This is a genomic window from Tumidithrix helvetica PCC 7403 (assembly GCF_965232925.1).
Lineage (GTDB): Bacteria > Cyanobacteriota > Cyanobacteriia > Pseudanabaenales > Pseudanabaenaceae > Tumidithrix > Tumidithrix helvetica.
In genome coordinates this window covers 115344-164200 of record NZ_CBDDRA010000011.1, presented here as the reverse complement: position 1 = coordinate 164200, position 48857 = coordinate 115344, and the positions used below count along the sequence as shown (strand labels likewise).

The 48857-nt window shown below is 46.7% G+C and carries 39 protein-coding genes, 1 tRNA gene and 2 pseudogenes (1 of these 42 only partly in view); 13 read left to right on the top strand and 29 right to left on the bottom strand.

Translation table 11 applies throughout. From position 1 onward, the window contains the following. Positions 1-475: 475 nt before the first annotated feature. From ACP2WE_RS12355 to ACP2WE_RS12310, 10 genes and pseudogenes are all read right to left on the bottom strand, one after another. Positions 476-1348: a hypothetical protein gene (locus ACP2WE_RS12355; RefSeq protein ID WP_425215851.1), complete on the bottom strand. Its 873-nt coding sequence runs from the start codon at positions 1346-1348 to the stop codon at positions 476-478. A 274-nt stretch (positions 1349-1622) separates the two neighbouring features. Further along, positions 1623-3005: a HEAT repeat domain-containing protein gene (locus ACP2WE_RS12350; RefSeq protein WP_425215850.1), complete on the bottom strand. Its 1383-nt coding sequence runs from the start codon at positions 3003-3005 to the stop codon at positions 1623-1625. 164 nt (positions 3006-3169) lie between these two features. Next, complete coding sequence (locus tag ACP2WE_RS12345) at positions 3170-4039, bottom strand: metallophosphoesterase (RefSeq protein ID WP_425215849.1); 870 nt, start codon at positions 4037-4039, stop codon at positions 3170-3172. A gap of 168 nt (positions 4040-4207) precedes the next feature. Beyond that, positions 4208-4437, bottom strand: a pseudogene (locus ACP2WE_RS12340) (hypothetical protein). Between the two features lie 46 nt (positions 4438-4483). Next, positions 4484-4993, bottom strand: coding sequence for a hypothetical protein (locus ACP2WE_RS12335; RefSeq protein WP_425215848.1), 510 nt, complete (start codon positions 4991-4993; stop codon positions 4484-4486). Positions 4994-5081: 88 nt separating this feature from the next. Then, a complete protein-coding gene (locus ACP2WE_RS12330; RefSeq protein WP_425215847.1) occupies positions 5082-5843 on the bottom strand; it encodes a BtpA/SgcQ family protein in 762 nt (253 codons plus the stop codon). Between the two features lie 70 nt (positions 5844-5913). Beyond that, complete coding sequence (locus ACP2WE_RS12325) at positions 5914-6105, bottom strand: hypothetical protein (protein WP_425215846.1); 192 nt, start codon at positions 6103-6105, stop codon at positions 5914-5916. A 33-nt stretch (positions 6106-6138) separates the two neighbouring features. Then, a pseudogene (locus ACP2WE_RS12320) lies at positions 6139-6378 on the bottom strand (PIN domain-containing protein); the annotation flags it as partial. A gap of 68 nt (positions 6379-6446) precedes the next feature. Next, positions 6447-6860, bottom strand: a complete 414-nt coding sequence (locus tag ACP2WE_RS12315; RefSeq protein WP_425215845.1) for a hypothetical protein — start codon at positions 6858-6860, stop codon at positions 6447-6449. 107 nt (positions 6861-6967) lie between these two features. Next, entirely contained in the window at positions 6968-7192 is a 225-nt protein-coding gene (locus tag ACP2WE_RS12310; protein WP_425215844.1) for a hypothetical protein, read from the bottom strand. 119 nt (positions 7193-7311) lie between these two features. On the opposite strand from ACP2WE_RS12310, the gene ACP2WE_RS12305 reads away from it, so the two are divergent. After that, complete coding sequence (locus ACP2WE_RS12305; protein ID WP_425215843.1) at positions 7312-8553, top strand: DNA cytosine methyltransferase; 1242 nt, start codon at positions 7312-7314, stop codon at positions 8551-8553. A 3-nt stretch (positions 8554-8556) separates the two neighbouring features. On the opposite strand, the gene ACP2WE_RS12300 is transcribed toward ACP2WE_RS12305, so the two are convergent. Together ACP2WE_RS12300 and ACP2WE_RS12295 are read right to left on the bottom strand one after the other, a co-directional pair. Further along, the gene (locus ACP2WE_RS12300) at positions 8557-10101 is read right to left on the bottom strand and encodes a hypothetical protein (protein ID WP_425215842.1); all 1545 of its coding nucleotides are present in this window, start codon (positions 10099-10101) and stop codon (positions 8557-8559) included. A 200-nt stretch (positions 10102-10301) separates the two neighbouring features. Further along, positions 10302-11345 (bottom strand): tRNA dihydrouridine synthase, encoded by a 1044-nt coding sequence (locus ACP2WE_RS12295; RefSeq protein WP_425215841.1) that lies wholly within the window; start codon positions 11343-11345, stop codon positions 10302-10304. 97 nt (positions 11346-11442) lie between these two features. On the opposite strand from ACP2WE_RS12295, the gene ACP2WE_RS12290 reads away from it, so the two are divergent. Next, positions 11443-12585: an AAA family ATPase gene (locus tag ACP2WE_RS12290; protein WP_425215840.1), complete on the top strand. Its 1143-nt coding sequence runs from the start codon at positions 11443-11445 to the stop codon at positions 12583-12585. Next, on the top strand, positions 12582-13340 hold the full coding sequence (locus ACP2WE_RS12285; protein ID WP_425215839.1) for a hypothetical protein: 759 nt from the start codon (positions 12582-12584) through the stop codon (positions 13338-13340). The genes ACP2WE_RS12290 and ACP2WE_RS12285 overlap by 4 nt, the downstream gene beginning before the upstream one ends. Positions 13341-13355: 15 nt before the next feature. Here the strand turns inward: ACP2WE_RS12285 and ACP2WE_RS12280 are convergent, their stop codons facing one another. Beyond that, positions 13356-15602, bottom strand: a complete 2247-nt coding sequence (locus ACP2WE_RS12280) for a RelA/SpoT family protein (RefSeq protein WP_425215838.1) — start codon at positions 15600-15602, stop codon at positions 13356-13358. Between the two features lie 161 nt (positions 15603-15763). Next, the gene (locus tag ACP2WE_RS12275) at positions 15764-16207 is read right to left on the bottom strand and encodes an ATP-binding protein (RefSeq protein ID WP_425215837.1); all 444 of its coding nucleotides are present in this window, start codon (positions 16205-16207) and stop codon (positions 15764-15766) included. A 129-nt stretch (positions 16208-16336) separates the two neighbouring features. Between ACP2WE_RS12275 and ACP2WE_RS12270 the strand changes: the two genes are divergently transcribed. Further along, a tRNA-Ala gene (locus ACP2WE_RS12270) sits at positions 16337-16409 on the top strand. A gap of 12 nt (positions 16410-16421) precedes the next feature. Here the strand turns inward: ACP2WE_RS12270 and ACP2WE_RS12265 are convergent. Together ACP2WE_RS12265 and ACP2WE_RS12260 are read right to left on the bottom strand one after the other, a co-directional pair. Continuing rightward, positions 16422-16733 (bottom strand): DUF2288 domain-containing protein, encoded by a 312-nt coding sequence (locus ACP2WE_RS12265; protein ID WP_425215836.1) that lies wholly within the window; start codon positions 16731-16733, stop codon positions 16422-16424. Then, positions 16733-17473 carry a uracil-DNA glycosylase gene (locus ACP2WE_RS12260; protein WP_425215835.1) on the bottom strand — a complete coding sequence of 247 codons (741 nt, stop codon included), beginning with the start codon at positions 17471-17473 and terminating at the stop codon, positions 16733-16735. The genes ACP2WE_RS12265 and ACP2WE_RS12260 overlap by 1 nt, the downstream gene beginning before the upstream one ends. A gap of 278 nt (positions 17474-17751) precedes the next feature. Between ACP2WE_RS12260 and ACP2WE_RS12255 the strand changes: the two genes are divergently transcribed. Beyond that, positions 17752-18705, top strand: a complete 954-nt coding sequence (locus ACP2WE_RS12255) for a hypothetical protein (RefSeq protein WP_425215834.1) — start codon at positions 17752-17754, stop codon at positions 18703-18705. Positions 18706-18782: 77 nt separating this feature from the next. Here the strand turns inward: ACP2WE_RS12255 and htpG are convergent, their stop codons facing one another. After that, entirely contained in the window at positions 18783-20681 is a 1899-nt protein-coding gene (gene htpG / locus ACP2WE_RS12250) for a molecular chaperone HtpG (RefSeq protein WP_425215833.1), read from the bottom strand. Between the two features lie 307 nt (positions 20682-20988). Between htpG and ACP2WE_RS12245 the strand changes: the two genes are divergently transcribed. The 4 genes from ACP2WE_RS12245 to ACP2WE_RS12230 all read left to right on the top strand — a co-directional run bounded on the left by ACP2WE_RS12245 (position 20989) and on the right by ACP2WE_RS12230 (position 24625). Beyond that, entirely contained in the window at positions 20989-21174 is a 186-nt protein-coding gene (locus ACP2WE_RS12245; RefSeq protein ID WP_425215832.1) for a hypothetical protein, read from the top strand. 35 nt (positions 21175-21209) lie between these two features. Continuing rightward, complete coding sequence (locus ACP2WE_RS12240; protein ID WP_425215831.1) at positions 21210-22037, top strand: cell division protein FtsQ/DivIB; 828 nt, start codon at positions 21210-21212, stop codon at positions 22035-22037. A 183-nt stretch (positions 22038-22220) separates the two neighbouring features. Next, positions 22221-23507 (top strand): cell division protein FtsZ, encoded by a 1287-nt coding sequence (ftsZ, locus tag ACP2WE_RS12235; protein WP_425215830.1) that lies wholly within the window; start codon positions 22221-22223, stop codon positions 23505-23507. Positions 23508-23629: 122 nt separating this feature from the next. Further along, positions 23630-24625: a ribose-phosphate pyrophosphokinase gene (locus ACP2WE_RS12230; protein WP_425215829.1), complete on the top strand. Its 996-nt coding sequence runs from the start codon at positions 23630-23632 to the stop codon at positions 24623-24625. Positions 24626-24830: 205 nt separating this feature from the next. On the opposite strand, the gene ACP2WE_RS12225 is transcribed toward ACP2WE_RS12230, so the two are convergent. Both ACP2WE_RS12225 and ACP2WE_RS12220 read right to left on the bottom strand, forming a co-directional pair. Further along, positions 24831-25838, bottom strand: a complete 1008-nt coding sequence (locus ACP2WE_RS12225; protein ID WP_425215828.1) for a tocopherol cyclase family protein — start codon at positions 25836-25838, stop codon at positions 24831-24833. Positions 25839-25840: 2 nt separating this feature from the next. After that, complete coding sequence (locus ACP2WE_RS12220; protein WP_425215827.1) at positions 25841-26401, bottom strand: Uma2 family endonuclease; 561 nt, start codon at positions 26399-26401, stop codon at positions 25841-25843. A gap of 339 nt (positions 26402-26740) precedes the next feature. Here ACP2WE_RS12220 and ACP2WE_RS12215 point away from each other — a divergent pair, with 339 nt between their 5' ends. Together ACP2WE_RS12215 and ACP2WE_RS12210 are read left to right on the top strand one after the other, a co-directional pair. Further along, positions 26741-27049, top strand: a complete 309-nt coding sequence (locus ACP2WE_RS12215; RefSeq protein ID WP_425215858.1) for a hypothetical protein — start codon at positions 26741-26743, stop codon at positions 27047-27049. A 78-nt stretch (positions 27050-27127) separates the two neighbouring features. Then, on the top strand, positions 27128-27874 hold the full coding sequence (locus ACP2WE_RS12210) for a transposase (RefSeq protein WP_425215826.1): 747 nt from the start codon (positions 27128-27130) through the stop codon (positions 27872-27874). A 117-nt stretch (positions 27875-27991) separates the two neighbouring features. Here the strand turns inward: ACP2WE_RS12210 and ACP2WE_RS12205 are convergent, their stop codons facing one another. The 7 genes from ACP2WE_RS12205 to ACP2WE_RS12175 form a co-directional block, all read right to left on the bottom strand. Further along, entirely contained in the window at positions 27992-30838 is a 2847-nt protein-coding gene (locus tag ACP2WE_RS12205; RefSeq protein WP_425215825.1) for a GUN4 domain-containing protein, read from the bottom strand. Between the two features lie 142 nt (positions 30839-30980). Beyond that, positions 30981-32063, bottom strand: a complete 1083-nt coding sequence (gene psbA / locus ACP2WE_RS12200; RefSeq protein ID WP_425215824.1) for a photosystem II q(b) protein — start codon at positions 32061-32063, stop codon at positions 30981-30983. A 177-nt stretch (positions 32064-32240) separates the two neighbouring features. Beyond that, the gene (gene murB / locus ACP2WE_RS12195; protein WP_425215823.1) at positions 32241-33164 is read right to left on the bottom strand and encodes a UDP-N-acetylmuramate dehydrogenase; all 924 of its coding nucleotides are present in this window, start codon (positions 33162-33164) and stop codon (positions 32241-32243) included. A 42-nt stretch (positions 33165-33206) separates the two neighbouring features. Beyond that, the gene (gene murC, locus ACP2WE_RS12190; RefSeq protein WP_425215822.1) at positions 33207-34589 is read right to left on the bottom strand and encodes a UDP-N-acetylmuramate--L-alanine ligase; all 1383 of its coding nucleotides are present in this window, start codon (positions 34587-34589) and stop codon (positions 33207-33209) included. A gap of 212 nt (positions 34590-34801) precedes the next feature. Then, positions 34802-35497 carry a Crp/Fnr family transcriptional regulator gene (locus tag ACP2WE_RS12185; protein WP_425215821.1) on the bottom strand — a complete coding sequence of 232 codons (696 nt, stop codon included), beginning with the start codon at positions 35495-35497 and terminating at the stop codon, positions 34802-34804. Position 35498: 1 nt separating this feature from the next. Then, positions 35499-35984 carry a tellurite resistance TerB family protein gene (locus ACP2WE_RS12180; RefSeq protein ID WP_425215820.1) on the bottom strand — a complete coding sequence of 162 codons (486 nt, stop codon included), beginning with the start codon at positions 35982-35984 and terminating at the stop codon, positions 35499-35501. A 228-nt stretch (positions 35985-36212) separates the two neighbouring features. Then, positions 36213-36740: a hypothetical protein gene (locus ACP2WE_RS12175; RefSeq protein WP_425215819.1), complete on the bottom strand. Its 528-nt coding sequence runs from the start codon at positions 36738-36740 to the stop codon at positions 36213-36215. Between the two features lie 95 nt (positions 36741-36835). Here ACP2WE_RS12175 and tatA point away from each other — a divergent pair, with 95 nt between their 5' ends. After that, positions 36836-37060 carry a twin-arginine translocase TatA/TatE family subunit gene (gene tatA, locus ACP2WE_RS12170; RefSeq protein ID WP_425215818.1) on the top strand — a complete coding sequence of 75 codons (225 nt, stop codon included), beginning with the start codon at positions 36836-36838 and terminating at the stop codon, positions 37058-37060. On the opposite strand, the gene tsaE is transcribed toward tatA, so the two are convergent. Beyond that, complete coding sequence (tsaE, locus tag ACP2WE_RS12165) at positions 37026-37661, bottom strand: tRNA (adenosine(37)-N6)-threonylcarbamoyltransferase complex ATPase subunit type 1 TsaE (RefSeq protein ID WP_425215817.1); 636 nt, start codon at positions 37659-37661, stop codon at positions 37026-37028. The two genes, tatA and tsaE, sit on opposite strands and share 35 nt — an antisense overlap. A gap of 147 nt (positions 37662-37808) precedes the next feature. On the opposite strand from tsaE, the gene moaC reads away from it, so the two are divergent. Beyond that, complete coding sequence (gene moaC, locus ACP2WE_RS12160) at positions 37809-38294, top strand: cyclic pyranopterin monophosphate synthase MoaC (RefSeq protein ID WP_425215816.1); 486 nt, start codon at positions 37809-37811, stop codon at positions 38292-38294. Positions 38295-38350: 56 nt separating this feature from the next. On the opposite strand, the gene ACP2WE_RS12155 is transcribed toward moaC, so the two are convergent. Together ACP2WE_RS12155 and ACP2WE_RS12150 are read right to left on the bottom strand one after the other, a co-directional pair. Next, positions 38351-39082, bottom strand: a complete 732-nt coding sequence (locus tag ACP2WE_RS12155; protein ID WP_425215815.1) for a peptidylprolyl isomerase — start codon at positions 39080-39082, stop codon at positions 38351-38353. Positions 39083-39299: 217 nt separating this feature from the next. Then, positions 39300-48857 carry the 3' portion of an esterase-like activity of phytase family protein gene (locus ACP2WE_RS12150; protein WP_425215814.1) on the bottom strand. Its footprint extends 366 nt past the window's final position, so the window shows 9558 of its 9924 coding nt (coding positions 367-9924); its start codon lies off the right edge, out of view; its stop codon occupies positions 39300-39302.

Here is a 48857-nt window from a genome sequence, read left to right as displayed (position 1 = left end):
ATGCGAATGCATGGTTTTGATGCTTTGACGGAGGCAATTAGCCATTTAAGCCATAATATCAAGCAAATACTCTCATTTTGCCTTTAGGTTTACTTCTTTTCTCCTATTTACTCAAGAATGAAACAGCCCTGCCATCGCAAGGGGGGAGAACTCACTTGTCCCCCTTTTGTAAGGGGGATGCCCGATATGGCAGGGGGATCAAGCCCCTCGGTTCCAGTAAGTCGGCTTGCTTTGTTCCGAAATCCTTAACCCGAATTCACGTCGTTTTAGGTAATTTATGCGGACAAATGTTGAGCAAGTAGACCGATCGCTCGCTTCCAAAAACAATTCCTCATGGAACCAAACAAGCTAACTCTTCTTTCCTGTCTGCGAATTCCAGAGACCTGCATAGATACCTTACTGTGCAAATAGTTATTCGGGTTTTGCTCCACTAGATAACTGCGTTCCCTTATATAAATGCGATCGGCATTGCGAATTATTTCTCGGCATTATTTTCTTTGAGATAGCCTCCTGCATGGAGAAAGTCAAGAATTTGCTTTACACAGAGTTCATACTCGCTTTTGCGGCTAAAAAACAAAGATGGAAGGCGCAAAATTAGCACTGAACCTACGATACCTTGAAAGAAAAGCGAAAAGAGTATCTGCTGCACATTTGGCTGTTTCGACACTGTGTCTGCTTTCAGCACAATCATCGTAATGTGATATTCATTCCAGCGAATTTTACTGCTGGTCGCGATAACCTGGTCAATTTGATTCAGGTCACACTCAAAGATGTGCGTTCCTAACCCACCTTGTTTTTTTAGTGTCAATTTCTTGGTTATCTTATTAAGACTAAGCGTTGAAATTCCACCGAATAAGATGTTTATTCCTACAGCGATTGTCACCATTACCATGCCCATAAAATAATAGGAGAATCGATCGTCCTCCTGCAATGTTAGTTGCGGTTGTAGGGCGTTTTTCAGAAAAGTTTGAATTTGTACAACCTGAGACTGCAATTGGCTTTCATTCGCTGAGCTAATAGAAGAGGGTACCTGTTCCTGTGCTGTAGTTAGATAAATCTCATAGATTTTACGACCCTTACTACTACCTACAGGAAAGAAACTTGCCCCTGTAATCTGTTGAAGTTGCCAACTGCGTTGGCTTTGAACTTGCCCCAACCAATTAGATTTGGTTAACGTACATTGTCCTTGAGTGGGTTGTTGCAAGTCACGAGTGCAGGATATCGTTATCAGTTCTGCCTTCGTTAGCAGGATAATCCCCAAGCAGACAATTAAGCCACCAAACAGCCACGCTCCCCAAGGAAGATGCCGCATGGTCAAAATGTTTGCTGTTCGTTTAATTAATTTCATTAGCAGGGGTTGCAAGAATTGTTATTCTACCTTCTACAATAAAGCGCGATCGCAAGAATGACAGTTTATAATTTTGGAGCGATCGTAACTTCCCAACTTTAGTTTTCAGTGGAGTGTTTAATCTAGAGCCAAGTTTCATAACTCTACTTTGCTGTTCGACATTGTCCACCACCCACCTAGGTAACTGTGAGAAACCCGCCGCCCACTGCGGCTAGTGTGGATACCGATCCGATCGCAACTCCAACAGTCAGTAGTTCGCGAAATGTAATTGACTTCAAGCTAGGTTTCGGTTTCCATTCGCCAAGCCGCGATGCTCCATCTCCATCTGGACTAGATGCTTCACTGGGCGGTAGTCCAGCCACTCCTCGACCTCATTCCAAGCGAGGTAGCCCCCGTCAGTATCGGGCACCTCGATTGTAGCGATGCCGTCATCCCCCAGACTCGCCACTCGGCGCAGATCGTCGCTTGAGACGGTGCCTGCTGTCCGTTTTAGTACGGCATGCAACGCCGAAAGTGCCTCTCGAGCCACGTTTCGTTGCCAAAGCGCGCTGTAGAGCGGCGCAACAGCCCGCGCATCTCCTATCTTCGCGAGTGCGAAGGCTACATGGCGTTGAACGTACACCTCGCTCTCTTGGAACGCGCGAAGGAGGGGCATCACAGCGCGCGGATCGTCAATCCTGCCCAATGCTTCTGCCGCGAATCTGCGGGTGTAACCACTCGAATCTTGGAGAGCTTGGCAGAGGGGCTCGAAGGCGGCACCGCCCAGTGCGACCAACCTAGCGACCGCTTCCTGGCGGGATGGGAATTGACCGTGGTTAGGACGATCCCTGCTGCCATCCCTGAGCATATCCATCGCCGTTTCACAAATTTCGCGAATTCTTTGTAGATTGGTATTAGCCTTAATCTGCACATCCTCTATAGGCTCACCGTTCCATCCATATGTTATCAATTCCTCTAAGATTGAAATGGGTGTGCTTGGATTGCTTGCTACAGACTGGGGGATAGCGAAGTCTTCGTCAGCAGGGTCGCGATCGCCTGCTAGCTTTGCCAAAACTAAGGCAGGAGTATTTGGATTCCTTGCAATTGCTGTACGAACGTGAAAATCTTTGTCTAGGGCGAGCTGTTCGAGGATGGCGACAGGTGTTTTAAGGCTTTCGGCAATGGTGATGCGAATTGCTCGGAAAGAGCTTTGGGAAAGCGTAAGTATTTCTTTAATGTCAAGATTATCTCGATTTGCAGACTTAATTGCTGCCTCTATTTCTCTAGCTATACTTGGATTGAGTGTTACTTCATCAGCATACTCATCGGCTAGCAATTCTAGGATTCGTCTTGGGGTCGTTGGGTTCAATGCAAGACTTAAACGAACTGACCAGTCTTTATATTCCAATAGGTTTTCTAGAATAACAGATGGAGCATTCTCATTGGCTGCAACAACTGCGGCTAATGCCCTCCATGAATAATCATAGATAACGCTTTCAAGCGCTCTAAAAGGAGCGTTGGCATGTCGAGCAATTAATTGGTAAAACTCCCACTTTAAAGGATCTTCTGTAGAATCCTTTTCCAATGCGTAGAACATATTTTCAAGCATTTCGGTCGAAGTTTGCTCATTGTGGAGCATCTTTGACCATTGAGAAGCTGTTTCGGTGTCTAATTTCATACAGAAGCTCCTAATTCTCTTTTGCACGAACTAATCAAGCCAGCTAATCGTTTCTCGTCAGTGGAGATCTATGAACTGAACCAAAATTATTAGAATCTATTTGTTTTGTCCCCTGCACGGCACTTGTTGGGCTGTTGACGCCTAGTCAATGCCGACGGCTAGGACTAGGAACCTACCCTGATGTCGATTACCCAAGGGCGAAAACCTTCTTTCATGACATAATCGCCTCCCTGTTTAATGATACCCCGATCGCCATTTACAGCTGCTGCGTTGACAAAGAGAATCCCCAGTTCCTCATCCCAAAAGACCCCGCCAGAGTCATGCTCGTGACCGAAAACATGTAGTCGGGGGCGCTCAGACGGTGGTATCCCTCGCAGACGAGCCCGCAGAGCCACGCTGCCAATTGCAATCGGCTTTTCTCGCAGGACTCCACCATATTGCACGCTGGAGTCGAGAATTCCCAGAGGTGGGCTATGCGTGATCAGCACATCCAGTCCAGGGGGGATATCTGCGTATAGTTCCATCAAACGCTGAGGGTCGCGGGCAAAACCCTCGTAGCGCAGAGGGTTGTCTTGTGTCATCGCCTGTCGGCGAGGTGTCAGACCTATGTATGGCGAACCAAAGAACTTCAACCCTGCGATCGCTTCAGCCGAATGCTGGAGCAAGCGCATGGGTGCATAGCGATCGTCAATGCCGTTGTCTTTGAATAAGTCCCTTGCAGTGGTCATCAATTCATTGCTCCATAGTTCTCCCGGTTGCGAAAGGGTGGCGGTTTGGAGCCATGTCTCTACGTCCAGTGGCTTGTCATGATTTCCAGCGATCGCCACGACACCGTAGGTGAACCGATCCGCCAGCGATCGCAGCCATACTGCTGCATCAGTAAGCTCAGAAAACAGTCCATTCTTTGTGTGATCTCCCGCGTGGATCAACAAATCACCCTCAGGAAAAAGAGAGATAGGCATATCAACATTGTGTGTGTCCGAAACGATAACTAACCGCAACCATCCTGGAGTACGGGGTGTATCAACAGACATTATCGCTATATCTCTCATTTCCATCATGCCTCGTTCTTGAGCGAGTATCCTAAGCTATTTTGGGTGAACCGATACGACCCACTGCAACTTTGATGATTGCTTCACAATTATGATTGACCACATCGAATATCATACCCCGAGACTGCGTCTGCCAAAATGGAAAATAGCTCAATGTCCAATCCAAATCAACGAAGGTTGAGCATCGAGTTTTCGTGCATAAAATCGATTGACTGCTACCATAGGCATATCAGCCACTTCAAAAGCACCTGTTTCAATATCGATGCCACAATCTTGCCATAATTTCTTTCTTCGACTTGCTGGCGCACTTGAGATTCATAAATTTTATCGCCACGTTGGGCAAACTCTTCTTTGCTATAACGGGGTTGTCGAACTGCCATGGGCTTGACCTCGTTTTAACCTTGCTTTTCCTATATTCTATCCACTTCAATCGCTACCCAAAAACTCTGCGATCGGCTCGCTTTCGCCTTTCAGCCACGGCACGATTTCTTTTGCGATTAATCGCATTACTTCTGCTGCTCCAACTTCGTATGCTATCTGGTCAAGCGTTCCTGCACCGCTCGTACATCCGCTTCCTGGTTCGCATCCTGCATAACCAAGTTCCTTGACTGCATAGCAGCCTTCGCCTGTGCCGAATGGATAGGAATTTGTTGCTGCGCGGAAATAGCGATCGAATGTTGCCTCCGTTGGTGCTAAGCAGTATGCCTCCGCTGCTTGCAGCGTCTTCGCGACTGGATGATTGCTCGGATATGCTCGCTTCTTTATCAATTCCTTTCCTGCTGCAATTACCCCTCGCGTTAGGATTTGCCTCGGCAACAAATCAAGTGGCTCCTCGCTGCACGCCAGATCGAGCCAGTGGATGAATTCATGGAGTGCCGCTTGTGATGGCACAAGTGAGAGCTTTTCTAGTGCAATCTGCTTGATATCATTTTCCACGTCTTGGCTCTCCTACATTTTGTCGTGGAATCTACTAAACATTGATAGCATTTTGTCAGCGATCTAACGCCGCAGGTCAGGCGCGCTGCTAAGCGTCGCCTGCACCTGCTGGTTCGGCTCCGCTCTGGTTCCAGTTATGGATTCTCTCGGCTAGCAGCTTCGTCCGCTCCGACACCAGGATGCCTGAATACTTCGCTGTCTCGATTTCAGATGCAACCAAATAGGCATCCACATACGGCAGAAAACCGTCTACGTTCTCTGGACTCACGCCGCTGGCAAGAGCCACCGGATGTGTCCCGGCCCCAGATCGCAAGGCCCTTGCCTTCTCGACTGTCGCGGCGTATCCGGTCCCTGGGCCGCTCGATGTTATCACGTCCATCCACGGACTTGCTTTTCTGGCTGCATCAGGCAGCAGGGAAGCAGGTACTTCTCGTTGGTACTTGAACGCGACACCACCGAAGTAGAGTCCTTCCCATCCAGTTTTGTGGCGTGCTTGCCGAAACCGCTCTCCGGCGGGCTGCGTGTCCGACTGCTCGTCAATCTCGGCATTGTCCGACCAGATGCCGCCGACTGGGAGTCTGGCGATAAGACCGATGACTTCTTCAGGATCCGATCCAAGGAGGTTCACCCCGATCCATAGGTCATCGTATCGCCGACGCACTTCCGGGATGAAGTCGAGCACTTGTGATGAGGACATCCCCTGATTGATGAGGAACACTCCATCGGCACCGGCACGAACCGCCGTGTCGATGCTCTGTATCGCCGTGTCTCTCGCGATCGGGTGAATGACGGGCAGAAATACGCGTGACCGCCTGAAGACCCGATGCAAGGCATTCTCATTCTCTCTCATGCCATGTCCTCTGCTTGCCGAACGGTGTAGGTTAGCAGCAAAAGATCGCTGCTAACCCAACTCCAAAATATCACAATTTTGTCCGCTCCAACGATGTTATGGGAAGACGGCGAGGCTTGAGTGGTGCTGAAATAATTTGTCTGCTGCTAGTGGATTGTTTTTTACGAAGATCGTTACAAATTGCTTGCAAATCATAGTTAAAGGACTTCGCGTGTTCTTCACGGATTCTATAAATCTCTTCTAAAACTTCATCTTTCCACATAATCAATCTCCCATTAACTCATTAGGTGTACAAATCGTTGACTTCCAGTAATGGAAAATCACGCAGGATATCAAGTCTCTTATCTGCCATCTCTGCATCTCCTCTTGCTACCTCGTCTAAAACTACTTGGGAGATATAGAGGGCAAATTGCTCTCGGCGTGTGTCCCACCATTCTTGTGTAATCCCCAAGTTTGCCATGAGGATCAAGTTATTGCTGGGTCTGGCTGTTAAGTAACCAACCACGCTAGTTTCGATGTAGACAGTTTCGCTCATTTGAAATGCGTTAGTGGTATCTGTATTTTATCCCAAACTGCTCAAAACCGTAGGTTATCCACATCAGACTACTGTGGCTCAATTGTTAGGGCGACACCAATGCCGCTCGTACATCCGCTGCCTGGTTCGCATCCTGCATAACCAAGTTCCTTGACCGCATAGCAGCCTTCGCCTGTGCCGAATGGATAGGAATTTGTTGCTGCGCGGAAATAGCGATCGAATGTTGCCTTCGTTGGTGCTAAGCAGTATGCCTCCGCTGCTTGCAGCGTCTTCGTGACTGGATGATTGCTCGGATATGCTCGCTTCTCGATCAATTCCTTTCCTGCTGCAATTACTCCCCGCGTTAGGATTTGCCTCGGCAACGAATCAAGTGGCTCCTCGCTACAAGCCAGATCGAGCCAACGGATGAATTCATGGAGTGCCTCTTGTGATGGCGCAAGTGAGAGCTTTTCTAGTGCAATCTGCTTGATATCGTTTTCCACGTCTTAGCTCTCCTACATTTTGTCGTGGAATCTACTAAACATTGACAGCGCTTTTGTCAGAGGTCTAACGGTGAAGTTATGCTGCATCACTTACAGAAGATTAGTAGCTAATCACGTTGTCCCATCCTTGAACGGGCTTTTTCTCGTGACTCAAGTAAAGCTTTCAAGATTTTTTGACGCTCTACTGTTTTCCAACTCTCTATAAACCTTGTTATGGCCACATTAACCATATCTTGTAAGGCAGGAGCTTCAGAACCAAGTTCGAGGAGAAGCTCCGCTCTAATCATTTGTAACTGTTGATGTAGGTCGTCAGGAATTCGAGTACCAGCCATAAGGAATCAACGCTTTTAGTTGTAGATTTTACTTGACTAGAGCCTGTAAACATGGTTACATGTATATTGGCACGCGGGCGAAAAATATGTATAGTACAGACTATTATGGAGCAAAATACATGAGTAATATTTCTGCCAAATACTTGATAAACGGCAAACTGCCTGTCATTTCTGTGTTTTCAGGAGCGGGTGGGCTGGATTTAGGCTTAGAAGCAACTGGTATTTTTGAAACACGTTGCTGTCTTGAGGTAGATAGCCACTCTTGCATTACCCTTCGCCATAATAGGCGAGAGGGACGAAGAAGCGGAACCCATGATTTTTTAAGCAACGCAGTTGTGTTGCAAAGGGATGCTTGGCAAGTTGAGGGAGATGCTTTGCTAAGGGCGGCTAGACTGCGTAAAGGGCAGGTCGCTTTATTAGCAGGAGGTCCACCGTGTCAATCATTCTCAGTATTTGGTCGTCGTCGAGGGATGGACGATCCGCGTGGGAATCTGATGTGGCGATTTGTCAGCTATGTAAAGGCTCTTGAGCCTGAATGTTTTTGGCTGGAGAACGTCCCTGGTTTATTAACGGTGAATGGTGGCGAGACGTTTAAACAAGTCTTGCAAGCTTTAGAAGCAATTCAGCCTTATAAGGTTAAGTTCTATGTTGTGGAAGCTGCTGATTACGGTGTTCCTCAATATAGGAAAAGGGTTTTCATTATAGGGTCACGTTCTGAAATCGAACTTCCTAGCAATCTGCCAGAATTACTAGCAACGCATGGTGGAACAGAACAACTCAAAAGAGATGATATCCAAATGGAAATTGATCGTCTACCGAGAGTTTGTGTTAAACATGCATTGACTGGTTTACCTGAAGAACTTAGAACTATTCATAATCATATTGGTAGAAAGCACAGTGATGAGATTAAGAACAGGTACAGAAATTTGAGGTTTGGAGAGAGAGATTCTGCCACTAGAATCAATAAATTACATCCAGATAGACCAAGCTATACGATAATTGTTGGTTCAGATAAAGGAGGTGGTAAAGGGCATGTTCATCCCTTTCAACCGCGTGAAGTCACTCCGCGTGAATCAGCAAGGATGCAAACTTTTCCAGATTTCTGGTGTTTCTCTGGAACTAGCAGACATCCTATCCGTCAGGTTGGCAATGCAGTTCCTCCTGTATTAGCAGCTGTTTGGGCTAAGTACATAGCTCTCAACTTATTTGGCATTCCTTTAGGCTCTGTACGAACAACTGATGAAATGCTTATTTCTTTGGGACAAACTCACTTGTTACCAATGTTTCAACAAACAACCGTAGATGCTGAAAAAAAAGCTGGACTAGAAGCATTACTTACTCCCGATCTTATACCTGTCTGATTGCTACTCAACTCTGTCAACAAGCTGTCGAATTAATTCATCACAATCAGAAGCGCAAGCAAGATTAACATCGCCCTCTAACCAAATGACATTTATACCGCGATCATTAGTAAGGTAGTTGAGCCACCAGTCATCAGGTCGCTCTTGGGCAACAATACACAATAGCGTAGATTCTTGTGGAAACTCATGAGCGTACCGATACCTGTATTCGTATACTTGACTGACAGCTTTCCGAATTTGAGATACTACGTTGTTAGAATTGCAGCTTTTCATCTCAAAAAGAATCTTTATGCCATTAAGTTCACCAGTCAGGTCAATATAGATGTTGTCTTTAGGTTCTTTACATCCTCTGGCTCGAAGCTGTTCTTCTACTTTCTTAACTAGAAATCTATGATAAGCGTTACTTTTTTGGCGTTTTAATTGAGTTAATTCAGGGTCAGCAGTTGATTCATTTGAGTTATATGTTCTTGAAGGACGAAACGCTTGTCTAGGAGTTAGAGGGGGGAAACTCACTGTTGGTGAAATAGTGAATGACTCGTCAGCTTCTTCACGATCACCTTGAGTTGATAAAGTTTGATTACTTGGCAAGCTTCCTGTTAAACAAGAATAGACATCTTGGGGTAATTTGCTTCCATCATAGTATTGCGACCAAACAGCATCATAAGCCATTTGCTTAAGATGTGCCTCAATGGAGAGAGAATCGTAGTTATAGAACTCCTCACAGAAGCTAGTCATGCTAGCTATTGTGTTAATCATTTCCAACTTGGAGCTACTTGATTCTAAATCATTGCTTAGATCTAACATCAAACTCCCTCCAGAACGTTTGATTAAACCTGTTGTTTCCAAAAAGTGAAAGTTTCGCTGAAACTCTTCGAGATCTAGAGTAGAAGGTAACTCCTCAACTTCAGATGATCGTAAGACTCTAGAAATCTCATCTTTAGAAGGGCTTGGATGTTGATTAGTAAATGTGCTATTGAACAAGAAAAATATTTCTTTGTGTGTCAAACTGACGGTTGAAAGAGCAATATTGCTTACTTCAGCTTTTACCTTTAAGGCTCTTAAGATTAGTCTAAAAGGAACCACTCTAATCTGAGACTCAATCATTTTTACTATTGGATCACGAGCATTCCAAACTATAAGTGCAGAATTAGGTTTATACTGTGTGCCAACAATGTATGGATACTGAAGTAAACATAATTGAACTCTAGAAAATGCTCGAACGTTAGGCTCGTCTCCGCAAAGAAGTTGAGATGCAGCACCGGAAAGCCTGCACACCCACCTATCCCCTTCGCGCACTACTATCAAGATTCCTAAAAAGCTGGCATAGGAGCTAAATTTGTCACGGTAAAATGATGGATCTCGCTCACTATCATTAGATCTACCAGACAAAACTAGAAATCTATCGACTATGGCATCACGATCATAGGTTTGACCATCAAACTCTGCAAAGATTGTAGAAATGTCAATCAGGTATTCTTCAAAGTCAGCCTCAGTACTCTGAATCTTATTTGCTAAAAAACGGATGATCGGTGGTGGGGACTGAAGCATACAAGGTTACTTCATAGAATAATCAACACACTATGTTAACCTAATTCCGTTTACTTGGTTGCCATGCACTACTGACTTAAGTTCTTAGCTATCCGCTTGAGATGACTTCACCTACTTACCCAGATGAGTAATTTTCAAAAAAGTTACTTGTGCCGATTGAACGATCCCATCAAAGCAAATCACATGCAGTAGGTTCACAATTATTTTGCTTCACAGCTAGGTCTTGCTACGAGACCTTGATAAGGTTCTGCGGCAAAGGCGCGATTGGGTTCGCTTAGCAAAAAGCGATCGCAGATGCCAAACAATTCCGCTTCGCTACGGGCGCGGCGCATCTCGTTTAAAAAGGCTCCTGCCGCATCCACACCCTGACCGATGAAATTGAGATATTTTTTCATGTTATCGACCCGCGATCGCTCGGGGACTTCTGGGGCAGTGACCGTGTTGTGCAGGCGATCGATGTAGGTTCTCACTTCATTCAAAGTCACGGTAGTAATGGGTTCACCGCTCAAAGCTTGGCGAATTTGCTGAAAGATCCAAGGGTTGCGAATCGCAGCACGCCCGACCATCACACCTGCTGCACCTGTCTCTGCCAAAATCGCTAAAGCATTCGCCGCCGAGGAGACATTTCCATTCGCTAGGACAGGACATTTCACGCGCCGAACGGCATGGGCAATCTGATCGTAATGCACCTCACTGCGATACATTTCCCTGACCGTGCGACCGTGCAGGCTGAGCAGATCGATATCGTGCTTATTAATCAAATCGAGAATGCGATCGAAGTTCGCCGTATCTTCAAACCCAATTCGCATTTTGACCGTAAATGGAATCGCGATCGCCGATCGCAGTGCCCCCAGAATTTGGTCGATTTTGTCAGGATCGCGCAGCAACCCACCCCCAACGTTTTTGCGATAGATTCTAGGCGCAGGACAACCCATATTTAGATCGATACCTGCGATCGCATAGCGGCATAACTCTTGGGCAGACCGCACGAGATCGGGAATGCTCTCCCCAATCAACTGGGCGAAGATCGGGCGACCCGTCGTATTTTCCGTAATGGAACGCAAAATATATCGCTCTGGACGGGAATTCGCATAAACGCGAAAGTATTCCGTAAAGAAGTAATCGGGACTGCCGTAAGTAGCGATCGCACGCATAAAGGGTAAATCCGTGACATCTTGCATGGGCGCAAGGGCTGTCAGGGCTAATCCTGCTTGCAGGGGAGGAGGAAGGCGATCGTTTGCCATTGTAATCGTGATGTGCTTACAGAGTCTGGAAACTTACTATACAATGCAAGTCGGCTAGGACTGTCATAAAATAATTAAATCGCTTACGCTCAAATAGATGTTATCAAAACTACGAGTTCAACACTACAAGAGTCTCTTTGATACCACCGTTGACTTAGAGCCACTCACGGTATTCATTGGCCCCAACGGCTCTGGTAAATCGAACATTTGTGAAGCTTTAGCTGTCTTATCTAATTTTTTACAACAGCTAATACATAGAGGTATTAATACAGACAATACTAAAGATTTTTTCGCAGAGTCATTAAGATTTATCAGCCAGAATCCACAAAGTCTTGAAGCTAAATTTTGGCAGGGTAAATTAGACGATATCTTCTTTGAAGTTTCTACTTCTTTGAAAATTACAACCGCATCTTCTATCAACATTCTTTTAACCCTGGGGCTTCGTTTTATCTATTCTCAGGAAAAAGTTGCAATGAAGATCCCCTTGGGGATTACCAATCAATCCACTGGTTTTGAACAGAAAAGTATAAGTGCTCTAAGAGAAGCTTTAGTCGATCATGAATATCCAGAATCTGAGCTTGCCTACGATTTGAGGAGAGTTAAAATTTATGACTTCGCGCCAACTTCTTTGTCAAATATTGTTCACTCACCTGATGAAATGAACAGGTCAGGACAAGGGATTGCCTATACTCTATTGGATATTTTGCTTGACAATCGTGAAAGTTTTGATGAACTAGAAGATCGTTTAGTAAAGTTAGTTCCAAACATCAAAAGAATTTCCTTGCAGCGTGGAAGCACACAAAATGTCTCATTGGAATTGATTGATAAATATTCAGAGCATCATATCCCTGCCTCTGACATATCGGATGGGACATTAAGGATTTTAGCTTTCTTAACCGCGTTATACCAAAAGAGCACGCCAAGCATTATTTGTTTTGAAGAAATAGAGAATGGCGTTCATCCTTGGTTGTTACACAAAATGATGGAGTTATTAAAAATCGTTTCGACTGAGGGAATTAATGGTAAGCCAGTGCAGGTGTTAATCACGACTCATTCTCCTGTGCTATTAAATTATGTCGAACCGTATCAAGTTCGGGCAGTAGAGCTAGATGACGAGGGGAAAACACAAGTTCATGCTTTGCCTACAGATTCTATGCGTTTTCAAAAAGCGCTGGAAGCCTATGATGGTTCGCTAGGTGAGCTTTGGTTTACAAACGTATTTGGAGGTAACCCAGCATGAGCCGTCCGATACGAATTGGACTAATTGCTGAAGGTGATACAGAACTTGGGGCAAGTATTCCATACATCAAGCCAGAAGATGGTGGAAAAGTCCTAGAGAGGGAGAAAGAAGGAGCACTGCACAGGTTAATTCGGCGAGAACTTAATGAGATCGGATTACCTGATTGTAGTTTTGTCCAGAGGCATCCAACAATCAAAGAGAGTGGAGTTTATAAAGTAGCGAAAGTACGCACAGGACACTCAATTTTAGATCCAAGATATTTAGCAGAAGTGACGATCACATGGAAGCCCGAAGAAGTCGATATGATTGCGATCGTAGTTGATGCAGATGATATTAAACCCCAAAGAGAGAAAGCCTTAGAGCTTGCCTTGAGTAAAATTCGCAATTTTCGCTTAGATATTAATGAGGAACCGATCCCCGATCGCAGTGCGGGTGGGCTAGCGATTAGAAATTTTGAAACATGGTTATTGGCTGACATTCAAACTGTCTCAACGATTTTAGGTGTGGAAATGGAAAAGCTGGGAAATTTAGAGGATGAAGCTAAAACAAAGGAAATATTGGAGAATGCGATTGCTCAATCAACATACCTTGCCGAAGATACAAGCAATCAACGCCCACTTCAAATTCGTTGGAACCTAGCCGAACAGATTGATTTGACAATGCTTAAAGTTACCTGTCCAATGGGATATGCAGTTTTTGTTCAAGATTTAACAAAAGCTGCAAAAGTAGCCACTGCAATGATTATAAGTCTTTGACAACTGCATAATATTCTAAGTATCAGACTGAAGGATTCGACAGATTGAGAGCGTGTCGCACATCTTGGTGATTTGATTGCAAATCTTCTCAAACTGTCTGCGATCTGTAATATCAATGCTGAGGTCGATCATGGCAGACGAACCAGGGCGGGTTTTTACACTGGCTTGGCGCACGTTGACCTTGTTGTCAGACAAGCGCGTCAGAATATCTTTGAGCACCCCAACGCGATCGATCGTTTCCACTCGAATATCTACAGGATAGGTCATCGGTCGCTCTAGTTCTTTTTCTTGGTTCCATCGCACGGGAATCAAGCGATCGCCAGGAATATGACTGACATTATTGCAGTCCTGACAATGGATAGAAATACTACGGTTGCCGCCCAAGGTAACAACGCCGATGATTGGTTCGCCGGGTAAAGGTTTACAGCATCCAGCGATATTGTAAATCATACCCTCTATGCCCAAAATAGGAGACTTAGAAGGAGCAGGACTAGATGGGAAAGAAGGTAGAGGTTCGGATTTTAACTCAGACTTGTTACTCCGTCCATCTTGCTGACCTTCGCGCAGTTTGTTGACTAGCATGTTGAGCGAAATCTCACCATAGCCTAAAGCTGCCAGCAGATCGTCAACACTGTGGTAGTTACAGCGTTCTGCAAGTTTGAACATCTGATCGGACTTAAGCAGCGTATCCAAGCCACTTTTGCCGAGTTCTTTTTCTAAGAGACTACGCCCAACTGTGAGATTTTCATCTCGACGCGATCGCTTAAACCATTGTCTTATGCGATTCCTAGCAGCTCCAGTGGAAACAAAATTAATCCAATCCAAACTAGGGTGGGCGTTATTTTGGGTGAGAATGGCAACGATATCGCCATTCTTGAGCTGGCGATGCAGAGGAACCATGACATGATTGATTAAAGCTCCCGCGCAGTGATTTCCTACTTCTGTGTGAACGCGATAGGCAAAATCGACAGGCGTGGAACCACGCGGCAGACAATAGACATCGCCTTTGGGACTAAAGACATAGACTTCGCTCTCAAACAGATCTTCCTTGAGACTATCGATGTATTCCTGCGGATCCTTGAGTTCTCTTTGCCACTCGACCAGTTGACGCAACCAAGTGAACTTCTCTTCGTCTCCCTTGGCAACAACAACGCTAGAAGAGTTCGCTTCCTTATATTTCCAATGGGCGGCAATCCCATATTCTGCAATGTGGTGCATTTCCCACGTGCGAATTTGCACCTCTACGGGTTGACCGTAGGGGCCAATTACCGCAGTGTGTAGGGACTGATAGCGATTGGGTTTGGGCAAACCCACATAGTCTTTAAACCGTCCTGGAATGGGGCGGAAAATATCATGGGCGATCGCGAGAACGCGATAGCATTCCTCATTGGTATTGACAATTACCCGCACTGCCAATACATCATAAATTTCGTCATATTGCTTTTGCTGGCGTTCCATTTTTTTATAGATGCCATACAAATGCTTGGGTCTACCACTGATGTCAAAGTTGGTTAAGCCAATTTTAGTAAGACGAGATCGCAACGATCCCAACACTTCTTGAATTTGGGCTTCGCGACTGCTGCGAGTTTCGGTGACTAGATTTTTGACATACTGATACTTATCGGGTTCCGTGTACTTAAAGGATAAATCTTCAAGTTCCCACTTCATCTGCCAAATTCCAAGACGATTGGCAAGGGGGGCAAAGATTTCCTTGGTTTCCCGCGCAATCAGTTCCTGCTTTTCTGGACGCAAATGCTGCAAGGTTCGCATATTATGCAGGCGATCGGCCAACTTCACCACAATCACGCGAATATCCTGCGCCATCGCCAAAAACATGCGGCGAAAATTTTCTGCCTGCCGCTCTGTTTTGCTCTCAAAGTTAAATTTTGACAGCTTGGTTACCCCTTCAACCAGTTGTCTGACCTCAAGCCCAAATTCTGCTTCAATTTGCTCGCAACTTACGGTGGTGTCCTCAACCACATCATGCAAAAAGCCTGCGGCTATCATTGCCTGATCGCCACCAAGATTGCGTAAAATCGTTGCCACCTCCACAGGATGCACGATGTAAGGCTCACCTGATGCGCGACATTGACCTGTATGGAGCTGATAAGCAAATCGAAAAGCGCGGCAGACTAGATCGGTGTCTTCGCGATCGCCACTTTGAAGCCTATCCCAGCAATCTTGCAACCAATTGGGAATCCACGTTTCAACCTCGGACGTACAGTCGCTTGAGGTTTCAGTCAGTAAGGTAATTGGTGTCATGTGTTGAGCAGCCCACGACAAGTGTAATGTTTAGCGTTCCCATAATCGTAGCTTAACTATCTATGAAAATCATCAATTTAAATATATAAAGTGATCTAAATCACAAAATATTTTGTGATTTACTGAAACATTCACGAAGCTAAAGCTTGAATTGCGAATATCTAATGAATAGTTGGCAAAGCGTACTTGTCAATGTGCTTGCACAAGCTTAGTTTATGTTCTGTATAGCTCCAGTGTACTTGGTCAAAAATTTGATGCAAGATATAAAGCCCGCGACCGCACTCTAGTTCGTGACAGGGTGTATCGTCAGCTTGCTCGTGCGAGCATTCTTGCGATTTATGTAGTGCGCCTTGATCGGTAATGACCCACCAGTACTGATGCCCCGCGATCGAAAAATGAATGGTCACCTGTCGGCTCGGATCGAGTTGATTTCCGTGCTTAGCCGCATTCACCAATGCCTCTTGTAAGCCTAAGCGTAGCTCTGGCTGCCAGAGAGGAGGAACCTCTGTCAGTAGTAAATCGAGCACAGGGACGAGGTATAACGTCGAAGCAAAACTGAGTGTGCTCCATTTACGTCCAACTGGACGGAGGGGTGTTACAACCACGTGCTTTCAACTCCTAAGCGGATGCATATTTACACTACTTCTTTATTCTACCTAAAGAAATAGAAGATTTTTGTTAATTTGACACAATGCCAAATTTGAGCGATTATACATAAGCTATATTTTTAGTAAGGGGCTATAGCGCAGTTGGTAGCGCATCTCAATGGCATTGAGAGGGCCAGCGGTTCGAATCCGCTTAGCTCCATTAAATAATTCATTAAATAACCTGTGGCAGTTCAGCAGGCAGTTCTTTGATCAGCACAAATGGATGAATAATTAAGCTGGTAAATTCCTTGTCGCGTTCTTGGTTCCAGCGATCGATATGTGCCTCTGTGGGTGCGTAGAGCCAGCTATCATCAAGCCACTGCTTTACCAGTTTGCTGTTATCTTCGGCAACAGCCACACCTGCCTCAACTAGATCTAATTGAGGGGATACGATTACCACGCGCCCTTTTAACGCATGGACTTCTAACCAATCCCACTTGGCAGTATCTACCATTTCTTGCAACTGTTTTTGTAAGTCACTCACTAAAATTCTTCCTCATCCTCTTCAATGTTGTCTTGCCCCTGTAGTTGAGATTTAATCTCTAAATACTTAGCTTTGACGGTTTGAATATCTTGCCACATCAGCCATTTGGGACTGCCTTTTTCGCGACTGGCATTGCGGAGTAAATAGGCTGGATGTAGGATGGGCATGATTAACCTGCCTTCCCACTCACCCCATTCGCCCCGAATTTTGGTGATGCCGCGTTTGTCCCCTGTTACGGCTTTTACGGCGGTGGCACCTGTCAGTAAGATAATCTTGGGATCGATTAAGCGAATTTGTTCCAGCAAATAGGGCTTACAGGCAGCCATTTCGATATCTTCGGGAACTCGATTGTTTGGGGGGCGACACTTCACCACATTGCAAATATAGACATCCTTTTCGGGGTCGAGGTCTACGGACTGCAAGATTTTGTCTAAAAGTTGCCCAGCTTTGCCGACAAAGGGTAAGCCCGTTTCATCTTCGTTTTGCCCGGGACCTTCGCCAATAATGGCAATCAAGGCTTGCCGATTGCCGCGCTCTACGACAACATTGGTGCGGGTTGCGGCGAGGGGGCATTTTTGGCAAGCGATCGCCTCGGCTTTTAAGGCATCAAGATCGGCATAGGTAACCCCCACAGGTGCTGGTGGTGCAGGTTTTGCAGCTTTAGATGACTGTTTAGCGGGTTGTTTGGCTATTTGAGATGGGTCTAGGTCAAACAGGCTAATTTGTTCGGCATCAGTCATATATCTAAAGTTGTGTGGGTTACTGATGGGGCTATTTCTATAATCTTACTATTAGCGCTTCAAGAACGTTTATTTTCTTGCGTTTTGGATTTTACCTTTAGATGCGATCGCTTCTCGCTCTTAGGTACATCAAAGCCTTTAAAATTTTCTACAGAATTTTTTAACTTAATATCAAGATTATTTTATGATTTTCTCATAACTTAAAGGATTGCCATACCCAACTGTCTTGGGGCGCAACAAAGATAAAGCAACCACTGGTAAATGAGGATATAACCATTATGAAACCGTACAAGCCTAGTAACATTGCCCCCAATCAAGGGAAACAACTGCTTGCCATTTCATCTGTAGCTACAGGAGTCGTCGTTGGCGGTGTCGTGGCTTTTATCTCTCAGTTTTTCTACTTTATTGTGCTTTTCCCATTGGTGATGGGAGGAGCGAGTGGTGCGGCGATCGCATGGGCAGTGCACAAAGGCAAAGTTCGCAATCCTCTCGTGGCGATGTCATTTGCTGCGCTCAGCGGTCTGGTGATGTATGGAACCATGAACTACGGACAGTACTTACTATTTTGGCAAGAAGCCTTCAAAACTGCGGAAAAGGAAATGCCCCAAACCGATCGTGCCACAGTAAATCAAATGCTGGAAACCTATCTACAGGGTCAAACGGGTTCGCCAGGTTTTGTCGGATATCTGAAGTATTCGGCAAAGAAAGGCATAGATATCACCAAATCAGGGAGTAAGATTCACTTAAATGAAACATTTACTTGGTTTTATTGGTTGATAGAGCTTGCGGTGATTGAAGGTCTTGCGATCGCGTCGGCGAGGGCTGCTGCTTTAGCTCCCTTTAGTGAAGATGCGAATGATTGGTATGACGCGAAGCAATTGATTGGGATGGTTGAGACTAGTGCAAAGGAGGAGATACTCGGCTATATCAATAACGAGCATTTTGGCAAAGTGGGCAGTATGCTAAATCTTCAGTGGGATATCCCCTATCCTCGCACTGAGTTGCACATGCAGTCCTGTGCTGCAGCTCCAAGTAGCGATTCTATCCTATTCCTGTCCATAGCGACAAAGGATTCCAAAGGCAATGTTGCTCTTAAAGAACTTTGTTCGGGCTTAATTTCATCGCTCCAAAGAGCTGACCTAACTCGCGCGATCGAAGACAAGAAAACCGAACAAAAAACGGAAGCAGAACCCAAGAATGAAAAACCAGAGGAAGAGGATAATCAAACTTGATTCACTCTTTCCATATTGTATCAAGCCTTGCGGAGTATCAGAGCTAAGCGCGATCGCGCTTAGCTCTGATACTCTTCCTACTTCGTCAACTGCGTTAGGAGTGTGTTAGAACGCTCTAAAAATGCCTTCATGCTGTTGGCATCAAAGCTCTTTTGCACCATCAGTGCGAGGTCGTAGACATGATTGCAAATCAAATCTGCCAAACCACTCGACTCCGAAGGTTGTCCTGCTGCGGTGACAATTTTGTTCTGATCTAGGTTCAAGAGATTTTGAATTAGAGGGTGCGATGTATTTACCAGTAAGATGTGATCCTCAGGGAAAGCCGTATTTGTAGTCTGCTGGAGCAAAGCTGCCATCTCTTGCATACGTCGGGTTGCCTCAGGCAATAGGATCATTGCTGGAGGCGAAGAAGCTGAATCATCAGCTTTCAGAGCTTCCGTGCGAATCACTAATTTAGGTTTGTTTAAGGCACGACGGAACAGTTCTTGGATGCGATCGCTCTTAGTTTGATTGGTTGCAGGATCGACCAATTCGGTTTTAGAGTCTTGGTTGATCAGGCGATCGTCGATATCGGCATCTACCCGTGCGAATTTAACATCGCGAAACTCGCCTTCGAGAAAATGGATAAAATGACTGTCGATGAAAGTATCAAACGTCAAAACCTCTAAGCCCTGACTCTTGTGCAGGTCAATATAGGTGGCTTGCGCGATCGCATCAGAACTATAAAATATCTGATTTTCGTGCTTCTCCTTACTGCGCTCCAGATAGGCTTGCAAGGTAGTGTAGTGACCGATCTCGGCGTTATCCGTCTCAGCTTCGTAGGTGGTTGGGTAAACCAAGATTTCCTTGACTTGCTGATAAAACTTGTCGCTATTCATCGAGCCAAACTTCATAAACAGGCTGATGTCTTTCCAGCACTTCAAGAATTCCTCGCGAGAGTCCGTATAGAGCTGGCAGAGATAGTCCCCAACTTTCTTAGCAATGTAATCTTGGATTTTGCGTACCTTGCGATCGCCTTGCAAAAAGCTTCTCGAGACATTTAAAGGAATATCAGAGCTATCAATCGTACCTCTTAAGGGCAATAAAAAGCGCGGAATCACTTCTTCGCAGTTATCGCTAACAAAGACGTGGTTGCAATAGAGCTTGATTTGTCCCTTATTAGGGTCAATATCCGCTTTAATCTTGGGGAAATAGAGAATCCCCTTAATAATGAATGGATAATCGGTGTTGAGATGAATCCAAAATAGCGGATCGTCCTGAAATGGATAGAGATAGCGGTAAAACTCTAGGTACTCATCCTTTGTTACAGAACTAGGAGAACGATCCCAAAGAGCGGTCTGTTTGTTAACAACCTCATCATTCAGCTTGATCGATACGGGAATAAAGTCGCAATAGTTACGAATAATACGTTTGGTTTCCCCTACTTCTAAAAATTCTTCGGCATCTTCTTGCAGCGTTAGCGTAATTGTTGTGCCTATGGTTTTGCGATCGCTTTCATCCAGCGTAAAGGTGGTTGTGCCATCACAGGACCAATGTACTGCCTCCGCATCTTTTTGGTAAGACAGGGTATCAATTTCTACCCGACTTGCCACCATAAACGCGGAGTAAAAACCCAGACCAAAGTGACCGATAATTTGCTGATCGCCACTACCAGAGTTGGTATATTTGCTGATAAATTCTTCGGCACTAGAAAAAGCAACTTGGTTGATATATTTGCGAACCTCATCCGCTGTCATGCCAATGCCGTTATCTGTAATAGCGATCGTGCGTTTTTCTTTGTCAACCGAAACTGAAATTTCGGGCTCAGGAATGTCTGTCGCTTCACCCGCGTAAGACACCATTTTTAACTTACTAATTGCATCCACGCCATTAGAAATTAATTCCCGCAAGAAAATATCACGCTCTGAATAAAGAGCTTTCTTGATAATGGGAAAGATATTTTCGGTGTGGATACTGATCGTTCCCTGCTCAAGCATATCGTGTAAATCCTCTAAATCTTATTTAATCAAACTTAATTATAGCGATAGAGCGTATAAACCTAGGATCCCCTAGGCAGGTGCTGACTCGCTTTGATTGATTCTATCTGCGATCGCTAGCCTTTGAAGTCCCACAAAATGTCATTAAGCAAGCAGGTTTATTGCCCTAGCAGCCTAGACTCAGTTGAAAATTCTGGTGGCGTAAACTATTGTTGTTACAAATATATTTAAGCCAGCTATGGTGATCGCAGCATTAACCTATATATCAGTATCCGCATTACTTATACTGGGTGCAATTGTTTTCTTTATGAAAGCACTGCAATCACTCAGTAAGCAGGACAATTCTTCTACTTCCGAGCGTCATCAACCCAGCCACCATCAACCTCATTTGCTCTCTTCTGAACTCGAGCAGTCAGTCTTGACCTTAAGGCGTGAAGAGATTATTGAGATGCTAGAGCGTCAGTTTCACAGTAGTCCATCAGGCGATCCTTAAGTTGCGATCGCAAAAGCTGACACCACTATAGACCTATGAACATTAGAGAAGAATTTCCCCTCTCAGCAATTGCTCGGCATGACTCAGATTTTGCTGAGCGTCGTAGGAGCCTGCGAAGAGATCGGCGCATCAAGTTATTTCAACGCCTGTGGCAACTCACATTTATCACGGGTGTTACAGGGGGATTGTTGTGGCTTGCTACCCTACCAGAATGGCAACTACGGAGTGCTAATCAAATTGATATTGAAGGCAATCGCCTACTCTCAAAAGAGACGATCAAAAAGCAGTTAAAAATTTCCTATCCTCAGTCAATTTTTCAGGTACAGCCTGAAGCGATCGCCGCTCAGCTAGAAAACTCTGCTCCCGTTCAAAGTGTCGTAGTTACGCGGACTGTTTTTCCTTCTCGCCTCACGATTAAAGTTCAAGAACGATCGCCCGTAGCGATCGCTACCCGCAACGGCAAAGCAGGATTTTTAGATGAGGAAGGCAAGTGGATGCCTCAACAAGCATATCCTTCAACCCTTTCAAAACCAGAACTAACGGTGTTAGAGGCTAGCGATCGCCCCATTCCTCAAGCTCAATGGTCTGTGCTCTATCGTCAAGTCAGCCAAAGTCCCGTCAAAGTTTCACAGATTGATGGACGTGACGAATCTAATTTGGTTTTAACCACGGAGTTTGCTGTAGCTCACCTTGGTTCGTACCAAAGCAAGCAGTTTGCCGAGCAACTTGCCTATCTAGATAAAATGCGTAACTTACCTAAAAAACAAACGTTAAAAGAACCAGCTTATTTAGATCTGAGAGATTTGGGAAATGTAGTACTCAACCAGCCAACTCAACCTAAGCCTAAAGACAAGTCATCTTAAAACAAACCATGATTTAACTTAAAACAATTAGGCTTGGTAATATCATGAATTAATCATTAACCACTTGATTTATAAAATCTATACCTATTTCAGCTTAAATAAAATTTATGCTTATTTATCATTAAGCATTAATATGTACGGAAGTGTAACTGCTTCTTTTCTTATTTTCTCCAGTCATCCATAATGATATCTAAAAATAACTGGTCAGATCTTAATTCCGATGGTTCTGAAGATGAGAATGCCAAGGACAAGCAATCGGACAACAGGCAAATGACTGATGAAACACCTGAGCAAATTAATCATTCTGGACTACACCTAAGTTATTCGCGTAATGACATGAAGCAGCAGTTAGGCATCGATTCAAAACAAGACAATATCATGTTGGGTAGCATTGCTAAGATTAAGGTCATTGGTGTAGGCGGTGGCGGTAGCAATGCTGTAAACCGCATGATTGCTAGTGATGTTGCAGGTGTAGAGTTTTGGTGTGTGAATACAGATGCTCAGTCCCTCCTGCAGTCGGCCGCATCTAGGCGGTTTCAAATGGGACAAAAACTAACCAGAGGTCTCGGTGCGGGTGGAAATCCAGCGATCGGACAAAAAGCTGCTGAAGAATCTCGGGATGATATCGCTCACGCTCTAGAAGGGGCTGACTTGGTATTTATCACGGCAGGTATGGGGGGAGGCACAGGTACGGGTGCAGCCCCAATAATTGCCGAGGTTGCCAAAGAAGCAGGCGCATTAACCGTGGGTGTGGTAACTCGCCCCTTTACCTTTGAAGGCAAACGTCGCAGTCAACAGGCTGAAGAAGGCATTGCGGCCCTGCAAAGTCGGGTGGACACGCTGATCGTGATCCCTAATGACAAGCTTTTGTCGGTGATCTCAGAACAAACTCCCGTTCAAGAGGCATTTCGGGTAGCAGATGATATCTTGCGCCAAGGTGTGCAGGGTATCTCAGACATGATTACGATCCCAGGTTTGGTGAATGTAGACTTTGCCGATATCCGGGCGATCATGGCAGATGCAGGCTCAGCCATGATGGGTATTGGCACGGGCTCTGGTAAATCGCGCGCGCGCGAAGCTGCCATGACAGCAATTTCCTCGCCATTGCTTGAGTCCTCAATTGAAGGCGCAAGTGGGGTTGTGTTTAACATTACGGGTGGCTCTGACCTCACCCTGCATGAAGTCAATGCCGCTGCAGAGACGATTTATGAAGTGGTCGATCCCAACGCCAATATTATTTTTGGTGCTGTGATCGATGAAAAAATGGAAGGAGAAGTCAGAATTACCGTGATTGCAACTGGATTTGCCAATAAATCTAGCTCTTCGTCTCCCCAACCTTTGAAAAAACAAATACCCGTAAAACCCCCTAGTATGCCTAGCCCTTCTCAGCAGCAACCCTCTGAAATTAAGCTAAGTAAACCTGGCTTGGACATTCCAGACTTTTTACAACGTCGTCGTCCACCTAGATAGCACTTTAGGTAACCCATAAAGCGTCAATCTAACTTGCGCTAAGATGAGTTAGCTATGTTTAACCTTGTGATTGACATCTTAGACATAGGTAGCTTGCCAATGTAACGTTTTACTCAACTGCGGTGACTCAATTAACAACGACTAGACACAAATCTAGCTTATTACCCATTACTAGCAGTGAAGACAGACTCAGACTTTTCGCTGGTTCTGCAAATTTACCACTAGCTCAGGAAATAGCTAAATATCTGGGGATGGGACTCTGTCCCATGGTTCGCAAAAGCTTTGCGGATGGGGAAATATACGTTCAAGTCCAGGAATCGATTCGGGGGTGTGATGTTTACTTAATTCAGCCCACCTGCCGTCCTGTTAACGATCATCTGACCGAACTGCTGATTATGATCGATGCCTGCCGTCGTGCTTCAGCACGCCAGATTACGGCGGTACTGCCCTACTACGGCTATGCCCGTGCCGATCGCAAAACCGCTGGCAGAGAATCGATTACGGCAAAGCTGGTTGCTAATTTAATCGTGCAATCTGGTGCGAGTCGGATCATTGCTATGGATCTGCATTCATCCCAAATTCAGGGCTATTTTGATATTCCTTGCGACCATGTTTATGGTAGCCCCGTCTTGTTTGACTACCTAAATAAAAAGAATTTACCCGATTTAGTTGTGGTTTCCCCAGATGTGGGCGGTGTCGCTCGGGCCCGAGCCTTTGCGAAAAAGTTAAATGACTCGCCTCTCGCCATTATTGATAAACGCCGTCAAGGTCATAATGTCGCAGAAGTGATGAATGTGATCGGCGATGTCGCAGGTAAGACCGCTGTGCTTGTGGATGACATGATTGATACGGCGGGGACGATCTATGAGGCCGCTAAGCTACTTCGTAAAGTAGGTGCGAGGCAGGTTTATGCCTGTGCTACCCATGCGGTGTTTTCTCCTCCAGCGATCGAACGTTTATCGAGCGGTGTATTTGAAGAGATTATTGTCACCAATACAATTCCCGTGCCTAGCGATTCCTATTTCCCCCAGCTAAAAGTCTTGTCTGTAGCAGATTTACTGGGCGAAACCATCTGGCGCGTTCACGAAGATACTTCCGTCAGTAGTATGTTTCGTTAGACCCGAAAATCAAATAAATATTTTCAGAAACTGTAGGGGTGAAGCATTCGGGAGTCAATCTCATTAGTTTGTAGTAGCTTATAGCGATCCTAAATGATTTGTGCGTAGGGGCAATTCATGAATTGCCCCTACAGGTCTATGTAGAAAAAATCTCTCATATATCAAATAGGATTGCTATATGCTCCAAATGCTTCACCCTCTCCACTCATAATTTGGCAGACTTAAACTCCCAAGGTTCTGACCAAGGCTCACCACCAACTTCTAGGGCTGCGATCTGACTCGTGGCTTTGATGGTTTGACCTTGAGATTTTAATGTGACCTGAAGACTACCTTTGGTCGTATCGCGGCAGAGGTATTTCAGTCCTGTAGCAGAAGGAACCATAATCCAAGTGCCCAGATCCTCGGTTTTGGCAATAATTTCAACCTGCTGATTTTTGCTGTAGGCTTCGATCTGCCAGTCTCCCCAAGGCTGAATCTTGCAGTGAATTTCGCTATTTTCAGGCATGAAGTTATAAAACTTGCCTTGGTAATGAATTCCAACCATTGCCACTTGGGTTGCGATGCCAAAATGCTCGCGGATACCGCCTGCTACCGTAATGCTCAGGTCTTCATGGTTTGGAAAGGCATTGCACTGGCTCCAAAACCATTTTTTTGGGAAGGATCTGCCCCAGTTTTTTTCGATATAGGCAGGAGCATTCGCGAACTCATAGGTTTTGCCTTGCCATGCGATCGCACCCGTAGCCATACCCCTTGCCATTAAGATCTGCCATCCAGGTTCAAATACAGGCAGATAGGAATAAAAACCCATCGTGGCTATGGGGCGCTTTGGAGTGCCCCAGCCATCCACACTGACCATTTGATAATTCCAATCGCAGAATTCACCCGTGCTGGGATCGCGTATTCTGCCTTTGTTGTGGCGATCGCTGGCGCTATAACCTTCGCCTCGGCGATTCCAGTGTTCTAAGTACAGGCGATCGCGGTCTGCATGAAAATCTTTTGTATTTGGGAAAGTGCGCCAAATTTGTTTGTCGTCAATCCCCAAAACCTGTACGGAACCTCCACTATGGGGCGTATGCCCTTGGGGATCGTCGATCGCGTACATAAAGGCAAAGGACTGGTGGATTTCAGGCAGCGTCACCCGATAGTACCAACCCTCAAAAAACCTGCCGACGCCTCGATTCCAGTGATAGTGACTGTGGGGAATTTGCTTCACGGTTAGACGAAGAACTGCGCTACGCGGCAGTAAAAATTCGGCAGTAAAGGTGAAGTTAGTTCATCCTTCTCGAACAGCGTGGCGATGAGGGTTAACTTTGCATCCTCGCGCAGATAGACTTCAACCTGTTTTAGTTGCCAATTCACAATCCAGTATTCGCATACACCTTGTTGGGAGTAGAGTTTGAGCTTTGCAGAGCGATCTCGTTGTTCGTTTGTGCTGCCTTCGGAGAGAATTTCGATGACGAGTTCGGGCGAGCCTGTCAGGTGTCCCGCTTCGTCTAAGAGTAAGGCTAAGCGATCGCGGCTAACCCACACCAGATCGGGAATGACATTATCCGTATCTGTATAAATTACGCCCGGTGTCGGTATTACGGTTCCTAAACCAGTTGATTCCGACCACAATTCGAGCAGGTAGCCTACTCGAAAACCAGCACGCTGGTGTCCAAAATGTGGTGCTCTAGTCACAAATAATTCTCCGTCAATGATTTCGCGGCGTACCCACTCGTCATCGGGGAGCGCCTCAAGGTCGCGGGTTGTCCATCGGAGGGTTGGGGGAGACATGGGTAGCTGGGGGCTAAGATAATGCGCTTGAGTAACTCCATGATAATGGCGATCGCTTCTGACAGAAAAATAGTTGCGTTAAACTAGAATTTGCAGCGATCGCGCCCAAAATCAGCAGTCAGCTTACGGTACACACAAGTCGTCAAACCCAATTAAATCAAAAGTTTATTGCCCCCTAGCCCCCAATTCTGGGGAAAAAAATTCTTAAAGTCCACCAGAATTGGGAGATTTGGGGAGCTAGATCGATTGAAACGAAGACAAATTAAGCGATCGCTTACGTTCTTTAATTTCTGGCAAAAAACAAGAATTTGAAAATATTCTTAAACCCTACTAACATTTATGCTCAAACCCATCACCCTAGAAGTCGAAGCACCTATTGCTGACGCATACCAAAACGCAACTTTAGAACATCGTCAAGCCTTAGAAGCGATCGTTAGCCTCTATCTCAAATCTATCTCTATTCCATTACAAACAGTCTCCCCAGAAAATCACGCTGAAGCACAGCAAAAAGGAATTACTCCCGATCGAGAAATCCCCAATAAAATGCCAAAGCGCACAACACCAGCGCATCTAGCTGGGAAAGTTGAAATTCTAGGTGATATTGTTAGCCCAATCGTGGATGAAGAGGATTGGGAATGCCTGAAGTAAATCTTTGTGCGGATGCAAAAGCTATTTAGGCAAATGCATCACCTCAACGAGCCTTTCAATTCAGGAGGATTTGGTGCTATGCCCAGAAAGAAACGCAATCTGCAAGATGGATTTTGCTACCACGTTACCATGCGTTGCAATAATCGGGAATTTCGCCTGACGCGTTTGGAATGCCGAGAGGTACTCTTGTACGCCATCAATCGAGCAAAGGCAAAATATCCATTTAAGCTTTATGCACTTTGCATTATGAGCAACCACATTCACTATTTGCTCGAACCCTCACGGGCTGAAGAATTATCCAAAATCATGCACTGGTTGAACTGGTACACTGCCATGTGCTTTAACCGAATGCTGAACCGCACGGGACATTTTTGGGAGAAGCGTTACCACAGCAGTGAGTTTCTCACCAGCGACAAGCGTCGCGCTTTGAATACATTGCGCTATATCCACGCGAATCCGAAAGCGGCAGGAATGCAACAGGGCTTTTTTTATGAATTCAGCAACTATGGCATCCACGATCGACTCGGCGATGATGGTTTGACACAATGGCATCCTGCCTTTTTGCAATTGGGAACGACGCTCGAAGCCTGTGCGGCAAAGTACCGTCTGTTTTGCCAAAAGTATAAACCCAAGCCCAAACCCGAAAGAACAAACCACTGGGGCAGTCGCCTGTTAGCAGACTTAAAGATCAGAGGTAAACCCAAACCAAAAGGACAGATGAGTTTGCCTTGGGATGACGCAGATATTGCAGGACGAGATGAAGTCCATCAGGTCGCCGAAAAATTTATTTTGGCAAATGGATATCAACCCTGCGGTACCAGATAACAAAACCCTGAAATACTGATGGTTTCGTCCTCAAAGGCATCGAAATAAATCTTGATAAACTGGCAAAAGCCCTATGTGCTACAGTCTACAAGTCTCTGCGAGAGAGAAGAGACCTCCCTAAAAATCCCTTAAACCCCACCACCCACGCCACGGGAGATACCCAACGGGAGATGGGATGTGAGTCCAAGGTGTGCTGTCATGGCGTAGATTTGGGTTCCACGGGAGATGGGATGTGAGTCCAAGGTGTGCTGTCATGGCGTAGATTTGGGTTGAATTCATGAAATTGTTGATGGAATACCACCCAACCTGTGTGCTGAACGTTTGGTAGATTGCAAAATCAGCCTTAGGATTACCGCCGACGCTGAGCCAGATCGTTTTTTGCTGGCTAAAGCCAAATTTACCTTGGCTATATTTTACCCACAGGCGATCGATCGTGTGCAGATCCTTGCAAGGAAACTTTTCAAATTCCTCGCTCCGAATCCAGTCGCCCTCTTTGCGTCCAACCACTTGCAGCATCACCAAATAGGTTTCATAGTCGGCTTTTTGCCATTCGCAAGCTGCCAGTAGGTCGCGCAGTTTGCTGTAGTCAACACCTTTGTCAGAGCTAAGGTCATCGAGCGTATCGGGAATGGGCTCATCCGAGCAGGTATTCAGCCAACGCATTACGGCGGGGTCATCGCCCCATGTTTGCTTCATGGCTGAGGCAACCGCGATCGCTGCCTCAACGCCAAGAGTTGCCTCGGCGAGACTTTTCATGGTGTCGAGTAATTTGGTTGCCGTATCCGCAATCGTATTGCGATCGCGCACCTCTGCCAAGAGACTTGCCGCGAGCAGCAAATGAGTCACGCCTTGCTTTTGCAGATGACCGATTTCGTTGCGATGTTCGGGGATGGCGGGATTGCAGGTTAACAGATATTCGATCGCCTGTGCAGCAAACTCTGGGGCGATCGAGCCAGCAATCAGACGCAGGACTTCATGCCATGCTTCCTCTTGCCAGTGTTGTCCAAACACATCGCGCACCAGTTCGGTTTCGTCCATACCACCAGAGAGTCCGCGTCGGCTGAGGCGATCGGCAAACTCCGTAGCGCAAAAATATTCTAAAAACGTGCGATGCACAAAGCCGTAATAATCGCCGCCTTGATCGCAGAGAATGAAGTTACGACAGCGCAAGCGATCGCGAATTTTCCATGCCTTGCCCTTGGGGTCAGAGAACCCCTTGGCTGCGAGATAGCCAAAGAAAATCTCTTCGATCTCTTCACCATGCATGATATTGCCCGCCAGTCCTTTGTCGCTGGCTTGCATTTTATGGGCAACCAGACGCAACATCGCCCGCTTATCGGCATAGTCGATTGTCTGCATTTCCGCATCTTCGAGGGCGCGTTGCACGTCCCACTGGTACAGCAGCACCCGCGCCGCTTGGTCGTACAAATCCGTGCGATCGCGCGGCAATTCTTGATTGCGGTTGATAATCGCCATCATGGTTAGCAGCAAAGGATTTCCCGCCAGATTTCGCAAAGAACGAGAATTTGAGATCGAAGTGCGTAAGCGATCGCGCCGCTCTGCCCGTTTGCTCTCATCCGCAAACGCAATCTCGTGCCATTTTTGCGAAAACTCCTCGATCTGTGGTTCGTCCAAATCTTGCAGTAAGAAATGACGAAACCCAGCATCGCGAAACCGCTGAAACTTATAGCCAATAATGCGAGAGGTTACAACAATTCGCGCCTTGGAATACTCCGAGGCAAACCGCACGATCTCCGATACTAGATTTTCGCGCCGCCCTTGATCGAACTCCTCGTCTAGCCCATCGAACATCACCAGCACATTGTCTTCTTGCAGACGCTCGTGCAGTACATGGCGATCGCAGCGCCAGAGAAGATTGGTGCCGCGATCGAAAAAATCTAAAATTCCTGTGCATAGATTTTGCCTGCGGCTTTCGGCATAGGAGCGCAGTTCCACCAACAGAGGCAATGGGGTGTTTTCGGTCGGATCGGCGATCGCCCATCGCACCGCCAAATAACGTAACAGCGTCGATTTCCCCGCCCCTGGATCGCCTAGCACCACAGCGATCGGGCATTTCTCGTCCGCCAAAACCTCTAGAATGGGGCGAGTTTCTTGTTCGCGAAATTCTGCGAGGGCACGCGGATCGCACGTTGCCATCTCTGCATCCATCTCCCCACTTTCTAGCCATTGCTGGAGCAGATCTCTGGGCAGTTCAAAAAACTTAGGCAAGGCGCGATGGACTTCACGGGCATTTTGGGGAATAAAGATTCTCCACAGTTCCATACCCGCATGTTCGGCATAGAGATCGAGGGTTTCCAGTTCGAGATTGCCATAACGCTGCCGCAATACCCGACGGTACTGCCCCAGATCGAATCCTGCCACAATCGGTTGTGTGGCTTGCAAACTGTCCGCGATCGCCTCAAGGTTTTCTGCTTCTAGAATTGCCCTCAGTTCGGCATTCTTTTTCACCAGTGTCTTCACGGCTTTGACGTAATCTCGCGCCACATCTGCCCAGTTAAATCCTTGGGGCATGGAACGAAAGGGATTGAATTTGGTGGGTTTCAGTTTTGCGGGTAACTCGTCCCAGCAGGTTGCCAATGTCGCTACTTGGCGATCGTCGAAACTGCGACACTGGCGATCGAAGGGCTTGACCAAGATCTCGCGTATGCGTGCTTCCCGCAAAAACGGCACGAGATAGGCAGAATAGGAATCTCTGACGATCGCTTCGGTAAGATCCTCATCCTCTGAGTTATATAGAGCTGTTTCCACAATTCTGACAAACTCGTTGAGTGCCTCAGCAATTACCTTGAGCTTGGCTTTTGGCTCCAGCGATGCGACCGCACCTTTGAGGCTATCTTTAAAAAGATCCTTAACGTAGTCTTTGAGCACCTCCTCGCCAAGCTTGCCGAGAACCTCTTTTGCGAGTTCCGTCAATCCAGCAAATACCAACCAACCGTCCACCATGCTGCCGCCTCACCAAGTATGGTTTGATTTTCCTATGATAAAGGCGATCGCGGAAATTTCATGTTGCGATCGCCTATCCAATCAAAAAAGACCTCCCACTAGGGGAGGTCTTTTTTGAAGATTAATCGAGTTTAGGAAACGATTAGCCTTCGATCGCAGGAGCCGTTAGAGCAACTGGAGAAACATTAACAGCAGCCAAGTCGAGAGGGAAGTTGTGTGCATTTCTTTCGTGCATGACTTCCATACCCAAGTTAGCGCGGTTGATTACGTCTGCCCAGCTAGGTACGACGCGTCCTTCGCTGTCTTGGATCGATTGGTTGAAGTTGAAGCCGTTTAGGTTGAATGCCATGGTGCTGACGCCCAAAGCGGTGAACCAGATGCCGACTACTGGCCATAGTGCCAAGAAGAAGTGCAAGCTACGGCTGTTGTTGAATGAAGCATATTGGAAGATCAAACGACCGAAGTAGCCGTGGGCTGCAACGATGTTGTAGGTTTCTTCTTCTTGTCCAAATTTGTATCCTGCGTTGGCGGACTCGTTCTCGGTGGTCTCACGAATGAGGCTGGAGGTTACGAGCGAACCGTGCATGGCGCTGAATAAGCTGCCACCGAATACGCCTGCTACGCCCAACATGTGGAAGGGGTGCATCAGGATATTGTGTTCGGCTTGGAATACGATCATGAAGTTGAACGTACCAGAGATACCCAAAGGCATACCATCAGAGAAGCTACCTTGACCCAAAGGATAAATCAAGAAAACAGCTAGAGCAGCAGCAACAGGAGCGCTGTAAGCTACAGCGATCCAAGGACGCATACCTAGACGGTAGCTGAGTTCCCACTCACGACCCATCCAGCAGCAAATGCCGATGATGAAGTGGAAAACTACAAACTGGTAAGGACCACCGTTGTAGAGCCACTCGTCAAGGCTGTCTGCTTCCCAAATAGGGTAAAAGTGCAAGCCAATGGCGTTAGAGGAAGGTACAACCGCGCCAGAGATCATGTTGTTGCCGTATAGCAAGGAGCCTGATACGGGTTCGCGAATACCGTCGATGTCAACGGGAGGTGCGGCAATGAAGGCAATGACGAAGCATGAAGTTGCAGCGATCAAGCAAGGGATCATCAATACGCCAAACCAACCTACATAGAGGCGGTTTTCAGTACTGGTAATCCAGTTGCAAAATTGATCCCACAGACTAACGCTTTCGCGTCTTTGTACTGTAGTGGTCATGTTGAATGATTCCTAATGAATTAAGTATTTATCTGGGCTTTCACCCTACCTACTAAGGTAGAGGATCTAAGGATTTTTGTAAATACATCCGATCGATCTCTGTCTAATGACCGATCCCCATCCGATTTGTCAAGTAGGGTAAATACATCAAAAATTCTAATTTTGAAAAGATCGAGCTTAGAAATGACCTAGCATCTTGACTTCGGTTTCTAGATCTACCGACCATTGCTGCTTTACTTTGGCTTTAATGTATTGAATTAATTGAAAAATGTCGTTGGCCGTAGCACCACCGCGATTGAGGATGAAATTGGCATGGAGTTGAGCCACTTGAGCGTTACCAATCTGGTATCCCTTTAAACCCGCTTGCTCGATCAGTCTTGCCGCTGCATGGGGATAGGGATTCCGAAACACACTGCCGCAACTCGGTAAGTTATAAGGCTGGGTTGTATGCCTATATTTAAGGTGGTCAGAGGTCACTGCTGTAATTTTTTCAGGTTCGAAGCCCGGGGTAAGTTGAATCGTTGCCCCAGTGACAATTCGCATGATTTTACCCGCGATCGCATCCTCGTCACTGTATTGCAATGACGAACTACGGTAGCTAAAGTTCAAGTCATCGGGTGTGAGTTGCTCGATCTGCCCAGTCGTATCAACTGTCTCGGTGCCGATCACGCAGTCCGCCGCACAGCCACCCTGAGCCCCTGCATTCATAATCACCAAACCACCCACTGTACCTGGGATACCCACAGCCCACTCAAACCCAGCCCAGCCCTTTGCTGCTGCTTGCCAAGCCAGTCTTGCGACAGGTTCACCCGCCGCAGCGGTCAATTTCCCAGTTTGCTCGTCAAGCTCAAACCCTCTCAGGTAGCGCGTGCAAATCACTAAGCCAGGTAAGCCGCGATCGCTGATCAATAAGTTACTACCCGCACCAATCAGCGTAATGGGCAAATTCTTTTCCCTTGCCCAGACCAAACTAGCTGCCAGTTCCGCTGTGTGACGCGGTGAGATAAACCATTCGGCAGGACCACCGACGCGCATCGATGTCAGACTGGCTAGAGGTACATCGGCTGAGATTTTAAGATCGGCTGGCAAATCGGTAATCATACCCAGGACTAAATTGATGGATTGGAGATAGGTTTGGGTGCTCTATTTTGAGGGACAGCAGGCCGCCATTGCTTGAATCGTCGGTGCAATAATTTGGTTGAGATTGCCTGCCCCTAGAAAAATTGCCAAATCGCCCGCTTTTAGATTTTTAACTAAAAAAGCTTGAACCGCACTCAGAGAGTCTTGATAATGCACATCAGGATGAAAAGTCGCGATCGCATCGGCTACTTCTTGCCCCGTGATATTGGTTTCATTGCGCTCACCCGCCGCATAAATATCCGTGACGATAACGCGATCGGCATCCCCAAATGCCTGACTAAACTCAGTTAAAAACCTCGTAGTGCGGCTATAACGGTGCGGTTGAAAAATGGCTATAACCTTGCTTTGACTCTGCCGCTTTGCCGAAGCCAGCGTGGCAAGGATTTCACTGGGATGGTGCGCGTAGTCATCCACAAAGATAATGCCATCCTGTCTGCCTTTTACCTCAAACCGACGATTTGCCCCAATAAACTCTGGTAGCGCTGCCTCTATATCTGCCCACTCGATGCCGACATATCGCGCCACTGCGATCGCGGCGAGGGCATTACTCAAGTTATGCTGACCTAAAATTTGTAGCGAAATTTGACCGAGGGGCTTGCCCTTTTCTAAGACAACGGCTTTGGTATTGCCAGCTAGGTATTCCACCTCTGTCACCGTATAATCTGCCTTTGGATCGGACAGGCTATAGGTAATATCCGATCGAATGTGCGATCTCACGTTGGGACAATCAAGACAACCGACGACAACCTGACAGCGTTGAGCGAATTCTTGAAAAATCGCAATCACCTGCTCGACACTATCGTAATGATCGGGATGGTCGAGTTCGATATTTGTGATCGCACCAACATGGGGCGCGAACTTAACCAGTGAGCCATCGGACTCATCGGCTTCAGCAACCAGATAGGCTCCCAGTCCTAGTCGGGCATTGCCTTGCCAAGCACCCACTTCTCCACCCACGATGATGGTTGGATCGAGGTTGGCTTTTAAAAATAGGTAGCTAACTAAACTGCTGGTCGTGGTTTTACCATGCGTCCCAGCGACAGCAATACTTTTATATCGACCGATCAGAGCCGCTAGTAAGTCCGAGCGATGTAAAATCGGCAATCCTAGCAAGGTCGCTGCTTGAAATTCAGGATTTTGCTGACCGATCGCTGTCGAACAAACCACTTGGGGCGGGTTTTTGGGGTCGATGTTTTCGGCGTGATGCCCTTGAAAAATATTTACGCCTAGTTCCTGTAATTGTGCCGTGACTCGGTTTGTATTTAAGTCTGATCCAGATACTGAAAACCCCTGTTTCACTAAGATATGAGCGATCGCAGACATCCCGATGCCACCAATACCAATAAAGTGAAACGGTCTACCGCTGAAATCAACTGGACTCAGCATTTATACTCCTCATGCACCAACAACGTGCTACATCATAACAAGAATTTTTACATACAGCCATTTTGCGGTTGATTTCACCCGCAGTTAGCCTATCAATCGCTCGCAACCTAGTAGTCCGTCAACGATTAGTTGATGAGTATAAGGAATCTAGAAAACTTTTTGGGTGTGCTTTTTGAGGAGTTGAAAACCCTCAAAAAATTCTTGACAGAACGCTAGACCATCAAAGCTTCTAAGCCTTGCGGATTTGTGATGCAGAGTACATCTCGGTGCGGATCTCGCTGAATCAGATTTTTGCGCTCTAATTTACCCAAAACCCTTGTAACGGTTTCTCTAGCTAGACCGCTGAGGCTGCTCAGTTCGCGATGGGGTAAATTCGGAATTTCTAAAAACCCTGCGCTATCTCTAATACCTTGACCTTCAGCAAGGAAGAGTAAGACATCGGCAACCCGTGAGGTACTGTCTGCTTCCCGCAACCGCAGGCGACGATTTACCTGTCTCAGCCGTTTTGCCATTAACCGCGCCAGATGGATGCCAGCGATCGGTTCAGTCTCAATCAGCCGCACAAAGTCGGAAGCAGGTAAGCTACCGATTGTGGAAGGCGTTAGTGTAATTACGTCTGTGGAACGGGGGACTTGATCGAGGGGAGCCATCTCGCCAAACATTTCACCAAACCCCAGAATATTAAGCGTAACCTCTTTGCCATCAAGGTTATAGGTGCGGATCTTAACCCAACCACTTAGAATAAAATAGACCGAGTTGCCCCAATCGTTTTCCAAAAGAATCACCTGATCGGCAGGATGCGATCTTGCCACCATATGAGCTGTGGCACGAGCTGAAGCAGCTTCTGGTAGCCCTAAGAAGAAAGGTGCGGAAAGAAGTTTCTGCTGAGAATCTGGGAAATCGGGCATACTAGCTACTGATTAAATTGTGCAATCTTGCGGCTAAGGCTTTAATGATGCCTGTAGATTGAGTTTCATCTGTAGGAATTACAGACGCTTCAATATCTGCTACGTCATCTGCGGATAAGTCCAACATACGCACAAGCCTTTGGTATGCGGCAGCTTCATCGAGATTTACCCTAGGTTCGTCAGGACGACGACGACTCGCCTGAATTACCTGATAAGCAAGGCGAAGCACTAACTTACGATCTTCGACCCGTTTGATTTGAGGAATTATTTCATCTAAGGGCAAATTTTGATCGAAATATTCTCGTAAACTTTGCTTTAAGGTGGGTTTTTCCGCCTCTGACTTCGCAAACAGAACCACAAACTCATCTAACATGAGTCTAATTTCATCAGGTTCTAACTGTCCATCAGCCCAAGCCATTGCTGCCACGGCACGCAAGATGTCCATCTGGCGAGGATTAATCGGAGGGGGTAATGGTTGGGTGGGCATAATACAGCTTTAACTCCTTAGGACCTGCAACTAAGTGAAATCATAAGCTAAACCGAGGTTTAAGATTCATGAAAGAATTTCAAACTTAAACAAAATATGTAATGTAGTCTATATCGATTAGGTAACGATTAGGTTGGATAATTTCCCTAAAACTATCCTGACTCAGCCAACGCTAGCTGAGCGAAGTCAAAGTCAAATGATTGGGTGTTTCAATTTTTAGAAATCGTCTTAGCTATTTTGTGCCAACTTTTGCTGTAAAAGTGTCAAGTTTGCTGCATCAAGATTGATTTTCACATCTAGCCTTTGGCTATCGTCTCGAAATAAAACCACAGCATTGCCATTCGGTGCGGTCACGCAACCAAATTGAGGATTGTTTAGCTCGATCGCTTGGTAGACAATTTTCGGTAGGGTCAGCCGAATTTGATAGTTATTGCCCGACGCAGGAAATATATCTAGCTGTTGGTTAAATAGATCGAGTTCGAGTTTCGAGACGGTAATGTTACGTTCCTCTTCAGCTGTGGGCTTACGCCAGTAAAGCGTGATCCCTCGCAGTTGTGGTGTCTGGATCGCAAAGGTTTCATCAAATTTTTGCTGATCCCAACTAATGTCTTGGGGATTACCACTTGCAGGAATTGGACGTTGTTTCCAGATAATTTCTTGCCCTGCTAAATCTGACCACCACTGGGCAATGCGTGCCAGATTGGTTTCAGTGTCGGGGGAAGTACCACCAAGTGCCCAAGTAATGACTGACTCCATAGGAACAAAATAAAAACTAAGTTTACTAAATTCATTTTGCGTAGAGAATAGAGAGCATAGCAGATCTCAATATTGAATCAAGAGGGGTACATCACATGTTTGGTATTGGCTGGCCTGAAGTTGCTGTGATTTCAGTGGTGGCGATCGCCATTTTTGGGGCAAAGAAATTACCAGAGCTTGGGCAAAGCTTAGGAAAAACCGTACAGGGGTTTCGAGATGAGTTTAGGCAAAGCTCAGATAAAAAAGTAGAAACAGTCGAGCCATCAACGCGTTCTACGGAAGTGCTTAAGTCTGCCGCTTTGAAAGAGGATGTGGAGTAGGTAACGAGTTGACAAACTGTTGAATTGTCTCGTACTGGCTGCCACAAATCGTAAATGTAATCTGGCGATCGCTTTGGGGATCGAGCTCAATTTCTTCTAAATCTACTCCAATACTTGGTGCAGCATCTTTTAAGCTTGCTGATGTGGCGTTGTCTTTTAGCGGGTCCTGAGCGCAAATTTCAGGCGCGATCGCTAGCTCAATTTTTATATAATGTTCGGGCAATTGGGGGAGTCGATTTGACCATTCGATCGCTACCACACCCAAGGGAAAATCATGACCGCGCCAATATTCTTGGAGGTGGAGGTGGTAAATTTGTTCGCCCTCAAGACGGTAGAGATCGATATGATAGAGGGGGATGCGCCCGCAGTCATATTCGTCAATGAGCGTGAATGTGGGGCTAGTAATGGGTATTTGAATGCCTAAACCTTTGCCTAGTGCTTGGACAAAAGTGGTTTTCCCGCTGCCGAGGTTGCCTTCTAGCAACAGGATTGTGCCACGCTGGAGTAAATTGGCAAGTTGCTGGGCGATCGCTTGGGTGGTCGCTAAGCGATCGATTTGAATTGTTATGGACTGGTTAAGTCGATCTGATGGTTTAGTCATACGGTAAGGTGGCAAAATAAGCAGGGGCAGAATGATTTACATGTAGCTTTTTTGCCTTTTTCTGAATTTTAGCTTTTTGCTTAGTTCTTTCACGTAGCTTTCTACCCTAGTCACGCTTATCTTGTCGCATTTAACGTACTTCTGTTTATGACATCTGCTCAAGCCCTCACACATCTCGACTCAACTGGTACTGCTCGCATGGTTGATGTCTCTGACAAGCCGCAAACCCTAAGACGCGCGATCGCGGTGTGTGAAATTTCCATGAAGACTACAACTCTCGATGCCATTCAGGCGGGGGATGTTAAAAAAGGGGATGTTTTGGGTACAGCGCGACTAGCAGGGATCATGGCTGCCAAGCATACTGCCACCTTAATTCCTCTCTGTCACCCTCTACCTCTTACGGGTATTGATGTTCGTATTCTTTTAGATGAAAACATCCCAGGGTATCAAATTGAAGCAGAGGTAACGACCAAAGCTGAGACAGGCGTGGAGATGGAAGCTTTCACGGCTGCGACCGTTGCGGCGCTGACGATCTACGATATGGCTAAAGCGCTAGAAAAAACGATGGTGATTTCTAACGTCAGACTCATCCATAAAAGTGGTGGCAAATCTGAAGACTTTGATTTTCAATAAAGACTTCTGGCTTTGACGCAAAAATGATGCGGGTGAGGTTTCGCAGTTTGCAGCGATTAATTTGGTGACAGTGTAGGGGAATTGCCGATCGGCGCTGTATTTTGTTCCTGCAAAAATTCCTCAAACAGTTGATTGAGTAAAATGTGCTTGGTCTGCTCGTCAAATTGTGCGGGTAGGAATTTCTCTAGCCGCAAGATCACAAACCATTCCTCTAACAGAAACGGAGGATGTATCTGTTGCGGACGGCTGTTGCGGAGTTTCTCTGCCATAAGTGGATGCAGTTTACTGAGCGCTATAGGTCCAATCATTCCTCCTGTTTGGGTTTCAACCCCCTGCGAGTATAGAGATGCAAGTTCGTGAAAGGATTGCTCTCCTTCTTGAATGCGAAAGAAAAGTTCTTGCAAAAGCTCGGGATTTTTGTGGCGAATCAAGGAGTAGACAGCTCGATCTAGGGTGGCTCTGCGATTCAAAAAGGTTGATTCTAGGCGATTTTCCCAAGTTTTCTGCTTAAATTTTTCGACTTTAAATTCGCGTAGGGCGATTGCCTGTAATTGTCGATCGGTTAAGTTATAAACGCGGCAATAATTCTGTAAGGCTTCCTGTGTCGTTAATTGATAGCGCTGCTGAAACTGTTGTAAGGCTAGGTTAATTTCTTCTGGACTGAGACTAAGGTTGGCGATCGCGCGATCGATTGCAGATTCTCGCTTAAAGGTAGGCAGTAAGCGATAGATCGCTAACTGAGCGAGAAATATATCTGCTTGTCCTGCGGTAGCGTCTTGGGTCATCATGGGCTAAGAGAGGTTCGGACTGTACAGGCTCTTGAAAAACTAGCTTTTTCAGGGGTTCCACCTTTTTCAGCAAGCTCTACCCATGTATTTTACATTCGTAAATGCAAGATCCCCGACTTTTTCAGAAAAAGTCGGGGATCTAAACCAGCTAATTTCTCAATTCCAATAGGACTGCTAAAAATCCGAGGAACTGCACGAATGGGACTGCTATGGGATTTTAGCTAAATTGGAAGACTGTGGGAGTTGAGCCAACTAAGATATTGTCGTTAATATTGCCAGCCGTAAACCCATTGACTCCATTCAACGTTAGCAAGAGCGAACCACTACCAAACCCAGCATTACCAGTAACGCCATCACCTAGACGGAACTGTGTATTGCCATTAACCGTTCGCACATCAACGGCAGCAATTCCGTTGAACTGGAGGAGATCTCCTCCGAGCCCGCGCATGAATTGATTCACTGAGTCGCTGCCATCGCCGAGGTTGTAGACAACCTTATCAACAGCGACATCATTGAGCCCCAAGTTGAGCGTGTCATTGCCTTTCCCGCCAACAAGCATATCTGCACCTAACCCACCAGTGAGGGTGTTGTTGCCGCTATTTCCTAGGAGCGTGTTGTCAAGATCGTTACCAATGCCGCTGATAGAACTGGTTCCTGTCAGGGTGAGGTTTTCCACATTTGCCTCCAACGTACGGGTAACACTCGAAAGAATCGTATCTGTTCCTTCGTTGGTCAACTCGGTGACTAGATCGCCTGTGTTATCGACGATATAGGTATCATCACCAGCACTGCCGATAAGGGAGTCAGCATTGGTTCCACCATTGAGAATGTTGTTGCCACTGTTGCCAGCAATCGCATTTTTGAGATTGTTGCCAGTTCCGTTGATATCGCCAGCACCCGTGAGGGTGAGATTCTCTAAGTTGCTACCCAAAGTCCAGTCAATGCTAGAGAACACAGTATCCATCCCTAAAAAATCAGTGATGGCATCATTAATGTTATCGACGATGTAGGTATCGTTACCTAACCCGCCATTCATGCTGTCAGCGCCTAAACCACCATCGAGGGTGTCGTCACCTATTCCACCACTGAGCGTGTTGTTAAGGTTGTTACCAATCATGATGTTGTTTAGGCTGTTACCCGTACCCGAAATGGCGTTACCAGCCAGCGTCAAATTTTCTAGATTATTACCCAGTATCCAGTTGACGCTCGATTGAACGGTATCGATACCTTCGTTTGCTAGCTCCGTTACGATGTCACCTGTGGAATCGACAATATAACGATCGTCGCCCGTCCCACCTTTGAGCTTGTCATTCCCCGCACCACCATCGAGGATATCGTTGCCAAAGCCTCCGAGAATTTCGTCGGCTTGACTGCTACCTGTGGCAGTGAGACTACCAAGGAAATTGCTGAAATCAAAGATCTCGAAATTATTAATAGTGGTCCCACTGAGATTGGGAAGACCCGTAAGTAGATCGACGCCAGTATCTGAGATATTGAGCGTGAGATTGTCAGAGGAGGTACCACCAAAGATCGTCAGCCGATCGCTGCCAGTGCCACCGTCGAGAATGTCGTTTTGTTGGAGGTTGAAGATATCGGCAATGACGCGATCGCTTCCATCTCCAGCAAGGATTTCGTCGGGATAAGGCGTAGCAGCGAAAATGTCGTTGCCACTCGTGCCGTTTTGGGTGTTGTAAATGTTCAGAGCGATCGCTTTACTATCCGTCAAAGAACCACCGCTGCCAGTGTTGCCTAGGTCGTTGACAGTAAGGTTAATCGTATCTGCACCAAGTCCGAAGACATTCGGATTGCCTTGGTAGGTAAGGGTTGCTAGGGCTGCGTTAATATCAGCGATCGTGCCGTTAAAGGTGATGTTGCTGCCAGTGGTAGTTCCTGTTAATCCAGCGATCGTGCCTAGGGTGAGAACGCCTTTGGTTGCGCTGAGCGTGACTTGAACCGTAGCATTGGGTGTTTCGCCTCCATCGATGTCGCTGATGCTAATCCCAGAGATCGCCTGGCTGAGGTTGCCACTGATTTTGCGGGTGAGATCTCCTGCGATGAGAACTGGTGCGTCGTTAACGGCAGCGATCGCGAAGGATTGAGTTGCCGCAATAGAACCACCCTTGCCATCGATGACGTTGTAACTCAGGTCGATCGTACCGTTGAAGTTAGCATTTGGTGTGAAGCTATAGGTGCGATCGCCGTTGTTGATTAACGTACCGTTGGTAGCCGTCAGATCGGATACAAGGAGGAAATCGTAATCAGCATCTGTAAAGCCAGCTAGCAGGTCTGCCGCCGAGATCTTGTAGGTTGTGTCTTCTGTTCCAGCAGCAAGGATTGCAGGAGTGCCCGTCAGAACTGGGGCGCTATTGACATCATCATTCAAAACTGTCAAGACCGCCGTGGGTTGATTGATACCTACCAATGTGCCAGGGCTGGGGTTTTTGAGACTCAGCTTAATTGTTTCATCACTTTCAGGATTGGTATCTCCAAAAATTGGAATCTGCACATCCTTGAATGTTTCGCCAGGAGCAAAAGTAACTGTAATTGGCGCGTTGTTGTAGTCCAGTAACGAAGAGGCATAAGTATCGGGATTAAAGAAGGCAAGAAGCTGCCCGCCCTCTACCAGTTCCCCAGGAAGCGGGTAATGAGCCTGAACGTCCAGTAAGAACCAACCCGCACCGAGAATATCTTGAGCATCAATGATGCCAGAGGACTCTTCATCTTGGCTAAAGGGAGCCACAGCAGGAACCCCAATATCACCAAAACGAGCTGGGTCATGTTGTGCAATTAGCTTGAGGGTATCGGTAGCAATGTCGTACTGCCAAATTTTGCCAAGGTGCTGTTGATTGCCAACATCTTCCTGAATCAGAATGTGACCGTAGCGATCCATGGTCATATTGTCAAACATGTTCCCAGCCTCACTGCCATCGAGCAGAGCCTCGATCGTACCTCCGAGTTCGGGTTGGGTGATATCGTCGAATCGAAGGCGATAGAGGCGGCTGCGACCAACCTGAGTTCCGACCCCATCCTTGACTTGGTCATAGCGATCAGTTGTGACAAAGTAGAAGTCTCTGGGATTATTAGGATCCCAAACGCCATCTTCAGGACGGAAGAACTGAGTAGCTCCCTTGCTATCACTCAGACCTTCAAGCTCTGCAAACGTAAGCCCAGATACATCGCCTTCTTTCTGTAGAGAGAACTGACCGCTAAGTGGAACATCCCGAATTTCGTTTGTGGCTCCAGTAGCATCAGGTATCAGATTGTCTACCCGAACGACGTACAAATTGTCGCGATCGCTTTGACGGGTCAGTCCTGCTCGCTCGACAACATTGCCAGTTGTTTGCTTCTCGCCAATCCAGAAGTAGACCTGACCACCAGTACTGTCGTCCATGCCAGCGACGATGGTCTTGCGCTGGGCATAGGGGTTAGCCAAGTTGTTCTCCCATGAGAACAGCCCAGCATGGGGTAGCTCATAAGCGGTGCGGGTATCGTTTTGAGCAGTGTTGGGGTCGTCAGTGGCAACGAACGCGAACTGCCGACCGAAGTGGACAGTTCCCTCTAGGCCGAGATCGCCAGAGATGCCTGACGCAAATCCGCTAGCAATGCCTCCAGATTCCTCGCCGCTCTGGAAGATGCGGGCTGTGGTTCCGTAGACGGTGCCATCGGCGGCTTTGTATAGATAAGCTCCAGGTGCTGCCAAATCTGCCGAGCAGAGGCGGCTGATCAAGGTGGTGTCGCCTGCCAAAAAGCCAGAGTGGGCAGTTCCTGTGGAAGGGTTGTTGTTGCTTAGGAAAAGGCTGATGTCGTCGGCTAGGAAGTCTTCAACCTTTACGACCGAAAGATCCGACTTGTTGATAGTCCACTGCGAGACAAAGGCACCTGCGTTGCCGTGAGCGCGGGTGGAACCTAAGGGGCTGGCTAAACCGTTGGCAACAGCGCCACCTATCTCATGGTTCATCAACAGTGTGAAGGTGCCGTCGCCGTTGTCAAAAGAACCAAGACCGTCGGGTATGCCGACCATCTTATAGCCACCGATGCTGTCGCCCACTGTCAGAATTGATGTAAAGCTAACACCCGGGGCTGCGGGGACTAGATATGGAGTTGCAGAACTGCTGGCTCCTTTGGTTTGAGCATAAGTAGGCGGAATCACGCTGCCTGTTGCCGTACCATCATTCAATTGCAGTTCTACAGTACTAGTACCCGATAGATCTCCTGTTCTAGTGATACGAACGGTTGCCGTTGTAGAGCCATTGCCTTCGGTAACGGAGTAGTTAGCTCCGCTAAAGTCGATCGCCGAAACAGGTAGGGATTTGCTCAACTCAAGAATTCCAAGCTTCTCAGTTGGTGAATTCCCAGAAACGTTAAAGTCGTTGTCATTAATCAGAGCCAGTTGGTTTGGTCCAATCAGCGCCAGACCTTCGAGCTTTTCTACACCTGTGTAACCGTATTGAGCAGCATTGGCAATCAGGCTCTTTGAGACGACATTAATACCTGCGCTGGCGAGTTCGTCAGGAGTGAGTTGCTCGATCGTAGTCTTGCCTGCGGGGAAGGTAAAGCTAGCATTGTAGATATTGGTGGCTGCGCTCAAATCAATTTGATAAATCAATTTATTGGAGGCAGAAGTCGCAAGGTCATCGCGTTCGACAACGGCAAATTTGCCATTACCCAGGGAAACAGCATCGCCTAGTTTGTCGGTTTTGGCATTACCGCTTGCTGAAATACTGTCTAGGAGATAAATGTATTCGCCAGTCACAGTTTCGGAAACCGTATCAAACTCCAAAATACGCAAATTGCGGGAGTTTCTGGAAGTCGTATCGCCAGCATTATCAGGATTGTCGATCGCGCTCTGAATAAAGGCATAGAGTTTGTTGCCTTCCAGTGCGATCGCTTCAAAGCCTCGGTTATTGCGACGTTGAGCGTAGACTTCTGGCAAAGCCTCCGTACCAAAGGTTCCATCAGGTGCATCGGGATTTGGCGCAGCAGCAGTACCCTCAGGAATAAAGCGATCGAGCAGTTTGCCATTCACATCAAAGTGATAAATGGCAGGACGATATTCATCCACCATCCAATAATCACCATTTGCCGCAACGACAATCCCTTCTAAATCAGCACCCAAAGGATCGTTTGGTAAAACCGCTCCATTCAAATCAACGGCAATTTCATCGGTGTAGGCAGTTCCATTCGGCCCCGCTTGCAGGTTAGGCAATCCTGTTAATGGAGTTGTACCATCGGGACGGAATAAACCAGTACGGTTAGTAATCATGATTTCGCCTGTACTGCGGTTAAGCTCAAAACTGACGATTTCGGGTTGGAAGTCAGGCAAGTAAAATGGTCTATTTGGTCCTGTCGGATCGCCATTTGGTCCGCGATCGGTGTTAGTGACAAACTTGAGGTTGCCATTGTCGGCGAGTCCTTGGAAATACAAACCAGAGAAACCACCTAACAAAAGCTCTTGACCACTAGACGTTGTACCAAGGGTTGGGAGGTTCGTGAAATTGTAGTTCGCTACATTTGTGAATACTTCATCTTGTCTCACAGCTAGATTTTGGATGCGCTGATCTAGTGAGGCAGAAGTGTCGGCGACGGAGTAAGCAGTTTGCGGCGTACCGTGGAATTCCCGTAGGAAGTCTTCAAATGCCTTCTGTTCGCCGAGGGTATTAGCAGGTACATTTGCTACAGCCGTGAAGTCTAAAGCCTCGTTAATCGGCGCTGACAGCGTGCCATCGTTCAGCAAATAGCGGAAATTATCGGCATTTGCCTTAATTGGATAGCCATCACCACCATTTGCAGTGAAGTTAAGCACCACAACACTGATCGTTGCGGGTGCGCTTGGTAATATCACTCCATTGTCCACAACCTTCGCGACAAGACTACCGTCAAGGTCATAGATCGCCACGTCCTGTACTCTTGCACCTACGGATTTTGTAGGATCGTAGGAGAATCGAATGCCGCCAAGCTGTGCGTAGCCACCATTGCCAGGGGCAAGTCCAGCCGCATAGTTCAGTATGTTTAGCAGCCCCTGAGCAGTCGTATCAAACACCATCAGCTTATTGTCGAAACGCAGTGCATTCTCAACGTCGAGTTGCGAGATCGCTCCAGCAGGCTTCACGCTAGAGGCAGATGGTGGTTCCTTTTCTCCATCTTCACCGATCGCACCGATTGAAGCCCGAATACCGCCGCCATTCTTTAAGGAGATCAGAACAGCATCATTACCAAGGGCTTCTTTTGCCTTGAATAAGTTGGCATCGGCAGTAATGTCTCCGAGATTGACTTCCTGCGCTCGACCAAAGGCGCGATCGCCTTCCAAATAAACGTTGGTGTAGCCAAAGATATTGCCGTCCTTGGAGACGATCACATTGTTAATTGCGTCAGTGATGGCATCAACCTTGGAGCCAATCGTGCTACTGGCAATAATCTCATCGGCTGTTTGGGTCGTGCCATAGGCAGCCTGTAGGTTAGCTTCGGTCGAAGCATAAGCTCCATTAATTAATGGATCGAGATTTGGGAGGATAATCTCGCCATTTGCGTCAAAATCTACGACTAAGCGACCGAGATAGGAGTATTCGGTGTCGGTGGTGACGATCAGCGTGGTCTTGCCATCAGATCCTGCGGTGACGATCGGGTAAGTATCGACGAAGTCGGCAGAGTGTCCGTTGAAGCCAACTGCCATATCAGTGGCATCACCCAAACGTTCGTGACCGCCGCCAGCGATCATGACGTCGATGCCAGAAACCAATGGAGCAAGAGCTTTGTTGCGTTCGATCGTGTCTAGCTGATCCACCATGACAATCTTGTTGATACCTAGTGCTTTCAGTGCGTCCACTGAAGCTTGAATATAGGCAGCAACTTCCTGCAAGTCGTCGGTAGATGGGATGCCATCATCCTTTGGTACAGTGCCATTAGGCGAAGTCTTACTCAAAAGGTCGTAGGTCGTAGCGCCAACGATACCGATCTTCTCTCCACCTTGGGTAACTACAGTATAGGGCGCGATCTTGCCCTTGATGGCTGAGGCTTCCTGACCAGCAAAGGCATTCGTTGCTGTGCCACCAAGCGAGGCATCAGCAAGTCCGCGCAACGAACTGTCAGCACTGAAATTTAAATTGGATGTAATCAGAGGGAACTGTGCGCCAGTCCAAGCCCCTGAGGGTGCGATCGCACTTTGCAAAACTGGCGAACCAAGATCGAACTCATGATTGCCCAGTGCTGAAACATCAGTTCCAAAAGCGTTCATGATCGCAATATCAGGACGACCGAGTGCAGTGCTGCCGATTCCAGGTACTGCATTCAAGGAAGGGTCGGAACCGCCAACCAACCAAGGACCGGGAATATAACTATCGCCTTCACCAATTACTAGAGTATTGCTGTATTGGTCATCGAACTTGTCGATTAGCGCGCCCATGATCGGAGCAGTTTCGACACCGAGTAGCCCACTCTCACCGTAGTAGTGCAGCAGTTGCAAGGTATAAGAGGCTTGATTGGGAGCTGGGAGATTGAAACGAGCAACGCTCGGATCGTGATCGCTAACTTGATCGGCAAACTCAGAGTTAATATGAACAACATCAAACCCATCTAGTTTGTTGCTGAGATTGTTGCTCACCAAAATCTGATCTAGCACTTGGGCATTACCCTGAAAATTATAGGTGTAGCGATCGTTGGCTGGCAGAGTTTCGACTAGCGTGTTCAATCCACCACTTTCTAAAATGGTAAGGGGATTAGAGAACTCAAAATCATTCAAGTCACCTGCAACAACGATATTCGCACTCGGATTGGTTGCTAGCAAACCTTGCACGTAATCTTTGACGATGGTGGCTTGCTGGTTGCGTTGCGCTTCGCTGTTTAATGCCGGTGGCTGGTTAGGTCCAAATAAGGGTTGATCGCCGCCTTTAGAGTTGAAGTGGTTCCCAATCACAGTCACTTCCTGCTGGTTAAAGACAAATTTGCCCACGAGAGGTTTGCGGCTGCTAGCGAAAGCATCACCGTCAGCAAGGTTAGTATCGGTCAAGCGCTCCAATGAACCTTCCACAAAACTGACGCGATTAGGATTAAACAAGAACGCTACGCGGATGTTGCCACCAGGCTCGCCACCATCTTGATTATTAACTGGGTTAATTTGACGATATTCGTAAGTAGGCCCGCCTGCGGCTGCGATCGCGTCAATCAGCTTTTGCAGGGTTTCATTTGCGTCAACCGTGCCATCGTTCGTTGCGCCATTATTGTCCTGAATCTCTTCGAGATTAATGATGTCGGGGGACTTCATGTTGGCGACAATTGCACTGGCGATCGCATTAAACGACGTATCACTAGGATCGAGGTTTTCCACATTGAAGGTTGCCACCGTCAATTGCGTGGCACTGCTTGTGAGGTTCGTGACCTCTTTTTGTAAAGTGGAGGGTTGCACCACCGTTGGCGCAGTTGAAACCAAAACTTCATAATTGTTGAAATCGTAGTTGACAACTCCAGTGATCGAGCTAAGCTGAGCACCAACGTTCACATCAGGCAACACCAAGGAACTGTTTAGATCGTCGATCTGAATCCGTTCAGGGTTGAAGTCGCTAGCTGTAATCAAGCTACCACCTTGGCTAGTGAGGCTGGTAGCATTAGCTCCATTGTCTGCTAATACCCAGATTTCTTCAGACGATCCAAAGTTTGCGGTTGGTGAAGTTGCTACGGGATTGTTTACCTGCACCAGCATTCCTTCTAAGCTTTCGTAGAAGTCAATGCCATCTTGAGCGGGATCGAATACAGTACTAGCATTCTCAACACTGCCGCTAGCTGCGTCATTACTAATAATCTGATTGGGAATCGACCGTCCGCCATTGCCAAGAATCGTTGCAGCAGGTAAAGCATTACCACTAGAGAGCTTCGTGATTACGGGGCTGACAATCTCAGTGATTGTCAGGTTTGCGGCAGAGCCACCAGGACGAAACTCAGATACATTTCCACTAACTAATACGGAATCGCCTACAAGTACCGTTGGGGCAGAAGATGTAAATACAAAAATCCCTTCTGAAGTAGCATCATTGGCATCTGGGTTGGGATCTTGCAAATAGAAACCGTTTGAGGCGATCGCTGTGACGATACCTTCAACACCCGTTACAGTTTGCCCTGCATAGGCGGAAATATGACCCGCACCTTGAATATCATGAATCCGAATTGCACCAGCTACGACATCGTTATCGGCGATCGTGATATTTAAAGAAGTAGTGCTACCTAAAGAAATTCCTGAAGATGGGTTGCTAATGCTTAAAGTTGCAGTTTCTGTACCTTCAGATAAAACATCATCCACAACTGTAAAGGTGACAGATCCTGTGGTAGCACCATTCGCGATCGTAATGACATTATTACTGAGCGTATAGTCGCCTGTAGTAATACCTAGTCCATTTACAGCAATCGTAAGGGTTTGATCGCCAGTAACTGCACTAGATGCGATCGCTTCAAGTGTAATTACTGTTGTGCCAGTTTCCGAGCCGACACTAGTACTAACGGATAAGTTAACTATAGGATTTGTGGAAGCCCCAATACTAAAAATGCCACTGAAATTAGTGGTCGCAGTATCGCTTCCAGTCCAGTTACTTGCGGTATTAATCGCAGTTCTCGCTTCAGCTACTGATGCAAACGTAGTTGGTCCCGTGTAGCGTGAATTGTCAAACTCAGAAGAAGCCTGACCGACTGCAACTGCATTAACACCAACGGTCAATCCATTTGGTAGAGCCGAGGTATTAGAACTAGTTGCATTCGCATCAAAGGTAGAACGGTTGATGGTTAATGCTGCTAA

Excerpts from the sequence above, each read along its gene's own strand:
- ACP2WE_RS12355 (WP_425215851.1), bottom strand. The coding sequence starts at position 1,348 with ATGAAATTAATTAAACGAACAGCAAACATTTTGACCATGCGGCATCTT.
- ACP2WE_RS12350 (WP_425215850.1), bottom strand. The coding sequence starts at position 3,005 with ATGAAATTAGACACCGAAACAGCTTCTCAATGGTCAAAGATGCTCCAC.
- ACP2WE_RS12345 (WP_425215849.1), bottom strand. The coding sequence starts at position 4,039 with ATGTCTGTTGATACACCCCGTACTCCAGGATGGTTGCGGTTAGTTATC.
- ACP2WE_RS12330 (WP_425215847.1), bottom strand. The coding sequence starts at position 5,843 with ATGAGAGAGAATGAGAATGCCTTGCATCGGGTCTTCAGGCGGTCACGC.
- ACP2WE_RS12325 (WP_425215846.1), bottom strand. The coding sequence starts at position 6,105 with ATGTGGAAAGATGAAGTTTTAGAAGAGATTTATAGAATCCGTGAAGAA.
- ACP2WE_RS12310 (WP_425215844.1), bottom strand. The coding sequence starts at position 7,192 with ATGGCTGGTACTCGAATTCCTGACGACCTACATCAACAGTTACAAATG.
- ACP2WE_RS12305 (WP_425215843.1), top strand. The coding sequence starts at position 7,312 with ATGAGTAATATTTCTGCCAAATACTTGATAAACGGCAAACTGCCTGTC.
- ACP2WE_RS12300 (WP_425215842.1), bottom strand. The coding sequence starts at position 10,101 with ATGCTTCAGTCCCCACCACCGATCATCCGTTTTTTAGCAAATAAGATT.
- ACP2WE_RS12295 (WP_425215841.1), bottom strand. The coding sequence starts at position 11,345 with ATGGCAAACGATCGCCTTCCTCCTCCCCTGCAAGCAGGATTAGCCCTG.
- ACP2WE_RS12290 (WP_425215840.1), top strand. The coding sequence starts at position 11,443 with ATGTTATCAAAACTACGAGTTCAACACTACAAGAGTCTCTTTGATACC.
- ACP2WE_RS12285 (WP_425215839.1), top strand. The coding sequence starts at position 12,582 with ATGAGCCGTCCGATACGAATTGGACTAATTGCTGAAGGTGATACAGAA.
- ACP2WE_RS12280 (WP_425215838.1), bottom strand. The coding sequence starts at position 15,602 with ATGACACCAATTACCTTACTGACTGAAACCTCAAGCGACTGTACGTCC.
- ACP2WE_RS12260 (WP_425215835.1), bottom strand. The coding sequence starts at position 17,473 with ATGACTGATGCCGAACAAATTAGCCTGTTTGACCTAGACCCATCTCAA.
- ACP2WE_RS12255 (WP_425215834.1), top strand. The coding sequence starts at position 17,752 with ATGAAACCGTACAAGCCTAGTAACATTGCCCCCAATCAAGGGAAACAA.
- htpG (WP_425215833.1), bottom strand. The coding sequence starts at position 20,681 with ATGCTTGAGCAGGGAACGATCAGTATCCACACCGAAAATATCTTTCCC.
- ACP2WE_RS12245 (WP_425215832.1), top strand. The coding sequence starts at position 20,989 with ATGAAAGCACTGCAATCACTCAGTAAGCAGGACAATTCTTCTACTTCC.
- ACP2WE_RS12240 (WP_425215831.1), top strand. The coding sequence starts at position 21,210 with ATGAACATTAGAGAAGAATTTCCCCTCTCAGCAATTGCTCGGCATGAC.
- ftsZ (WP_425215830.1), top strand. The coding sequence starts at position 22,221 with ATGATATCTAAAAATAACTGGTCAGATCTTAATTCCGATGGTTCTGAA.
- ACP2WE_RS12220 (WP_425215827.1), bottom strand. The coding sequence starts at position 26,401 with ATGTCTCCCCCAACCCTCCGATGGACAACCCGCGACCTTGAGGCGCTC.
- ACP2WE_RS12215 (WP_425215858.1), top strand. The coding sequence starts at position 26,741 with ATGCTCAAACCCATCACCCTAGAAGTCGAAGCACCTATTGCTGACGCA.
- ACP2WE_RS12210 (WP_425215826.1), top strand. The coding sequence starts at position 27,128 with ATGCCCAGAAAGAAACGCAATCTGCAAGATGGATTTTGCTACCACGTT.
- ACP2WE_RS12205 (WP_425215825.1), bottom strand. The coding sequence starts at position 30,838 with ATGGTGGACGGTTGGTTGGTATTTGCTGGATTGACGGAACTCGCAAAA.
- psbA (WP_425215824.1), bottom strand. The coding sequence starts at position 32,063 with ATGACCACTACAGTACAAAGACGCGAAAGCGTTAGTCTGTGGGATCAA.
- murB (WP_425215823.1), bottom strand. The coding sequence starts at position 33,164 with ATGATTACCGATTTGCCAGCCGATCTTAAAATCTCAGCCGATGTACCT.
- murC (WP_425215822.1), bottom strand. The coding sequence starts at position 34,589 with ATGCTGAGTCCAGTTGATTTCAGCGGTAGACCGTTTCACTTTATTGGT.
- ACP2WE_RS12185 (WP_425215821.1), bottom strand. The coding sequence starts at position 35,497 with ATGCCCGATTTCCCAGATTCTCAGCAGAAACTTCTTTCCGCACCTTTC.
- ACP2WE_RS12180 (WP_425215820.1), bottom strand. The coding sequence starts at position 35,984 with ATGCCCACCCAACCATTACCCCCTCCGATTAATCCTCGCCAGATGGAC.
- ACP2WE_RS12175 (WP_425215819.1), bottom strand. The coding sequence starts at position 36,740 with ATGGAGTCAGTCATTACTTGGGCACTTGGTGGTACTTCCCCCGACACT.
- tatA (WP_425215818.1), top strand. The coding sequence starts at position 36,836 with ATGTTTGGTATTGGCTGGCCTGAAGTTGCTGTGATTTCAGTGGTGGCG.
- tsaE (WP_425215817.1), bottom strand. The coding sequence starts at position 37,661 with ATGACTAAACCATCAGATCGACTTAACCAGTCCATAACAATTCAAATC.
- moaC (WP_425215816.1), top strand. The coding sequence starts at position 37,809 with ATGACATCTGCTCAAGCCCTCACACATCTCGACTCAACTGGTACTGCT.
- ACP2WE_RS12155 (WP_425215815.1), bottom strand. The coding sequence starts at position 39,082 with ATGATGACCCAAGACGCTACCGCAGGACAAGCAGATATATTTCTCGCT.